The organism is Cupriavidus sp. CPT47-8839-RL05A (assembly GCF_058792255.1).
In genome coordinates, this window is sequence record NZ_JBYTEG010000008.1 from 238,794 (window position 1) to 286,692 (window position 47,899).

Annotated in this window: 45 protein-coding genes and 1 pseudogene (1 of these 46 running past the window's edge); 10 read left to right on the forward strand and 36 right to left on the reverse strand. The window is 65.4% G+C overall.

The genetic code is table 11. The features are described 5' to 3' along the window. From AC3WVS_RS12295 to rfbB, 10 genes are all read right to left on the reverse strand, one after another. Nucleotides 1–726: the 5' portion of an ABC transporter permease gene (locus tag AC3WVS_RS12295; protein ID WP_492318857.1), read on the reverse strand. Its footprint begins 141 nt before the window's first position; only the first 726 of its 867 coding nucleotides appear in the window; it begins with the start codon at nt 724–726; its stop codon lies beyond the left edge, outside the window. Continuing rightward, nucleotides 726–1,907 carry a DegT/DnrJ/EryC1/StrS family aminotransferase gene (locus tag AC3WVS_RS12300; protein ID WP_492318858.1) on the reverse strand — a complete coding sequence of 394 codons (1,182 nt, stop codon included), beginning with the start codon at nt 1,905–1,907 and terminating at the stop codon, nt 726–728. The genes AC3WVS_RS12295 and AC3WVS_RS12300 overlap by 1 nt, the downstream gene beginning before the upstream one ends. Before the next feature lie 3 nt (nt 1,908–1,910). After that, entirely contained in the window at nt 1,911–2,840 is a 930-nt protein-coding gene (locus tag AC3WVS_RS12305; protein ID WP_492318859.1) for a GDP-L-fucose synthase family protein, read from the reverse strand. 2 nt (nt 2,841–2,842) lie between these two features. Continuing rightward, nucleotides 2,843–3,973, reverse strand: coding sequence for a GDP-mannose 4,6-dehydratase (gene gmd / locus AC3WVS_RS12310; protein WP_492318860.1), 1,131 nt, complete (start codon nt 3,971–3,973; stop codon nt 2,843–2,845). A gap of 19 nt (nt 3,974–3,992) precedes the next feature. Then, entirely contained in the window at nt 3,993–5,408 is a 1,416-nt protein-coding gene (locus tag AC3WVS_RS12315) for a mannose-1-phosphate guanylyltransferase/mannose-6-phosphate isomerase (RefSeq protein ID WP_492318861.1), read from the reverse strand. Nucleotides 5,409–5,569: 161 nt separating this feature from the next. Then, nucleotides 5,570–6,694 carry a glycosyltransferase family 4 protein gene (locus AC3WVS_RS12320; protein ID WP_492318862.1) on the reverse strand — a complete coding sequence of 375 codons (1,125 nt, stop codon included), beginning with the start codon at nt 6,692–6,694 and terminating at the stop codon, nt 5,570–5,572. Nucleotides 6,695–6,771: 77 nt separating this feature from the next. Beyond that, on the reverse strand, nt 6,772–7,323 hold the full coding sequence (rfbC, locus tag AC3WVS_RS12325) for a dTDP-4-dehydrorhamnose 3,5-epimerase (RefSeq protein ID WP_492318863.1): 552 nt from the start codon (nt 7,321–7,323) through the stop codon (nt 6,772–6,774). Continuing rightward, complete coding sequence (gene rfbA, locus AC3WVS_RS12330; RefSeq protein WP_492318864.1) at nt 7,320–8,198, reverse strand: glucose-1-phosphate thymidylyltransferase RfbA; 879 nt, start codon at nt 8,196–8,198, stop codon at nt 7,320–7,322. Before rfbA ends, rfbC begins: the two co-directional genes overlap by 4 nt. A 9-nt stretch (nt 8,199–8,207) precedes the next feature. Next, nucleotides 8,208–9,122, reverse strand: coding sequence for a dTDP-4-dehydrorhamnose reductase (rfbD, locus tag AC3WVS_RS12335; protein WP_492318865.1), 915 nt, complete (start codon nt 9,120–9,122; stop codon nt 8,208–8,210). Then, nucleotides 9,112–10,176: a dTDP-glucose 4,6-dehydratase gene (gene rfbB / locus AC3WVS_RS12340; RefSeq protein ID WP_492318866.1), complete on the reverse strand. Its 1,065-nt coding sequence runs from the start codon at nt 10,174–10,176 to the stop codon at nt 9,112–9,114. Before rfbB ends, rfbD begins: the two co-directional genes overlap by 11 nt. Before the next feature lie 232 nt (nt 10,177–10,408). On the opposite strand from rfbB, the gene AC3WVS_RS12345 reads away from it, so the two are divergent. After that, entirely contained in the window at nt 10,409–11,257 is an 849-nt protein-coding gene (locus tag AC3WVS_RS12345; RefSeq protein WP_492318867.1) for a symmetrical bis(5'-nucleosyl)-tetraphosphatase, read from the forward strand. Between the two features lie 35 nt (nt 11,258–11,292). On the opposite strand, the gene AC3WVS_RS12350 is transcribed toward AC3WVS_RS12345, so the two are convergent. The 10 genes from AC3WVS_RS12350 to hemC form a co-directional block, all read right to left on the reverse strand. After that, nucleotides 11,293–12,126: a lysophospholipid acyltransferase family protein gene (locus tag AC3WVS_RS12350; protein ID WP_013957748.1), complete on the reverse strand. Its 834-nt coding sequence runs from the start codon at nt 12,124–12,126 to the stop codon at nt 11,293–11,295. Further along, nucleotides 12,123–13,406, reverse strand: coding sequence for a dihydroorotase (locus AC3WVS_RS12355; protein ID WP_492318868.1), 1,284 nt, complete (start codon nt 13,404–13,406; stop codon nt 12,123–12,125). Before AC3WVS_RS12355 ends, AC3WVS_RS12350 begins: the two co-directional genes overlap by 4 nt. A gap of 68 nt (nt 13,407–13,474) precedes the next feature. Then, nucleotides 13,475–14,449, reverse strand: a complete 975-nt coding sequence (locus AC3WVS_RS12360) for an aspartate carbamoyltransferase catalytic subunit (RefSeq protein ID WP_010813825.1) — start codon at nt 14,447–14,449, stop codon at nt 13,475–13,477. A 92-nt stretch (nt 14,450–14,541) separates the two neighbouring features. Further along, nucleotides 14,542–15,078, reverse strand: a complete 537-nt coding sequence (pyrR, locus tag AC3WVS_RS12365; RefSeq protein WP_492318869.1) for a bifunctional pyr operon transcriptional regulator/uracil phosphoribosyltransferase PyrR — start codon at nt 15,076–15,078, stop codon at nt 14,542–14,544. Continuing rightward, complete coding sequence (gene ruvX, locus AC3WVS_RS12370) at nt 15,075–15,500, reverse strand: Holliday junction resolvase RuvX (RefSeq protein ID WP_012353630.1); 426 nt, start codon at nt 15,498–15,500, stop codon at nt 15,075–15,077. Before ruvX ends, pyrR begins: the two co-directional genes overlap by 4 nt. Further along, entirely contained in the window at nt 15,493–16,065 is a 573-nt protein-coding gene (locus AC3WVS_RS12375; protein ID WP_010813828.1) for a YqgE/AlgH family protein, read from the reverse strand. Before AC3WVS_RS12375 ends, ruvX begins: the two co-directional genes overlap by 8 nt. A gap of 102 nt (nt 16,066–16,167) precedes the next feature. Then, on the reverse strand, nt 16,168–16,875 hold the full coding sequence (locus AC3WVS_RS12380) for a pseudouridine synthase (RefSeq protein ID WP_492318870.1): 708 nt from the start codon (nt 16,873–16,875) through the stop codon (nt 16,168–16,170). Between the two features lie 159 nt (nt 16,876–17,034). Continuing rightward, complete coding sequence (locus AC3WVS_RS12385; protein WP_010813830.1) at nt 17,035–18,225, reverse strand: heme biosynthesis protein HemY; 1,191 nt, start codon at nt 18,223–18,225, stop codon at nt 17,035–17,037. Nucleotides 18,226–18,229: 4 nt separating this feature from the next. Continuing rightward, the gene (gene hemDX / locus AC3WVS_RS12390) at nt 18,230–20,350 is read right to left on the reverse strand and encodes a fused uroporphyrinogen-III synthase HemD/membrane protein HemX (protein WP_492318871.1); all 2,121 of its coding nucleotides are present in this window, start codon (nt 20,348–20,350) and stop codon (nt 18,230–18,232) included. A 9-nt stretch (nt 20,351–20,359) separates the two neighbouring features. Then, nucleotides 20,360–21,373: a hydroxymethylbilane synthase gene (gene hemC / locus AC3WVS_RS12395; RefSeq protein ID WP_492318872.1), complete on the reverse strand. Its 1,014-nt coding sequence runs from the start codon at nt 21,371–21,373 to the stop codon at nt 20,360–20,362. A 74-nt stretch (nt 21,374–21,447) separates the two neighbouring features. On the opposite strand from hemC, the gene ppc reads away from it, so the two are divergent. After that, nucleotides 21,448–24,486: a phosphoenolpyruvate carboxylase gene (ppc, locus tag AC3WVS_RS12400; protein ID WP_492318873.1), complete on the forward strand. Its 3,039-nt coding sequence runs from the start codon at nt 21,448–21,450 to the stop codon at nt 24,484–24,486. A 102-nt stretch (nt 24,487–24,588) separates the two neighbouring features. Here ppc and AC3WVS_RS12405 read toward each other — a convergent pair whose 3' ends face one another. Continuing rightward, nucleotides 24,589–25,215, reverse strand: coding sequence for a ferritin-like domain-containing protein (locus AC3WVS_RS12405; RefSeq protein WP_010813834.1), 627 nt, complete (start codon nt 25,213–25,215; stop codon nt 24,589–24,591). A gap of 160 nt (nt 25,216–25,375) precedes the next feature. Here AC3WVS_RS12405 and AC3WVS_RS12410 point away from each other — a divergent pair, with 160 nt between their 5' ends. The 5 genes from AC3WVS_RS12410 (at nt 25,376) to AC3WVS_RS12430 (ending at nt 30,731) form a co-directional block, all read left to right on the forward strand. After that, a complete protein-coding gene (locus AC3WVS_RS12410) occupies nt 25,376–25,972 on the forward strand; it encodes a sigma-70 family RNA polymerase sigma factor (protein ID WP_010813835.1) in 597 nt (198 codons plus the stop codon). After that, entirely contained in the window at nt 25,969–26,721 is a 753-nt protein-coding gene (locus tag AC3WVS_RS12415; protein ID WP_492318874.1) for an anti-sigma factor, read from the forward strand. Before AC3WVS_RS12410 ends, AC3WVS_RS12415 begins: the two co-directional genes overlap by 4 nt. A gap of 133 nt (nt 26,722–26,854) precedes the next feature. Next, nucleotides 26,855–28,267: an argininosuccinate lyase gene (argH, locus tag AC3WVS_RS12420; RefSeq protein ID WP_492318875.1), complete on the forward strand. Its 1,413-nt coding sequence runs from the start codon at nt 26,855–26,857 to the stop codon at nt 28,265–28,267. Between the two features lie 191 nt (nt 28,268–28,458). Beyond that, nucleotides 28,459–29,001, forward strand: coding sequence for a TRAP transporter small permease subunit (locus AC3WVS_RS12425; protein ID WP_454751231.1), 543 nt, complete (start codon nt 28,459–28,461; stop codon nt 28,999–29,001). After that, nucleotides 28,998–30,731 (forward strand): TRAP transporter large permease, encoded by a 1,734-nt coding sequence (locus AC3WVS_RS12430; RefSeq protein WP_492318876.1) that lies wholly within the window; start codon nt 28,998–29,000, stop codon nt 30,729–30,731. Before AC3WVS_RS12425 ends, AC3WVS_RS12430 begins: the two co-directional genes overlap by 4 nt. A gap of 43 nt (nt 30,732–30,774) precedes the next feature. Here AC3WVS_RS12430 and AC3WVS_RS12435 read toward each other — a convergent pair whose 3' ends face one another. After that, a complete protein-coding gene (locus AC3WVS_RS12435; protein WP_492318877.1) occupies nt 30,775–31,689 on the reverse strand; it encodes a LysR substrate-binding domain-containing protein in 915 nt (304 codons plus the stop codon). A 126-nt stretch (nt 31,690–31,815) separates the two neighbouring features. On the opposite strand from AC3WVS_RS12435, the gene AC3WVS_RS12440 reads away from it, so the two are divergent. The 3 genes from AC3WVS_RS12440 to AC3WVS_RS12450 all read left to right on the forward strand — a co-directional run bounded on the left by AC3WVS_RS12440 (nt 31,816) and on the right by AC3WVS_RS12450 (nt 33,415). Then, nucleotides 31,816–32,514 (forward strand): glutathione S-transferase family protein, encoded by a 699-nt coding sequence (locus tag AC3WVS_RS12440; RefSeq protein WP_492318878.1) that lies wholly within the window; start codon nt 31,816–31,818, stop codon nt 32,512–32,514. 261 nt (nt 32,515–32,775) lie between these two features. Beyond that, entirely contained in the window at nt 32,776–33,012 is a 237-nt protein-coding gene (locus AC3WVS_RS12445; RefSeq protein ID WP_010813840.1) for a FitA-like ribbon-helix-helix domain-containing protein, read from the forward strand. Continuing rightward, nucleotides 32,999–33,415 carry a type II toxin-antitoxin system VapC family toxin gene (locus AC3WVS_RS12450; RefSeq protein WP_037023550.1) on the forward strand — a complete coding sequence of 139 codons (417 nt, stop codon included), beginning with the start codon at nt 32,999–33,001 and terminating at the stop codon, nt 33,413–33,415. The genes AC3WVS_RS12445 and AC3WVS_RS12450 overlap by 14 nt, the downstream gene beginning before the upstream one ends. A 68-nt stretch (nt 33,416–33,483) precedes the next feature. Here the strand turns inward: AC3WVS_RS12450 and AC3WVS_RS12455 are convergent, their stop codons facing one another. The 14 genes and pseudogenes from AC3WVS_RS12455 to AC3WVS_RS12520 form a co-directional block, all read right to left on the reverse strand. Further along, nucleotides 33,484–35,757 carry an arginine/lysine/ornithine decarboxylase gene (locus AC3WVS_RS12455; protein WP_010813842.1) on the reverse strand — a complete coding sequence of 758 codons (2,274 nt, stop codon included), beginning with the start codon at nt 35,755–35,757 and terminating at the stop codon, nt 33,484–33,486. A gap of 150 nt (nt 35,758–35,907) precedes the next feature. Further along, complete coding sequence (gene dcd, locus AC3WVS_RS12460) at nt 35,908–36,474, reverse strand: dCTP deaminase (RefSeq protein WP_010813843.1); 567 nt, start codon at nt 36,472–36,474, stop codon at nt 35,908–35,910. Between the two features lie 96 nt (nt 36,475–36,570). Next, nucleotides 36,571–37,401 (reverse strand): formate dehydrogenase accessory sulfurtransferase FdhD, encoded by an 831-nt coding sequence (locus AC3WVS_RS12465; protein WP_010813844.1) that lies wholly within the window; start codon nt 37,399–37,401, stop codon nt 36,571–36,573. 63 nt (nt 37,402–37,464) lie between these two features. After that, nucleotides 37,465–37,854, reverse strand: a complete 390-nt coding sequence (locus AC3WVS_RS12470) for a hypothetical protein (RefSeq protein ID WP_492318879.1) — start codon at nt 37,852–37,854, stop codon at nt 37,465–37,467. A 33-nt stretch (nt 37,855–37,887) separates the two neighbouring features. Continuing rightward, nucleotides 37,888–39,096 (reverse strand): formate dehydrogenase subunit gamma, encoded by a 1,209-nt coding sequence (locus AC3WVS_RS12475; RefSeq protein WP_492318880.1) that lies wholly within the window; start codon nt 39,094–39,096, stop codon nt 37,888–37,890. A gap of 64 nt (nt 39,097–39,160) precedes the next feature. Further along, nucleotides 39,161–39,397, reverse strand: a complete 237-nt coding sequence (locus tag AC3WVS_RS12480; protein ID WP_035816587.1) for a hypothetical protein — start codon at nt 39,395–39,397, stop codon at nt 39,161–39,163. Further along, nucleotides 39,394–40,071: a formate dehydrogenase FDH3 subunit beta gene (gene fdh3B, locus AC3WVS_RS12485; protein WP_010813848.1), complete on the reverse strand. Its 678-nt coding sequence runs from the start codon at nt 40,069–40,071 to the stop codon at nt 39,394–39,396. The genes AC3WVS_RS12480 and fdh3B overlap by 4 nt, the downstream gene beginning before the upstream one ends. A 15-nt stretch (nt 40,072–40,086) precedes the next feature. After that, nucleotides 40,087–43,119 (reverse strand): molybdopterin-dependent oxidoreductase, encoded by a 3,033-nt coding sequence (locus tag AC3WVS_RS12490; protein ID WP_492318881.1) that lies wholly within the window; start codon nt 43,117–43,119, stop codon nt 40,087–40,089. Between the two features lie 72 nt (nt 43,120–43,191). After that, the gene (locus tag AC3WVS_RS12495; RefSeq protein WP_316151187.1) at nt 43,192–43,407 is read right to left on the reverse strand and encodes a formate dehydrogenase; all 216 of its coding nucleotides are present in this window, start codon (nt 43,405–43,407) and stop codon (nt 43,192–43,194) included. A gap of 198 nt (nt 43,408–43,605) precedes the next feature. Then, nucleotides 43,606–44,238: a TorD/DmsD family molecular chaperone gene (locus tag AC3WVS_RS12500; RefSeq protein WP_492318882.1), complete on the reverse strand. Its 633-nt coding sequence runs from the start codon at nt 44,236–44,238 to the stop codon at nt 43,606–43,608. 35 nt (nt 44,239–44,273) lie between these two features. Continuing rightward, nucleotides 44,274–46,439: a 4Fe-4S binding protein gene (locus AC3WVS_RS12505; RefSeq protein WP_492318883.1), complete on the reverse strand. Its 2,166-nt coding sequence runs from the start codon at nt 46,437–46,439 to the stop codon at nt 44,274–44,276. A 101-nt stretch (nt 46,440–46,540) separates the two neighbouring features. Continuing rightward, nucleotides 46,541–47,131: a DUF3306 domain-containing protein gene (locus AC3WVS_RS12510; protein WP_492318884.1), complete on the reverse strand. Its 591-nt coding sequence runs from the start codon at nt 47,129–47,131 to the stop codon at nt 46,541–46,543. A 34-nt stretch (nt 47,132–47,165) separates the two neighbouring features. After that, nucleotides 47,166–47,699: a DUF3305 domain-containing protein gene (locus AC3WVS_RS12515; RefSeq protein ID WP_492318885.1), complete on the reverse strand. Its 534-nt coding sequence runs from the start codon at nt 47,697–47,699 to the stop codon at nt 47,166–47,168. A gap of 22 nt (nt 47,700–47,721) precedes the next feature. Then, a pseudogene (locus tag AC3WVS_RS12520) lies at nt 47,722–47,899 on the reverse strand (iron-sulfur cluster carrier protein ApbC); the annotation flags it as partial.

A 47,899-nucleotide genomic window follows, 5' to 3' on the forward strand; every position in this document is an offset into this window, starting at 1 on the left:
TCCGTCGATGATGCCTACCATCGGATTTAGCGAATAAAGCAGCCGCCACTTCTCTGGAACGATCGAGCTTGCAAAGCCGACAGGCGACAGATAGGCACCCAACTGAATGGCAACCGGAACCAGAAAGCGAAAATCCCGGTACGAGACGTTGAGCGCCGCCACCCAGAGGCTGCATGCCAGTATGAACGAGCAGAGCAAGATAACGAAGAGTGGCAAAAAAATGACCTGCCAGCTCGGCATATGGAGATAGAACATCGACAGGCCGAGATACACGAGGCCAGCGATGACGAAATCGACAACTCCAACGAACAGTGCACTGAGCGGCACGATCAGCCGTGGGAAATACACCTTCGAGATGATATGGCCATTGCCCACAACACTGTTGCCTGCATCAGAGAAGGTCGCCGAGAAGAACTGCCATGGCAGCATTCCCGCAAACACCAGCAACGCATACGGTGCGTCGTTCGACGGCAACTTGGCAAGCTTGCCGAAGACAAGCGTGAAGACCAGCATGGTCGTGAGCGGGCGAAGGACGGCCCAGCTCATTCCCATCGCGGTCTGCTTGTATCGCACCAGCACGTCCCGCCACACGAGCAGCATCAGCAGCTCACGAAAGCGCCATAGGTCGCGCCAGTAGTGGCTTGAATCCGGTTGCGGCGTGATCAGGATCTCCGGCTTCGACTCCGCCGACACCTTGCGCTCGGGGACGTTCAGGGCATTCTGCATCACACTATTGCACCCGGCAGTTCGGCTAGCGCTTGCTCGAGAAGTTTGAATTCGTCATCCATCGGATAGTGGTGATTCCCGATAAAGCAACCCGAGACATCGATCTCTTCCGCGTTGGTTAGGCTACCGTGAATGGAATAGTCATACCACTTCAGCACTTCATTCTTAGCGAAATTGCCGGCAACGATAGGGCGCACATCGATCTGGTGCTTCGCAAACGCCGCGATCAGGTCGGCGCGTGTGAACGGCGCATCGGGTTCGACAATCAGGCTGAAGCCGAACCAGCTGCTGTTGCCAATCTCGCGCTGAGTGCGCAAGTGCCGCACGCGTGACATCAGCGCCTGGAACTTCGATGCATTTCGGCGACGCTGTTCCACCATGCCAGGCAGCTTGCGCATCTGAGGAATACCGATTGCACCGCTCAGTTCCAGCGGACGCACGTTGTACCCAGGCAGCACGAACCGGAAGGATTCCTCGAACGGATTATCACTCTTGGTTCCGCAAACGTGATTGTGCTTGGGCAGGTTGCGCGTCCAGCCATGGGCGCGCAGTGCCAAGAGAATGTGATACAGCTCTTCGTCGTCGGTCACGACCACGCCACCTTCCATGGTCGAGATGTGATGACTGAAGAACGATGAGTAAGTACCCATCAGTCCGAACGTCCCGGTTTGGCGCCCTTCGAAAGTTGCACCCAGCGACTCACAATTGTCTTCAACGATGTCGATATTGCGATCGCCGACGATCTGGCGGATGCGGGTGAAGTCGTTCGGGTTGCCCAGCAGGTTGACCACCATGATCGCTCGCGTTTGCGGGGTGATCGCGCTGGCTAGCGCATCGAGGTCATAGTTAAGCGTCTCGCGGTCAATATCGACGAAGCGGACTCGCAATCCATACTGCTGCAGCGGATGGTAGGTCGTACTCCACGACACTGCCGGCACGATGACTTCATCGCCAGCCTGCAGCGGATTGCTTTTCCGGAATAGCAGCGCGCCGACCATCACGAGGTTGGCGGAGGATCCAGAATTCACCATTACGCTATAGCGGCTGCCGACGCTTTCGGCAAACACCCGCTCAAACTCGGCAACATGCTTACCCATCGTAAACATGCCCGATTCGATGACGCGTTGCATTGCATCGAGCTCTTCCTGGCCCCACGTAGTACTAGCAAGCGAGTACGGCATCCATTACCCCAAGTGATTCAAATAATAGTCATATGTAGCACGCAGCCCTTCAACCAGCGACGTCCGGGCAGCCCAACCCAACTGGCTGGCACGACTGGTGTCAACCAGCTTCCGGCTCATGCCAACCGGCTTCGACAAGTCATGCTCGAAGCGTCCCATATAGCCAACCACTTCTGCCGCAGCCTGGTAGTACTCATTGACTTCGTAGTCCCGACCGAGTCCGATATTCAGCAATCCTGGAAGGCTGTCGAAGCGGTCGATAAAGGTGAAGATGGCATCCGCCAGATCGCCCGCATACAGAAACTCTCGCCGAGCGGTCCCATCGCCCCAGATGTCCACTGCGTCGCGGCCCGAAGACTTCGCCTCGTGCAGTTTGTGAATGATGGCTGGCACCAGATGCGAATGCTGCGGATCAAACTTGTCGTACTTGCCGTACAAGTTGCATGGAATCAGCGTCTTGTACTGGCACTCCTGGCTTTCCCGGCTGATGTAATCGCACAAGCGCGCCACTGCACATTTCGCCAGCGCATACCCTTCGTTGGTCGGCTCGAGCTGTCCTGTTAGAACTTCCTCTTCGCGCAGGGCATTGGGACTGTTCCGCGGATACATGCAAGAGCTGCCAAGATTAAGCACACGTGCAACCCCGGCATCGCGAGCGGCCATGAGCAGGTTCTTGCCCATGTCCCAGTTCTCCACAAGAAACGCTACCGGCTCACGAATATTTGCCTGGATTCCGCCAACCCGGCCAGCCGCGTGCACAATACACGACGGTCGAAGGTCGCGCAGGACGCCGCGTACCGCATCGAAATTGCGCAGATCCAATTCCCGACTGGACGGCGCCACGATATCGACATTACGGAGCTTGGCCAAATCGAGCAGGTTTCGCCCGACCATGCCAGTTCCACCTGTAACAAGAATGGGACCCTGAGGCACGATTATTTCTCCCCAAGGTCCGGTCGGAAGATCTTCAAGCCGCGACCTAGTACGGCCTTCTCACGGGCGGCAAGCGCTGCATCGGCCTGGGCCATTTCCGCCACAAGCTCGGCAAAAGACGTCTCCGGCGTCCAGCCAAGCTTTTCGCGCGCCTTGGTCGCATCGCCAAGCAGCGTTTCCACTTCAGCAGGACGGAAATATCGTGGATCCACCCGTACGATCGTGGCTCCCAGAGCCAAGTGACTGGCATATTCTTCGTTTTCGACCTTGTCCACGATAGCCACCTCATCGACACCTTCACCTTGCCATCGCAGGGTGATACCAAGCTCGCGCGCAGAAAGATCAACAAACTCCCGGACACTGTGCTGTTCGCCTGTGGCAATAACGAAATCCTCGGGCCGCTCCTGTTGCAGCATGAGCCATTGCATCGTCACGTAATCGCGTGCATGACCCCAGTCGCGCAGAGCATTCATATTGCCGAGGTACAAGCAATCCTGCATGCCGAGCGCAATGCGCGCAAGACCGCGGGTGATCTTGCGAGTAACAAACGTCTCCCCGCGGATCGGACTCTCATGATTGAAGAGGATCCCGTTGCAAGCATAAAGCCCATACGATTCACGGTAGTTAACCGTGATCCAGTATGCATAGAGCTTTGCTACGGCATAAGGACTGCGCGGATAGAAAGGCGTCGTTTCTTTTTGCGGCACTTCTTGCACCAAGCCGTACAGTTCGGATGTCGATGCCTGATAGAAGCGCGCGGTCTTTTCAAGACCGAGAATCCGAATCGCCTCCAGCAAGCGCAGAGCGCCGATGCCGTCGGAGTTTGCGGTGTACTCGGGCTCTTCGAACGACACCTGAACATGGCTTTGGGCTGCCAGATTGTAGATTTCCGTCGGTTGAACCTTGGCGATGATCCGCAGCAAGCTGCTCGAGTCCGTCAGATCCCCATGGTGAAGTTCCAAGTTAGGGCCGCCCGAATGCGGATCATGGAAAAGGTGATCGATGCGATCAGTGTTGAAGAGCGAAGTTCTGCGTTTGATTCCATGGACCTGGTAGCCCTTGGCTAGCAAAAATTCGGCCAAATAAGCACCATCCTGTCCAGTGATGCCCGTAATGAGTGCGACTTTGCTCATAGATGCCACGTGTCCTTTCTTAAACCCGGCCGTAAGTGTCTTCAAAGCGGACGATATCGTCTTCCGCGAGATAGTCCCCGCACTGCACCTCGATCATGACCAAAGGCAGCCTTCCGGGGTTTTCCAGCCGGTGGCGATTTCCGGCCGGGATATATGTCGATTCATTGGTGTTCACCAGCGTTTCCGTTTCGCCGTTGATCACCTTCGCCATGCCGTTGACCACGATCCAGTGTTCGCTGCGGTGGTAATGCATCTGCAGCGACAACGATGCGCCCGGCTTGACCTCGATGCGTTTGATCTTGAATCGTTCGCCACCGCCCAGGATGGTATATGTGCCCCAGGGCCTATGTACCGTTCGGTGGATCCTGCTGGATTCGTGCCCGCGCTCGCTCAGTTGGCGGACAATCTCCTTGACCTCCTGTGTTCGCTCCTTGTGAGCAACGAGAAGCGCATCGGCCGTATCGATCACGATGAGATCGCTGACACCCACCATACCAACGATGCGATCCTCACCGCGTACGTAGCAATTCTTGCTATCGTGCAGCAGTGCCTCACCCTCAATACAGTTGCCACTGCCATCGGCCCCGGCAAGCGCACCGATAGCATTCCAGGAGCCCACATCACTCCAACCGATGTCACAAGGCACAACGGCAAGCTGATTGGACTTCTCCATCAGCGCATAGTCGATCGAGATACTCGGCACTCCTTCGAACCGACTTGCCTCAAGATCGGTCTGGGAAAAGCCATCGGCCGTCACAATTCGTGACTCGTCGAAGCACTCCTTCACAGCATTGAGAATATTGCCAGCATGCTCTTCGAACTGTGATAGAACAGTGCCTGCCCTAAAACAGAAAATCCCCGAGTTCCAAAGGTAGTTGCCCGCTGCAAGATATTCGGCAGCCTTTTGTGCCGACGGCTTCTCGACAAAACGTTTGACTTGCGTGCCGCTCGCCTCAATGTACCCGTACCCCGTTTCGGGCGCATCCGGACGAATTCCCAGCGTAACGAGATAGCCTTTCTCAGCCAAATCCCTTGCCTTGCCCACAGCGTCCGCGAAGGCCGCATGATCGGATATCAGGTGATCCGCAGCCAGAATCAGCAAGGTCGCGTCGTTACCGTAAGTCTTTGATACATGCAGCGCAGCAGATATAACAGCCGCCGATGTATTTCGCCCGAACGGCTCGAGAATGAAAGATGTGGCCATCCGGGAGTGGTTAATCTCACGATACTCATCTTCCGTCTTGAAGAACAACTCCCTGTTTGTGACCGTAAGGATTTCGGCAACATCGGGCAGTGCAGCCGCACGCAGAAACGCCTTCTGCAACAGACTCTGTGAATCCGGCAGACGAATAAACGGCTTGGGATGAAACTCCCGAGACACCGGCCATAGCCTTGTCCCAGCCCCACCCGACAGAATAACGGGAATAAACGTCATTGAAATCACCAAGTCCGTATATGAATCAAAAATCTTGCCGAATAACGATGGATAACGTCAAATGTAGCATTCGTAATCCCATCGATTCGCGCCATTCCACCAGCACAATCCATGTCCGCACTTCCGCCACCTGCAGTCCCTCTTCCGCCCGCTCGCTCAATTCAGGCAAATTCCTGAATTACGCTACGGTAACGGGCCACCACCCTCTTCTCATCAAACTCACGCTGCACCTTTGCTCGGCCAGCCCGCCCCATCTCGCGTCGCACCGACGCGTTTAACTGGAGCATCGCTTCCATTTTTGATGTCAGGTCATCCGCATTGCGTTCCGCACACAGGTAACCATTTACGCCGTGCTCAACGATGTCCTTGCAACCGGGAACATCGGTCGCTATCACCGGCCGCTCCATTGCCGCGGCCTCGAGCAGAACACGGGGTACACCCTCACGATAGGAGGGCAGCACAATGCAGTCTGCCGCTGCAATGGCCGGCCGCACATCAGCCGCTTCGCCCAGATATTCAACTACGCCATCCTCTTGCCAACGTCGAATCTGTTCGATGGGTATGGCGCTAGGATTCGCGGAACCGCCCGGCCCAAGCAGAAGGAAACGCACATTCCTATATCGCACCCCGAGTTGTCGAGCCGCATCGACGTACTCGCCGATACCCTTGTCCCACAACATGCGCGCAATCAGTAGGAATGTGAAACGCTCCGATGGCCCGGGCGTGATATCCGAAAGCTGCCGGAAATAGGTCAGGTCTATGCCCTCCCCTGGCAACACGACGCACTTCGATGAGTCCACCAGTTTTCTGGAAACAAATGCGCCGCGGTCTTCATGATTGAGAAACCAGACCGCCTGCGGAAATCGCAACGCTATCCGATACAGGAGTTTGCTGACCCGTGACACCAGACCGACATTAAGAAACACGTAGCCCAGCCCGGTAGTGATTGCAATGGATTTCGCCCTGGCCAGCCACGCAGCGACCGATCCGTAGATATTGGGCTTGATCGTGTAATGAAAGATCACCTTAGGGCCAACGCGCCGGTACAGGGCACTCAGTACCAGGACAAGCCGCAAGTCTTCCAGAGGATTGTGGCCTTGCGGTGACATGGGTACAGCGTGAAAAATACAGCCCAGTCCCTCCAAGGCAGAAGAATAGCCGTCCGTTGGTGCGACAACGTGCACTTCATAGCCATCCGCAATCAAAGCTACCATGACACCACGGCGAAATTGGTACATGGCCCATGCCGAATTCCCGCAAAAAAGGATCCTTTCACGCGCTGCCATGCAATTCACTCCAACGGTGAAGGGCGATGACGGGGCGGAGAATCATTCCGGATATTCATGTTCGCACGCACCATGACTCAAAGCGGAAGCTCAGCGTGCAACAGCGACACTGCCGCAGCGTCTTTCGCCGCTAGCACGGGTGTCTCAGACAATGGCCACGAAATACCGATCTCGGCGTCATTCCATACCACCGACCGTTCGTGTTCGGGATACCAGTAGTCGGTCGTCTTGTATAGAACCTCTGCCTCTTCAGAGACCACGAGGAAACCGTGCGCGAAACCCTCCGGCAGCCATAGCTGCCGCTTGTTTTCCGAGGAGAGCAATACGCCGACCCATTTGCCGAAATTCGGCGATGAACGGCGCAAGTCAACCGCCACGTCGAAGATTTCTCCCCGCAATGCCCTCACGAGCTTACCCTGCGGATGCTGGATCTGATAGTGCAAGCCGCGCAAAACATTTCGCACAGATCGCGAATGGTTGTCCTGCACGAATTCCCGCTTCACACCGGTAGCCTGCTCGAAGACACGCGAATTGAAGCTTTCGAAGAAGAAGCCGCGATCGTCCCCGAATACCCTCGGTTCTAGAACGAGCACCTCAGGCAATGCCGTTTGCGTCACGGTCAGGTTCATTTGACAGACTCTGAAATGACTTGCATGAGGTACTTGCCATAACCGTTCTTCGACAACGGACGCGCCAGCGCAGCAACCTGCTCCGCACTAATCCATCCGTTCCTGTATGCGATTTCTTCGGGACAGGCCACCATCAAGCCCTGTCGGCTCTGCAGGGTGGCGATGAAAGTCGCAGCCTCCAGAAGCGAATCGTGCGTGCCGGTATCGAGCCACGCATAGCCTCGCCCCATGATCTCGACGTTCAACTTGCCCATTTCCAGATACCGCTTGTTGACGTCTGTAATTTCGAGCTCGCCGCGAGCAGACGGGCGAACCTCGGAAGCGATATCGCACACCTGCTTGTCGTAGAAATAGAGCCCTGTCACGGCGTAGTTCGAGCGCGGTCTCGCAGGCTTTTCTTCAAGCGAGATCGCGCGGAACTGGTCATTGAACTCGACAACCCCATAACGCTCGGGATCGTGCACATGGTACGCGAACACCGTAGCGCCATCGTCGACAATGGCCGTGCGAGCGAGTTGTGCAACAAGATCGTGGCCGTGGAAGATGTTGTCTCCCAAGATCAGGGTGGAGGGATCGTTACCGATGAATTCGCGTCCGATGATGAACGCCTGCGCCAGCCCATCCGGCGAGGGCTGGACCGCGTACTGCAAGTTGATGCCCCAGTTGCTGCCGTCGCCCATCATGTCTGAAAAGCGCGTAGTGTCTTCCGGCGTAGAGATCAGCAGGATGTCCCGAATCCCCGCCAGCATCAGCGTCGAAAGCGGGTAGTAGACCATCGGCTTGTCGTAGACGGGCATGAGCTGCTTCGACACCGACCGCGTGATGGGGTATAGCCGCGTGCCGGAACCTCCGGCCAGAATAATGCCTTTACGCATGGTGACCCTTTATGGAAGGACCTGGTCCAGCAGGAAATGAATGCCCTGCTTCCAGTCCGGAAGGTGAACGCCGAAAGTCTGGCGCAGACGCGCGGTGTCAAGCCGGGAATTCGACGGACGTGGCGCAGGCAGCGGATAGGCTGTTGCAGGAATGGCTTCAATCTGCTCAGGATTGGCCTTAAGCTCTACCCCACGCGCACTGGCATATCGCAGCAACTCGGAAGCATAGGCGTGCCAGGTTGTCTCTCCTGCGGCAGCGAGGTGATAGATGCCAGGTACAAACGCGTCACGGTCTCCAAAGAGCCAATGCCGCGCGATGATTTGCGCCGTGATATCAGCAATCAAGGACGCGGTAGTCGGGGCGCCAAACTGGTCAGCAATGACGCGCAAACTTTCACGCTCCTTACCTAAGCGCAGCATGGTCTTGGCAAAATTGCCGCCATGGGCACCTGCCACCCAGCAGGTGCGCAGGATCAGCGCCTGTGCCCCGGCAGCGGCAATAGCCTGTTCGCCCGCAAGCTTGCTCTTGCCATAGACCGATTGGGGATGGACCGCGTCGGTTTCAACGTAAGCACCGTCCTTGGTGCCGTCAAAGACATAGTCGGTCGAATAGTGGACCAGCAGACTGCCGAGAGCCTTTGCCTCCTCGGCGAGGATGCCGGGTGCCGTGCCGTTGATGGCAAAGGCCAGATCCACTTCGGTTTCCGCCTTGTCCACCGCGGTGTAGGCCGCCGGATTGACGATCACGTCGGGCCGAATATCACGCACCACACGACGGACTTCGTCCGGTCGCGACAAGTCGCAGCCGGTGCGATCCAGTGCCACCACATTTCCGAGCGGCGCAAGGCTCCGGCGCAGTTCGAACCCTACCTGCCCGTTGCTGCCTGTTACGAGAATCGTCGGAACCACCGGATTACGCTGCATATTGCTTCACCACCCAGTGCCGGTACTCGCCGGACATCACGTCCTGCACCCACGCCTGGTTATCCAGGTACCACTGCACCGTCTTGCGCATGCCGGATTCAAACGTCTCCGCCGGCTTCCAACCCAACTCGCGCTCCAGCTTGCGAGCATCGATGGCATAGCGGCGGTCATGCCCCGGACGATCCTTCACGAAGGTTATCTGGTCGCGGTAAGAACCGGTGGTCTTGGGACGCAGTTCGTCCAGCAGATCGCACAGCGTGTGCACCACGTCGAGATTGGTTTTCTCGTTCCAGCCGCCGACGTTGTAGGTTTCGCCGAGCCGTCCCTTGGCCAGCACCTCGCGGATCGCCGAGCAGTGATCGCGTACGTACAGCCAGTCGCGCACATTCAGCCCATCGCCATAGATCGGCAGTGGCTTGCCCGCCAGCGCATTGGCAATAATCAGCGGGATCAGCTTTTCCGGGAAGTGGTACGGGCCGTAATTGTTGGAGCAGTTCGTCGTCAGGACCGGCAGCCCGTAGGTATGGTGATAGGCGCGCACCAGGTGATCCGATGCAGCCTTGGATGCCGAGTACGGGCTGTTGGGCGCGTAAGGCGTAGTCTCCGAGAACTGCGGGTCGGTTTCGCTCAGCGAGCCGAACACCTCGTCGGTCGAGACGTGGAGGAAGCGGAATTCAGACTTGGCCTGACCCTCCAGGCTGTCCCAGTAAGCGCGGGCCGCTTCCAGCAGCGTGAAGGTCCCGACGATGTTCGTCTGGATGAATTCGCCGGGGCCGTGGATGGAGCGGTCAACGTGGCTTTCCGCCGCGAAGTGCACGGCTGCGCGCGGCTTGTAGGTCGCGAAGAGCTTGTCCAGTGCACCACGGTCACATATATCCGTTTGCGAGAATACGTGGCGCGGATCGTCCTCGACCAACGCCAGCGTCTTCCGGTTGCCCGCATAGGTGAGCTTGTCGACGTTGACGACCCCATCCGCCGCCTTGTCGCCCAGCCATGCCAGAACGAAATTGGCGCCAATGAACCCAGCGCCGCCTGTGACCAAAATATGCGACAAAACTTGCTCCTTGCCTCGATATGTTTCGATGACCCGGCAAATGCCGAGCGCCCACCTTGTCCGCTTCCTGGACGGCGGGGCGTTAAGTGCCTGCAGAAGTGGCGGTATTCTATCCGACGGAATGCCCTAACCTACATCCCCTCCCCCTCTTTTTGTAGCCTCATGTAACCATGCCACGGTATATCGGTCACAAAACTACAAATAGAAGCGAAATAGTTTTTCACCGATTCTGATGCCAACCGATAAAGTGCTTCATTCGACACCACATGCCGTCGGCGACCTACAGGGTTGTGCAGCCTCGCTGGACATCCTATTGGGCGAATTGCCAACCCAGCCAGCCCTCCGCTTCGTCGGCGACCTGGTCAACCGCGGCCCAGCCTCCCTCCAAACCCTCCACGCCATCCGCGCCATGGGCAACCGCACTGAAACCGTCCTCGGCAACCACGACATCCACCTCCTCGCCGTCGCCGCTGGCGTCCGCAAAAAAGGCAAATCCGACACCCTGGACGACATCCTCAACGCCCCCGACCGTGAGGACTTGCTAACCTGGCTCCGCCACCGCCCCCTGGCCCTGCTGGAAAACAACTTCCTCCTGGTCCACGCCGGCGTCCTCCCCCAATGGACCGCCACCCAGGTCATCGACCTCGCCCGCGAAGTCGAAGATCAACTCCAAGGCCCCAACTGGCAACGCTTCCTCGCCGACATCTTCGGCAACGCCTCCGACCGCTGGCACGACGGCCTGCGCGGCATTGATCGCCACCGGGTGGTGGTCAATGCCCTCACCCGGCTACGCTACTGCACTGTCGATGGCGTGATGGACTTCAAGACCAAGGAAGGCCTGGGCCAGGCGCCGGATGGGTTCATGCCGTGGTTCGACGTGCCGGGGCGGCGTACCGAGGATGTGACCGTGGTATGCGGCCATTGGTCGACGCTGGGCCTGGTCATGCGGCCGAATCTGATGGCGCTGGATACTGGCTGCGTCTGGGGTGGCAAGCTGACGGCGGCCCGGTTGGCACAGGATCCTGCCGAACGGACCGTCGTTCAGGTTGATTGCCCGCAATATTGTGACCCGCTGGCCTGACTGGCAATCCCGCGTTGGCGGGGACGACAGGACGGCTAGCTGATGGCAGCGGAGCTTGGCTGGGGCACGCCGCCGGGCTCGACGGGGTGGTTCAGCCGTCGGGCCGCGGCGGCAGCGTGTTCCGGCGCGCCCTGGCTGAGGTGGGCGACCACCTCCCTGGCGGAGTTCGCAAGCTCGCGGCGGTCGCCCGAGGCCGGCACCAGCGCAGGCCCGATTACCAGCCTGGCCTTGATTCGGGGTGCGCGCAAGACCGCTTCCAGTGACTGCAGCAATGTGGTCTCGCCGATGTAGGCGGCGGCAAGCGTTGGTTGCCCCGTAGCGGCATCGAGGTAGTTCAGTCCCAGAGGCTGCACGGGCAACCCGCCAGAAATCGGCGCCTGCATCAGGTTGGCGTGGAATGGCAGCACCTCGGTGCCGTCGGTCGTGGTGCCTTCCGGGAACACGCCGACGAGGTCGCCCTGCAGCATCACGTCGGTGATGTCGTGCAGCACGCGGTGGGCATCGCGTTTGCGCGCCCGTTCGATGAAGATCGTTCCCGTCTTGCCGCACAGCCAGCCGATCAGCGGCCAGTCGCGTATCTCTGACTTGGCGACAAACCGCACCGGCTGCCAGCTGTGGATGACGTAGATATCCAGCCACGAAATATGGTTGGAAACCACCATCGCGCCCTGGCGGCCAGCGCCGTGCGACGCTGCGCCGGTGGCGTCCACCACTTCCACCTCCACCCCGCAAATCCGCAGCAACCGCCGTGACCAGCGGCGAATATGCCACTCGCGCGTGCGCACGCCCAGCCACGGGAACAGCAAGGCGCAGGTCACTAGCCCGCGCAGCAGGTGCAGCACCAGCGCGGTCTTGCGCAGCCAGATCATGCGTGGGCGTGGTTTCCGTAGACGACTTGCCCGCCGACCAGGGTCATGCGGACCTTGCCTTCCATCTCGTAGCCGAGCCACGGTGAGTTCTTGCCCTGGCTCTTGATGGAGCGGCGGTCGACCTTCCAGACCTGCCTGGGGTCGAACACGCACACGTCGGCGGCGCTGCCGACGGCCAGGGTGCCGGCCTTCAGGCCGATCACGCGCGCGGGTTCGGCGGTGATGCGGGCCAGTGCCTGGGCCAGCGGGACCTTGTGCTCGGCGGCCCAGCGCAGGGTCAGCGGCAGCAGCAGTTCCAGGCCGGTTGCGCCCGGCGATGCCTCGGCGAACGGCAGCAGCTTCTCGTCGTCGTCCACTGGCGTGTGGTCCGAGCACAGGGCGTCGATGGTGCCGTCGGCCAGCGCGGCGACGATGGCGTCGCGGTCGCGCGGGCTGCGCAGCGGTGGCGAGAAGCGCATCTGCGAGTTGAAGTAGCCGATATCCATGTCGGTCAGCGAGACGTGGTGGATATTGACGTCGCAGGTCACTTTCAGGCCTTCGCGCTTGGCCTGGCGCACCAGTTCCAGCCCCGCGGCGGACGACAGGCGGCACAGGTGCACGCGGGCGCCGGTGCTGCGCATCAGTTCGAAGATGGTGTGCAGGCGCACGGTCTCGGCGATCACGGAGACGCCGGACAGGCCCAGGCGCGAGGCCACGGCGCCGCTGGCGGCGACGCCGCCCCCCAGGAACGGGTCTTCCGGGCGCAGCCAGACGGTGAAGCCGAAGGTCTGTGCGTATTGCAGCGCGCGCAGCAGCACCTGGGTGTTGAGGACAGGGGCCTCGGCCTGGCTGAAGCCGACGCAGCCGGCTTCCGTCAGCTGGTTCATCTCGGTCAGCGTCTCGCCCTTCAGGCCCAGCGTCAGCGCGCCCAGCGGGTACACGTGGGTCTGGTTCAGGGTGCGGGCGCGGAACTTCAGCATCTCGACCAGGCCCGGCTCATCGAGCACGGGATCGGTATCGGGCGGGCAGACCAGGCTGGTCACGCCGCCAGCGGTGGCGGCGGCCACTTCGGATTCGAGCGTGGCCTTGTATTCGTAGCCGGGCTCGCGCAGGCGCGCGGACAGGTCGACCAGGCCGGGGCACACGATCAGGCCGCTGGCATCGACGGTCTTGTTGGCGGTGAAGTCCGCCGGGGCGCTGCCAACGCCGACGATCTTGCCGGCGGCGATGTAGAGGTCCTGCGTGGCGTCGGTGTTGCTGGCCGGATCGATCAGGCGGCCGCCCTTGATGTGAATCTTCATAGCTTGGCTTGTCGTGTCGCTTGGCTGGTTCGGTGTGGTCTGGCGCGTTTCGTGGGTCAGCCCTGTTGTCATTCGTCGCTGTTCCCGGCCACGATGCCCATCACCGCCATGCGCACGGCGATGCCAAAGGTCACCTGGTTCAGGATCACGGACTGCGGGCCGTCGGCCACGGCGGAATCGATCTCGACGCCACGGTTCATGGGTCCCGGGTGCATCACGATGGCGTCGCGATTGGCCAGTGCCAGGCGCTCGGGCGTGAGGCCATAGGCCTTGAAGTATTCCTGCGCCGACGGCAGCAGCGCGCCGCTCATGCGCTCGTTCTGCAGCCGCAGCATGATGACTACGTCCACGCCCTTCAGGCCCTCTTCCATGTCGTGGAAGACGCGCACGCCCATCTGCTCCAGCCCCGACGGCAGCAGCGTGCGCGGACCGATGGCGCGCACTTCGGGCACGCCCAGCGTGGTCAGCGCGTGGATGTCGGAGCGTGCCACGCGCGAGTGCAGGATGTCGCCGACGATGGCCACCGTCAGGTTGGTGAAATCCTTCTTGAAGTGCCGGATCGTGTACATGTCCAGCAGGCCTTGCGTCGGGTGCGCGTGGCGGCCGTCGCCGGCATTGATCACGTGCACGTGCGGCGCGACGTGCTCGGCGATCAGGTAAGGTGCGCCCGAGCTGGCATGGCGCACCACGAACATGTCGGCGGACATCGCCGACAGGTTGTTGATGGTGTCCAGCAGCGACTCGCCCTTGCTGGTCGACGAGGCGTTGATGTTCAGGTTCAGCACGTCCGCCGACAGCCGCTTGGCGGCGATCTCGAAAGTGGTGCGGGTGCGGGTGGAGTTCTCGAAGAACAGGTTGAACACGCTCTTGCCGCGCAGCAGCGGCACCTTCTTGACATCGCGGTCTGAGTCGGACAGCGATACGAACTGGCTGGCGGTGTCGAGGATGTGCGTGATCATGTCACGCGACAACCCCTCGATCGACAACAGGTGCTTCAGTTCGCCGTTCTTGGTGAGCTGCGGGTTGCGGAACGTCTTGGTCATGGCTGGTCGGGCGCGGGCAAAAAACGGGGGTGGTCTGGTCTCGGAGCTGGGGGCCAGGCGCGCACGGGCGCGCCTGGGGCATGCGGGCCGGTTCAGCCGGTGGCGGAATCGGTAGGTTCGGTCGCAAAGGCGAATTGTGCGCCGGCACCCTCGCCCTGGCGCGACAGCACCAGCGTGGTGCCGGGCGGCAGCGCCATCTCGGCGGCAGTCAGGTCGGCGGCAATCGGCAGCTGGCGCCCGCCGCGGTCGACCAGCACGCCCAGCGCCACGCGCGCGGGGCGGCCGTAGTCGAACAACTCGTTGACGGCGGCACGGATGGTGCGGCCGGTGGCCAGCACATCATCGATCAGCAGGATGTTGCGGTCATCCACCGAAAACGGCAGCGTGGTCGGCTGGGCCTGGCTGTGCAGGCCTTTCTTGGCATAGTCGTCGCGATGGAAGGCAACGTTGATCACGCCATGCTCGGGCAGCTTCAGGTCAGCGGCCAGCCGCGCGGCGATCCATGCGCCGCCAGAATGGATGCCGGCCACCGACCAGCGCGCACGCTCGGCCTCGGGGATCAGGGCCCGGGCCTGGTCCAGCAGCTTGCGGTACAGCGACTCGGCGTCGGGAACGGAAATCTGCGTCATAGCGGGAATTGGTCGAAATACTGTTGCAGGATGATGCGGGCGGCCTCGGCATCGAGCTCGCCGCGGCGGGCGCCGGCCATCGACGCGGCGCGCGAGGTATAGCGCTCGTCCACCCACTCCACCGGCAGGCCGAAGCGGCCGTTGAGCTGGTTGCCGAAACGCCGCGCCAGCTTCATCGAGGGCTGCTCGCCGCCTTCGGGGTTGACCGGCATGCCGACGATCAACTGCACCGGGTTCCACGCCTGGATGAGCGCCGCCACGGCCTCGAAGCGGCCTTCCACGGTGATATTGGGGAGAATGGTCAGCGCACGCGCCTCGCGCGTGATGAAGTTGCCCAGCGCAACGCCGATCTTTTTTTCGCCGTAGTCGAATGCCAGGACCGTGCCGTCGCGGGGCAGTTCACGCCCCACGGCATCAGGCATGCCCGGCCTCGCCCGACAGCATGGTGAAGTCGATGCCCAGCAGCCGGATGGCGGCGGCGAAGCGATCGTCGGGCGGCACGCTGAAGATGATCTCCGGGTCGGCCTGGACCGTCAGCCAGCCGTTGCGGCTGAGCTCTTCCTCCAGCTGGCCGGCGCCCCAGCCGGAGTAACCCAGCGTCAGCAGGAAGCGGTGCGGGCCGCTGCCGTTGGCCACGGCCTCGAGCACGTCCTTGGAGGTGGTCATCTCCAGCCCGCCGGGCACGGCCAGCGACGACACATAGACGCCCACCGGGTCATGCAGCACGAAACCGCGCTCGGTCTGCACCGGGCCGCCGAAGTAGACCGGCTGGTGCGCGACTGGCTGGATTTCAAGCTTGAGGTCGATCTTGTCGAACAGCGTGGCCATGTCGATGTCGATGGGCCGGTTGATCACCAGCCCGAGCGCGCCACGCTCATTGTGTTCGCAGATATAGACGACGGAACCCGAAAAGGTCGGATCGGCCATGCCAGGCATGGCAATCAGGAACTGATTGGTCAGATTGATAGGTGCTTCGGGCTTCGCCATGCCTTGCATTTTATCAAATCGCCGGGGGTCTTCCGGAAAAGATTGGCGGGCGTTGCAGTGCAGCAATGAGCGCCCGGCCACGCTCTGGAACTGCCGTTTGGCTCAATCCTTGCGGGTCAGGGCGGCCAGCTCTTGTGCCGTCAGCCAGCGCCACTCACCTTCGGCCAGGGCCGGATCGAGCTGCAGGCCGCCAATGGCGCTGCGATGCAGCGCGCTGACATGGTTGCCGGCCGCCGCCACCATGCGCTTGACCTGATGGTACTTGCCTTGCACCAGGGTCAGCCGCAGGCTGCGTTCGCCGGTGATCTCACATGCTTCTGCAGCGATCGGCGCCGGTTCGTCGAGCAGCTGCACGCCACTGCACAGCGCTTCGGCCTGTTCCTGCGTGACCGGCTCGGCAGTCGTCACTTCATAGATCTTGGGCACCTTGCGCTTGGGCGAGGTCTGGGCGTGGATGAACTGGCCATCGTCGGTCAGCAGCAACAGCCCGGTGGTGTCGTGGTCCAGCCGCCCCACGGCCTGCACCTCGCGCTGGCGCAGCGGCACCGGCAGCAGGTTGTAGACGCTGGGATGATGGCGCGGGCGCTGCGAGCACTCGTAGCCGGTGGGCTTGTTCAGCATCAGGTAGGCCTTGGTGCAGGCCAGCCATTCCTCGCCGTCGACGGTGAGCCGCAGGCCGTCGACTTCAAACTGCGCGCGCGGGTCTTCGCACAGTTCGCCGTTGACTTCGACCAGCCCGGCGGCGATCAGGTCGCCGCAGTACCGGCGCGTGCCAAAGCCCTGGGATTGGAGGATGCGGTCGAGTGTCATGGAATGGAAAGTACGTAAGGATGGTTGATGGCCCGGGATGACAAGCGCCACGGAGCTCTGGGCAACCGTTTGTGTGCTCCCTCTCCAGCAAGCGGAAGAGGGAGCAAGCCGTCAGTTTGCAGGCTTTGTCAGCGGTGAGTTCGCGAGCGCCTGAAATCCTCAGGCCGCCAGCATCGCGCTCTCGCGATAATGCCGCTGCGCGTCGTCGAAGCGCTCGGTTTCCTCAAAAAGCCGCGCCAGCGCCAGGTGCGTGCGCACGCGCAGCCGGCGCTGCTGGTCGGGCTCGGCATATTTCAGCGCGCGCTCGAAGCTGGACTGGGCCTTGCCCCACAGCTTCTCGCCCAGGCACAGCACGCCCAGCGTGTAGTAGAGGTCGGCGTCGGCGGGATGCGCGGCCAGCCACTTCTCGGCCTGCTGGATCTGCGGCAGCGCGTGGCCGGGAACGGCGCAATCGGCATAGCGCAGCACCAGGCGGCTGTCCCAGTTAACCTTGAGCGCGTCTTCGATGATGCGGCGGGCTTCATTCTGCCGGCCCAGCGCCGCGAAGTAACGCGCCGCGGGTTCGGCGATGCGGGTGGCGCGGCGTTCGTCGGCGGACAATGAGCGCCAGAACTCGGTCAGCGCGTCGGCGTCGTGGCGGCGTTCCTCCAGCATGGCTTCGACGGCCATCTGCTTGAGCCGCAGCGCCAGCACCGGATGCAGCGCGTTGCGCTTTTCCAGCGAGCGCGCCAGGCGCAGCACCTCGGTCCAGTTCTTCAGGTGCTGGTGCGCGCGCAACGCGATGCGCTGCACGTGGATCTGGCGCGCACCCTGCGACTGCAGCTGGGCGATGGTCTCCAGCGCGCCGTCGGCGTCGCGGGCATCGACCAGCAACTCGGCCATCGACACCAGCCGCGCCTGCTCGCGCTCGGGGTCGGTGACCTGCGCCATCCAGGCGTCGCGCCGCTCGGTTTCCTGCATCCGGTGCGCGGCGCGGGCGCCGATCAGCGCGGCGGTCTGGGCCTGGTCGTCCCAGGACTGCGCCTCGCGCGCGGCGCGCTCGGCGCGGGCGAAGCGGCCGGCAAACAGGTTTTCGATCGACTCGCGCAGCGCCGCCTGTGCCTTGCTCATGCGGCTGCGCTCGCGGTAGGCGGCGGCGCGGCGCGGCATGTCGGCCAGATGGCGGACGGTGGACATCACCGTCCACACCACGAAGAACAGCAACAGCAGCAAGGCCAGCGCCAGGTTCAGCGACAGCTCGACGCGATACGGCGGATAGAACAGCACCACATTGCTGTGGTTGAACTGCGTGAACAGGGCCAGCCCGACGGCGCCGCCAAACAGGACCGCAACCCAGAACAGAAGGCGCATGGGCTTACTCCTTCTTCAGGGCATGCAGCGCGCCCAGGCTTTCGGACATGGTCGGCAACTGCACCGTGACCGCGCCGGCCTGCGCCTGCCGCAGCAGCGTCAGCACCCCCTGCACCCGGCGCGACTTGGTATCGAAATAGCGGCCGATCATCGCCTGCGCGGCGGCCAGGTCGTTGCGGAACACGGGTTCGTTGCGCGACAGCAATGCCAGGCGCGCATTGAGCAGGCGCAGCTTGACGTTCTCGCGCAGGAACCAGCCCTGGTCGCCAGACAGCAGCAGCGCCTCGGCGTCGTCGACCTTGCGGATGCGGACCACCTGCGCCAGTTCTTCGCGCAGGTAATCCCACAGGCGCGTGAACCAGCCCGGGCCCGCGCCGTTGGCGGCGGCCGGCGCGCTGGCACCGTTGGCCGCGGCGCCCTTGCGGGCGTCGGCCTCGCTGCGCTCCAGCATGCGTTCGCTGGACAGCAGCGGCAGTGAGTCGACCTGGTTGATGGCCTCGTCCAGTTTAATTGCAGAGCCGGTCAGGTCGGTGTCGGGCACCGCCTTCATGCGCGCGACGTCGCGCGCGATGGCGCGGCGCAGCAGGTTGTATTGCGGCTTGTCGGCGCGCGCCAGGCGGGCGTCGGCGCTTTGCAGCGCGGCCAGCGCCACCTGCACGTTGCCGGTCAGCTGCAGTTGCTGGCCGGCACTGGTCAGCAACTGCTGGATCTCGGCGATTTCCCAGTCGTCGCGGTTGCGCATCAGGTCCTGGTAGACCTGTTCCAGCGCCACCTGCTTGTCGCGGGTCTCTCCGACCTGGTTCTCCAGTGCACCGACCTTGGCCTGCAGTTCCTTGACCGTGTCCTGCGCGTTGCGGGTGAGCACGCGCGACTCCTGCACCAGCGCATCATTGCTTTGCTGGCGGCGCGCGAGCTCGCCGGTCAGGTGGTCAACGCGCTGCTGCAGCCACCAGAAGCCGCCAGCCGTCGCCACCACCAGCACGGCGACGAGCGCCCACAACGCAGCGGACCGCCGTGAGGCTGCACTGGGAGCAGCGGGGGTAGCGGGGCCCGGCGCGGGCGCGGCTTGCGCCGATGCTGCGGAGGCCGCCGTGGGCGGCGGCGTAGCGGAGGAGGACGTGGTTTCTTGCGTCACGCGTTCGACCTTCGTTGACGTTGCGGGAACTGCTGCGTCCGGCACGGGGGCCGGCGGCGCTTCGGCTGTGGCGCTGGGCGGGCTGGCTTCGATTGCCGCGCTGGCCATGCTTGCCGGCGCCGGACCGGCATGGGCATCGGCCCACTGCAGGCACGCCGCCAGCAGGCCGGCATCGCCCGGGGCGGCGCGCAGGATATGGGGAAAGCCCAGCGCCAGCGCCTGTTCGGCGATTCTCGCATGCGGCGCGATGCACTGCACCTGCCGCAGGGCAGCGTCTTCCTCAGGCGACAGATGCTGGCGTGCCAGCGCGTCAAGGTTGCGCACCGCTTCAGAACTGGTTAGGAGCCACGCATGCGGCGCCGCGCCGGGACGCAGGTTGTCGCGCACGGCCTGCCACTGCATGGCGCTGGGTTCGGGCAGCGTGCGCTGGTAGGCCTCGACGGCCTCGACCTGGGCGCCGGCCTCGCGCAGGCGGTCGCCCAGCCAGTCGCGCCCGCCGTTGCCGCGGATGATCAGGACCGGCTTGCCCGCCAGCGCGGCGGGATCGAGCTGGGCCCACAGGGCCTCGGAGTCGAAGCGCAGCGCTTCGGCCTCCGGTGCGGCGTCATCGGGACCCTGTCCGTTTGCGGCAGCGCCCGCGGGCGCGATCACCCGGCACGCGGGCGGCGCGATGCCGCGCTCGGCCAGGGCCGCGACGCTGGCCGGGCCGACCACCGCCACCGGCACCTGCGCCGGCCATGGGGCCACGGCCACGCCCTGCACGCCGGCCAGTGCGTCGAGCGCGTAGGCAATGGCATTGGGACTGACAAAGACCACCAGCGCAAAGGTGTTCAGCCGCGCCAGCGCCGCGCGCAGCGGCGCGTCGTCAACGGCCGGGCCGATGCCCAGCAAGGGAAAGCTGAGTACGTCCAGGCCCGCGGCCTGCAGCGCCTCGGTCAGTTGCCGGGACTGCCCGGCGGGTCGTGTGACAACGACGGTCGGGCTGGGCATGGGGCAGCCTCAGGCAGGAGCTTGGGAGCCGGCGGGATCGCCAGAATCGGCCAGTGCCGCGAGGATGGCTTCGGCACCCTGCGCCAGCAGGTCGCGCGCGCAGGCCTGGCCAAGCGCTTCGGCAGCAGCCAGGTCAACTGCCGGCCCGGACGCGGCAGCGCGGATGGCGCGCGTGCCATCGGGCAAGGCGACAAAGGCGTCCAGCTTCAGCTGATCGCCTTCCCAGCGCGCATGGGCGGCCAGCGGCACCTGGCACGAGCCGCCCAGCATGCGCGACACGGCGCGCTCGGCGCTCACGGCCAGCGCCGTCGGCTGGTGGTTCAGGGGCGCCAGCCATTGCGCAAGTTCAGGCCGGTTGGCCAGGATCTCGATGCCGAGGGCGCCCTGGCCTGCGGCCGGCAGCGACACCTCGATCGGGATCAGCGCGCGGATGCGCTCGCCCAGGCCCAGGCGCTTGAGGCCGGCGGCGGCCAGGATGATGGCGCCGTATTCGCCGCGATCCAGCTTGCCCAGCCGCGTGTCCAGGTTGCCGCGCAGCGGCTTGATCACCAGCTGCGGATAGCGGCTGCGCAGCGCGGCTTCACGGCGCAGGCTGGAGGTGCCGACCACGATGCCGGCCGGCATCTCGTCCAGCGAGGCGTAGGCGGAAGACACCAGCGCGTCGCGCGGATCCTCGCGTTCCATCACCGCGGTCAGGGCGAAGCCTTCGGGCAACTCCATCGGCACATCCTTGAGCGAATGCACCGCCAGGTCCGCCCGGCCTTCGTCCATCGCGAACTCCAGTTCTTTGACAAACAGACCCTTGCCGCCGACTTTGGACAGCGTACGGTCTAGAATCTGGTCTCCGCGCGTGGTCATGCCAAGAATGGACACGTCGCACGCGGGATAGTATTGTTGCAATGCAGCACGCACATGTTCTGCCTGCCACAGGGCCAGACGGCTCTCTCGGGAGGCAATGACGAGCTTTTGCGGAAGATTGCGAGACACGACAGCGGTAGAGGAAGACAGGGTGGCAGACGACATGCGTCAATGGTAGCACGCGACCCAATAGTCCCTCCGCATCAATAGATAAGCTAGAAGCAGAACGAGGAGATTGCATGACGCAGCATGCTGCGCGCCCCAACGGCCGGCGGACCGCCCCGGCTGCGAAAGACCAAAGCCCTGCCCTCGGCGCCGGCCAGGGTGACGCAAACGGCGCATCCACCGCCGAACCGAAACGCCCCGCCAGCCGCAGCGGGACCAAACGTTCCCCCAAGCCCAAGCTTTCCATCGTGTCGAGCAACGGAACCACCATCGCCCCCACCGCCCGCCGCACCGCCGACAAGGACGTGCCGCTGCGCGAGGACATCCGCTTCCTGGGCCGCCTGCTGGGCGAATGCCTGCGCGAACAGGAAGGCGACGCCGCCTTCGAGGTGGTCGAGACCATCCGCCAGACCGCGGTGCGTTTCCGCCGCGAGAACGACCGCGCCGCCGGCGCGGAGCTGGACCGCCTGCTCAAGCGCCTGTCACGCGACCAGACCAACCAGGTCGTGCGCGCCTTCAGCTATTTCTCGCACCTGGCCAATATCGCCGAAGACCAGCACCACAACCGCCGCCGGCGCGTGCACGCGCTGGCCGGCTCGCCGCCGCAGGCGGGCAGCCTGGCCCACGCGCTGGAGGCGATCGACGCCGCCGGCGTGACCGGCAAGCAGCTGCGCAAGTTCCTGGACGAGGCTCTGATCGTGCCGGTGCTGACCGCGCACCCGACCGAAGTCCAGCGCAAGAGCATTCTCGACGCCGAACGCGAGATCGCCCGCCTGCTGGCCGAGCGCGACCTGCCGATGACCGCGCGCGAGCGCGACCACAACACCGCGCAGCTGCGCGCCAAGGTCACCACGCTGTGGCAGACCCGCATGCTGCGCGATTCGCGCCTGACGGTGGCCGACGAGATCGAAAACGCCCTGTCCTACTACCGCACCTGCTTCCTGCGCGGCATCCCGCAGCTGATGAGCGAGCTGGAAGAAGACATCGCCGCGGTGTTCCCGACCACGCGCAAGCGCAAGGGCACCCCGGGCGCGCAGCCGGCGCCGCTGGCGCCGTTCCTGCAGATGGGCTCCTGGATCGGCGGCGACCGCGACGGCAACCCCAACGTCACCGCCGAGACGCTGGAGCACGCCGCCAGCCAGCAGGGGCAGATGATCATCGACTGGTACCTGGATGAGGTCCATGCGCTGGGCGCGGAGCTGTCGATGTCGACGCTGATGGTCGACGCCAGCCCGGAACTGCTGGCGCTGGCCGAGCGCTCGCCCGACCACTCCGAGCATCGCGCCGACGAACCCTACCGCCGCGCGCTGATCGGCATCTACGCGCGCCTGGCCGCAACCAGCAAGGCGCTGACCGGCCACGCCGTGCCGCGCCGCCCGGTGGCGCCGGCCGAGCCCTATGACAGCGCCGAGGCCTTTGCCGCCGACGTGCAGGTGGTGGTCGACTCGCTGCGCGCCAACCATGGCCAGGCGCTGGCCAACGGCCGCATCGACGCGCTGGCGCGCGCCATCGGCGTGTTCGGCTTCCACCTGGCATCGGTCGACATGCGCCAGGTCTCGGACGTGCACGAGGCGGTCATCGCCGAGCTGTTCGCCGCCGCCGGCATCGCTCCCGACTACGCCGCCCTGCCCGAGGCGCGCAAGCTGGAACTGCTGCTGGCCGAACTGCGCCAGCCGCGCCTGCTGACGCTGCCGTGGCACGAGTATTCCGAGCAGACCCGCAAGGAACTGGCGATCTTCGCCGCCGCGCGCGAGCTGCGCGCGCGCTATGGCAAGCGCATTGCGCGCAACTACATCATCTCGCACACCGAGACGCTGTCGGACCTGGTCGAAGTGATGCTGCTGCAGAAGGAATCCGGCATGCTGCAGGGCACGCTGGGCAGCAAGACCGACCCGGCGCGCATGGAGCTGATGGTGATCCCGCTGTTCGAGACCATCGAGGACTTGCGCAACGCCGCCGGCATCATGCAGTCGCTGCTGGACCTGCCGGGCTTCGATTCGGTGATCGCGCACCATGGCGTCGAGCAGGAAGTGATGCTCGGCTACTCGGACTCGAACAAGGACGGCGGCTTCCTGACTTCAACCTGGGAGCTGTACAAGGCCGAGCTGGAGCTGGTGCAGCTGTTCGAGCAGCGCCAGGTCAAGCTGCGCCTGTTCCACGGCCGCGGCGGCACCGTCGGCCGCGGCGGCGGCCCGACCTACCAGGCCATCCTGTCGCAGCCGCCGGGCACGGTGAACGGCCAGATCCGGCTGACCGAGCAGGGCGAGATCATCAACAGCAAGTTCGCCAACGCCGAGATCGGCCGGCGCAACCTGGAAACCGTGGTCGCCGCCACGCTGGAAGCCTCGCTGCTGCCGCAGCAGAACGCACCCAGGGACCTCGACATGTTCGAGGCCGTGATGCAGCAGCTGTCGGACCGGGCCTTCACCGCCTACCGCGACCTGGTCTACGAGACCCCCGGCTTCAAGGACTACTTCTTCGCCACCACGCCGATCACCGAGATTGCCGACCTGAACCTCGGTTCGCGCCCGGCCTCGCGCAAGCTCATGGACAAGAAGAACCGCCGCATCGAAGACCTGCGGGCGATTCCGTGGGGCTTCTCGTGGGGCCAGTGCCGGCTGCTGCTGCCGGGCTGGTACGGCTTCGGCAGCGCGGTCAAGTCGCTGCTGGACACCGCGCCGGACGACAAGGCGCGCAAGCTGGCCGTGACCACGCTGCGCCGCATGGTCAAGACCTGGCCGTTCTTCTCGACGCTGCTGTCCAACATGGACATGGTGCTGGCCAAGACCGACCTGGCCGTGGCCTCGCGCTACGCCCAGCTGTGCGACGACGCGGCCCTGCGCCGCACCGTGTTCAACCGCATCAGCAAGGAATGGCACCTGACCTGCGAGATGCTGACGCTGGTCACCGGCCACCAGGAACGCCTGGCGGACAACCCGCTGCTGGCGCGCTCGATCAAGAACCGCTTTGCGTATCTCGATCCGCTGAACCACTTGCAGGTCGAGCTGCTCAAGCGCTTCCGCTCGGGCAAGGATGGCGATGACATCCGGGTGCGGCGCGGCATCCACCTGACCATCAACGGGGTCGCGGCGGGCCTGCGCAATACGGGCTGATTGGCGTCAGAATGCTGCCGGTCTGCGCCCCTCTCCCGCGTGCGGGAGAGGGGCGCTTCCACATCGGGCGGCAGCTCTTTCAAATGGCGCCAGTCTGACCCCTCACCCCACAAACGCCCCCGGCACCGGATCTTCACCCAGCGCGTGCAGCAGCACCGCCCAGTGCATCGCCTCGTCCCCGAGGATGCTGCCGGCGGCGCGGGTCAGTTCGCGGTTGTGGAAGTTCGGCAGCACGCCCAGGTAGGCGGCGGTGGCGCCCTTCTCCAGCCCCGCGGCAAAGCGCAGCACATCGGCCTGGGTCTTCAGCTTGTCAGTCGGGAAGGTGTATTCCGACGCCTTCTTCGCCACCACCGGGGTGCCGCCCAGCTTTGACACCGTCCCGGCCAGCACCTGCGCGTGCGCCTTGTGGTGGTCCTGGAACTTGACCGCGGTGGCGAGCACCGGCTTTTGCAGCAAGCCGCTTTCCGCGCCCACCTGGTAGGCCGCGATCGCCTGGTATTCCAGTCCCAGCGCGGTGTTCAGGATATTGATGTCGTCCCTGGTGCTGCCCGACTGGGTCTGCGCCCAGGCCGGCATGGACTCGCCAAGGCTGATGACGGCGAGCGAGCCCAGCGCGAACAGCCCCGGCGCCTTGAGCAGCCCGCGGCGGCGCGCATCGGGCGCGGTCACAATGCGGTCAAGGGAATCGGTCGGATCTGTCGTGACCGCAGTGGTGCGCATGCGTTCCATGATGTTCTCCTGTGTGGGATCAACGGCGCCGCGGCCCGCAGCCCGGGGCCGCCATCGTGCGCCTGCCACCTGATACGCACGCCGGGGCCAATCGGATGCAAGGTCGTGCCTATAATCCGGCAACACCCTTTCGCGAGACGCCCCGGTGCCCCCCTCTCCGGTGTCCCCTTCCGCCGAAACCTACGCCGCGCCGCCCGGCGCCGAGCGGCTTGCGGCCCTGCTCCAGGCCGTGGCCATCGGCGAGCGGCAGGCGCTGCGCGGCCTCTATGACCTCACCGCGACGAAACTGTTTGGCCTTGCGCTGCGTATCACTGGCAGGCGCGATTGGGCGGAGGATGTCGTGCAGGAAAGCTTTGTCAGCATCTGGCACCACGCCGGCGACTACCGGCCGCACCTGGCCGCGCCGATGACCTGGATGACCGCGATCGTGCGCAACCGCGCGCTGGACTGCCTGCGCCGGGCGAGCGCGGCACGCGTCGGGCAGACGGTCGAGCTTGACGAAGACCTGGGCGAATGGCTGGCCGACGACACTGCCGGGCCCGCGGAACTGGCCGATGCCAGCCAGCAGGCACGCGCGCTCAACCGCTGCCTGCAGCGCCTGGAGCAGCCGCAGCGCCAGGCCATCATGCTGGCCTACCTGCAGGACCTGAGCCACGCCGAGCTGGCCGCCCGCCTGCGCGCGCCGCTGGGAACGGTCAAGTCCTGGATCCGGCGCGGCCTGGAGCGGCTGCGCAGCTGCATGGAGGGCGCGGCATGAAGCTGGCCAGCCATCCCGACCTGCTCGACCGCATCGCCGCGCAGTACGCGCTGGGGGTGCTGCGCGGCGGCGCACGGCGCCGCCTGGAACAACTCGCACGCGAAGAGCCCGCGGTGCGCGCCGCGATACACCGCTGGCAGGCGCGGCTGGCGGGCGTGGCCGAGTTGCAGGCGGCCGCCGAGCCGGTCGACAAGGTATGGTGCGGGATCGAGGATCGCCTCGGCTGGAAGGTGGCAGATCAGGTCGGTCAGCCGGACCGCCCGGCCCCTGACACCCGCCCCGCGGACGGCTGGTGGCAGCGCCTGTGGTCGGCCCCGGTGTTCTGGCGTGGCGCCGCCGCGGCAATGGCCATGGTGGCGGTGCTGGCCGTCGGCATCGGCATCCAGCTGGCCCGACAGGATCAGGCGGCGCCGGCCGAGGTCGTCGCCGTGCTGAACGACGACCGTGCCCAGCCTGCGATGCTGGTGTTGTGGGATGCCGGCGCACGCAGCCTGATCGTGCGCCGCCTGGATCACCTGGCGCTGAGCGACGAGCAGGTATTGCAATTGTGGGCGCTGCCTGCAAGCGGCAAGCCGCAGTCGCTGGGCGTGATCGGCCGGACACCCGAAGCCCGGCTGGCGCTGGCGCAACTGCCCGCGGCGGTGCCCGCGCTGGCGGTCAGCATCGAGCCGCCGGGCGGCTCGCCCAATGCCGATGGGCCAAGCGGCCCGGTGGTGTTCAAGGGGCCTGTGATCCACAGCCGGCTCTGATGAACGGCGCTGCCGCGCCGGCCGACGCCGCCAGCGGGCCGGCGGGCGATATAATCGCCGTTTCCCAATTTCTCGCGCCCGCCGCCGTCCGCACGCCGGCGCCTGCCCGCGCGAGCCACTGCAGCCGACGTCCATGTCCACCTCCCAACTTGCCAAGAAAGGCGAAGCCTGGTCCGCCCGCTTCTCCGAACCGATGTCCGACCTGGTGAAGCGCTACACCGCCTCGGTGTTCTTCGACAAGCGCCTGGCCCTGTTCGACATCCAGGGCTCGCTGGCCCACGCGGCCATGCTGGCAAAGCAGGGCATCATCGCCGAGGCCGACCGCGCCGAGATCGAGCGCGGCATGGCGCAGATCAGCGCCGAGATCGAGGCCGGCGGCTTCGAGTGGAAGCTGGACCTGGAAGACGTCCACCTGAACATCGAGGCGCGCCTGACCGCGCTGGTGGGCGATGCCGGCAAGCGCCTGCACACCGGCCGCTCGCGCAATGACCAGGTCGCCACCGATATCCGCCTGTGGCTGCGCAGCGAGATCGACAACATCGTCGCCCTGCTCGGCGCGCTGCGCATTTCGCTGCTGGACCTGGCGGATAAGCATGCCGACACCATCCTGCCGGGCTTCACCCACCTGCAGGTGGCGCAGCCCGTCACCTTCGGCCATCACCTGCTGGCTTACAACGAGATGTTCACGCGCGATGCCGAGCGCATGGCCGACTGCCGCAAGCGCGTCAACCGCCTGCCGCTGGGCGCCGCCGCGCTGGCCGGCACCAGCTACCCGATCGACCGCGAGTTCGTGGCGCAGCAGCTTGGCTTCGACGGCGTGTGCCGCAACTCGCTGGACGCCGTGTCGGACCGCGACTTCGCCATCGAATTCTGCGCCGCCGCCGCGCTGGTGATGACGCACGTGTCGCGCTTCTCGGAAGAACTGGTGCTGTGGATGAGCCCGCGCGTGGGCTTTATCGACATCGCCGACCGCTTCTGCACCGGCAGCTCGATCATGCCGCAGAAGAAGAACCCCGACGTGCCCGAACTGGCGCGCGGCAAGACCGGCCGCGTCAACGGCCACCTGATCGGCCTGCTGACGCTGATGAAGGGCCAGCCGCTGGCGTACAACAAGGACAACCAGGAAGACAAGGAGCCGCTGTTCGATACGGTCGATACCGTCGTGGACACATTGCGCATCTTTGCCGACATGGTGCCGGGCATCACCGTCAAGCCCGAAGCGATGCGCGCCGCCGCGCTGCAGGGCTACGCCACCGCCACCGACCTGGCCGACTACCTGGTCAAGAAGGGCCTGCCCTTCCGCGACGCCCACGAAGCCGTGGCCCACGCGGTGCGCGCCTGCGACAGCCGCCAGTGCGACCTGGCCGACCTGAGCGTGGCCGAGCTGCGCGAGGTCTCGGGCCTGGGCGACAAGGCCGCGCTGATCGGCGACGACGTGCACGCGGTGCTGACGCTGGAAGGCTCGGTCGCCGCGCGCGACCATATCGGCGGCACGGCGCCGGCGCAAGTGCGCGCCGCCATCGCGGCCGCGCGCGCGGCGCTGTAACAGCGGGACCCTCTGTAAGTTTCGCGTAAGTTTTGCGCAAGAAGAAGCCACCGCAGCGCGAGCCCGGTGGCTTTTTTTGTTGGCATTCCCCATTCTGGCGCAATCTCGTCGCCCCCGTAGGTAGTAGCCCCTAGCGCCTGCGAATTTTGTTACAGATAAACTAGGCGCCGCAAAAACCGGGGAGACAACCCATGTATTACTTGCTTGGTCTGTCACGACAGATCGACAGGTTGAATCAGCACACTGGCAGGCTTGCAAACATCATGATCCTGCTGTCGTGCCTGATCAGCGCAGGCAACGCCCTTCTGCGCTATGGCTTCAACTTGAGCGACAACTGGCCACTCGAACTGCAGTGGTACATGTTTGCCATTGCCGTGATGTTCGGCGCCTCCTACACCTTCCAGCGCAATGAGCACGTGCGCGTAGACCTGATCTACGGCAACGTGTCGGAACGCGCGCAGCACTGGATCGACATCTTCGGCATCGTCGTATTCCTGCTGCCCTCGTGCGTGCTGTTCACCTGGCTGTCGTGGGAATCGCTGTTTCTGCCCTCGTGGCGCATCCTCGAGCAATCGGGCAATTCCGGCGGCCTGCCGCGTTACCCGATCAAGCTGGTGGTGCCCATCGGCTTTGCCCTGCTGACGCTGCAGGGCGTGTCCGAACTGATCAAGCGCTTCGCCGCCCTCAAGGGCCTGGTGCGCATCGAATCCAAGTACGAGAGGCCGGTTCAATGATTCCGTTGGAATATATGCCGCCGATGATGTTCGGCGGCCTGGTGCTGTTCATGCTGATCGGCTTCCCGGTCGCGTTCTCGCTGTCGGCGGTGGGCCTGGCCTTCGGCTTCCTGGCAATCGAATGGGGTTACTTCCCGGCCAGCTTCCTGCAGGCCGTGCCGAGCCGCGTGTTCGGCAGCGTGCTGGCCAACGAGCTGCTGCTGGCGATCCCGTTCTTCACTTTCATGGGCGCCATCCTGGAGAAATGCGGGCTGGCCGAGGACATGCTGGACTCCATGGGCCAGCTGTTCGGCCCGGTGCGCGGCGGCCTGGGCTACTCGGTGATCCTGGTCGGCTTTATCCTGGGTGCGATCACCGGCACGGTGGCCGCACAGGTGATCGCCATGGCGATGATCTCGCTGCCGGTGATGATGCGCTACCGCTACAACATGAAGTACGCCACCGGCGTGCTGGCCGCATCGGGCACCATCACGCAGCTGGTGCCGCCGTCGCTGGTGCTGGTGGTGCTGGCAGACCAGCTCAAGACCCCGATGGGCAGCGCCGACGTGGGCAGCATGTACCTGGGCGCCTGGGGCCCGTCGGTGATCCAGATCGCGCTGTTTGCGCTCTACACCTTCTTCCTGACGCGCTTCAAGCCCGACTGGCTGCCGCCGGTTCCCGCCGAAGCGCGCACGCTGCGCGGCTGGCCGCTGTGGCGCAAATGCCTGCGCGGCATTATCCCCTGCGCAGTGCTGATCTTCCTGGTGCTGGGCACCATCATGCTGGGCATTGCCACGCCGACGGAATCCGGCGCCATGGGTGCGGTCGGCGCGCTGGTGCTGGCAGTGATCCGCGACAAGGCCTTTACCCGGATCGACCGCCAGATCTACCGCGTCGGCATCGCCGCCACGCTGGTGGCCGCGGCGGTGGGCTTCTTCGCCTTCGGCTCGCACGTGTTCCGCATCCCGCTGGCGGTGGTGTACCTGGTCATCCTCTGGCTGCTGCTGCGCGCCGGCCAGATGACCGAGCTGCGCCTGCTGATCGTCGATGCCTACCAGTCGACCGCGCGCATCACCGCGATGGTGGTGTTCATCCTGATCGGCTCCACCTGCTTCTCGGTGGTGTTCCAGGGTGTGGACGGCGGCGCCTGGGTGGAGCATCTGTTCACCTCGCTGCCAGGCGGCTGGATCGGCTTCCTGATCGTGGTGAACCTGTTTATCTTCTTCCTGGCCTTCTTCCTGGACTTCTTCGAAATCGCCTTCATCGTGGTGCCGATGCTGGCGCCGGTGGCGGTCAAGGTGTTGGCACCGGTGGTGGCCGACTCCATGGGCGGCAACCCGGAAGCCGCGGCGACGGCGGCACTGGTGTGGTTCGGCGTGATGCTGTGCGTGAACATGCAGACCTCGTTCATGCACCCGCCGTTCGGCTTCGCGCTGTTCTACCTGCGTGGCATCGCGCCGAAGGAAGTGAAGAGCTCCGACATCTACTGGGGTGCCCTGCCCTGGGTCGGGCTGCAGATGGCGATGGTGCTGCTGGTGATGTTCTGGCCGGGCATGGTGACAGGGCTGCTGGACAAGGGTTCGCTCAAGCACAGCAACGCGGCGGAGGTCAGTATCCCGCTTGGCGCAGAGCCGGAGAAACCGGCGTCGGCGCCAGGACCGGCCGCCCCGCCGGGTTCGCTGGAACTGCCAGGCGCGGCACCGGCACCTGAGCCCGCGACACCGCAGTTCGAGTTCGAAAAGAAGAACTGAGCCGGATGGCAGACCCAGGGCCCCGCAGCAATGCGGGGCTTTTTCATGGGCGCGCGTCCGCCCCGGCGCCGGCCGGCGCCAGGCATTGCACCAGGAAATCCACCGTCGCGCGCACGCCGGGCAACTGCCCGCGCCGCGCCGGCATCAGCAGCGTGGTGGTCACGCTGCCCGCGGTCCAGTCCGGCAGCACGCGCACCAGTTCGCCGGCCGCCAGCGCCGCGCGGCAAAGTTCCTGCGGCAGCGGCACGATACCCAGCCCCGCCACGGCGGCACCGAGCAGCACGGCGGATTCGTTCACGGTCATGCGGGGCACCGGCGTGACTTCCGCACCCGTGCCGGCCGGCCCGCGCAGGCGCCAGGTGCCGGCGGCGGCCCCGGTCAGCAGCCCATCATGGTCGGACAGCTGCGCGGGCGCTTGCGGCGTGCCGCGGCCCGACAGGTAGGTGGGCGACGCCACCAGCACGATCTCGTCCACTGCAAGCTGGCGCTGCACCAGGCCCGAGTCCGGCAGCGGCGCGAAATGGCTGCGTACGGCAATGTCGAAGCCCTCCTGCACCAGGTCGACCCTCCGGTCGGACACCTCCAGTTGCACGTGCAGGCGCGGATAGGCACGGGCCAGCGCGGGCAGGTGCATGGCCAGATACTGCTGCGCGGTAGGCACCGACGCCGTGATGCGCACCGTGCCGCTGGGTTCGGCCACGCGCCGCTGCACAGCCTCCTGCGCCGCCTCGGCCTCGATCAGTGCCGCGCGCGCATGCTCGTAGAAATCCCGGCCGGCATCGGTCAGCGTAAAGCTGCGTGAACTCCGGTAGAGCAGCCGCGCCTGCAGCGCCTGCTCCAGTTCGGCCACGCGCTTGCTGACGGTGGATTTGGGCACGCCCAGCGCGCGCCCGGCGGCGGCAAAGCCGCCATTGGCCACGGCCATGACAAAGAAGCGCAGGTCGTTCAGGTTCAGCATGACGGCGCAAAGTCTACACATGTGGACGATAGGTCGGATTTTTGCCCACTACTCGCGCAAAGTCCACACATCTACAGTTCCGCTATGCCCGATCGGCGGGCGCTACCCAAACCAGGAGAACTTCCCATGCCTACCACCACCCTCTTCTATGGCGTCCCCTCTGGCTGCTCGTTCGGTTCGATCGTCGCGCTTGAATGGCTGGGCGAACCGTATCGCCTGAGCCGCATCGAGATGCCGGAAATCGTGACCAGCGACGCCTACCGCCGCATCAACCCGATTGGTGAAACGCCCACGCTGATGGACGCGCAAGGCAACTTCCTCAGCGAAAGCCAGGCGATCATGAACCACATCGGCGCGCGCGGCATCGCCCGCAAGCTCGGCTTTGCGCAGGACACGCGGGATTTCGACCGGCTCAACCAGATGCTGGGCTACCTCAACACCAGCTTTTTCAGCGCCTTCGCGCCGCTCTGGTACGCGCTGGAGCATGGCGTGCAAGGGGCCGAACTCGAGGCCCTGACCCGCTATGGCGCGGCGGAAGTCCGCAACGTGCATGCCGAGCTTGAAGCCATGCTGGGCGACCGGCGGTGGCTGCTTGGCGAGCACCGCACGGTGGCCGACGCCTATTTCATCGGCATCGCCCGCTGGACCAAGTACCACGCGGTGCTGAACCGCGAGGACTATCCGAACCTGCAGCGCCTCTACAACCAGCTGGAAGCCGATCCGGCGGTACGCTTCGCCCACGCCGTCGAGCGGCAGGCGCCGGCGCAAAGCCAAGGCGGCTTCCAGGGCCATGTCACGCTGGAGGAAGTCCTGGCGCAGCGCTGATCCGCGGTGCGGCGGTATTGTGAAAGGGAGCGTTGCGGGAACGAGACGGGCGCGCGATTGCGAATCGGCTCATCGACCGGCGCCCCGGCGCGGCCCAGACTGGCTCCTGCGTTCAGCGACTTGATCCAGGAGATCAACATGCAAATCACCAAAGCCTTGGACCGGCCCGGCACCGCCACAATGTATGGCCTGCCCTCGATACGTGACCGCCGCACTGATAACAATGCTATCATTCCCCCATCCGATGGTGAGGAGGTCAAGATGGCAACACTACTCGTTCGTGGCATCGATGAATCCCTGGTCCAGCGCCTGCGCGAGCGGGCCGTCGCCAACGGCCGCAGCGCCGAGGCCGAGCACCGCGCCATCCTGGCGCAGGCGCTGGGCGGCACGCGCCGGCGCAGCCTGGCCGAGGTGCTGGCCAGCATCCCGGACGTCGGGCAAGACGCCGACTTCGAGCGGATCCAGAATCCAGGCGAGGCGCCGCGTGTATTTGATTGATACCAACGTCATCAGCGAAACGCGCAAGCGCGAACGCGCCAACCCCGGCGTGCGCGCGTTCTTCCGGCAGGCGGCGCGGGAAGGTGCCGCGCTCTACCTGTCGGCGCTGACCGTGGGCGAACTCCAGCGTGGCGTAGCGCTGATCCGCCACCGCGGCGATACGGCGCAGGCCGAGGTGCTGGAGCAATGGCTGGCAACCGTGCTGGAGGATTTTGGCCGGCTGGTGTTGCCGGTCGATGCCGACGTCGCCCAGGTCTGGGGCCAGCTGCGCGCACCGCGGCCTGAGCACGCGCTGGACAAGTTCATTGCCGCCACCGCGCTGATCCACGACCTGACCATTGTCACGCGCAATGTTGAGGACTTCCGCGGCACGGGCGCGATGCTGCTGAATCCCTTCACCTAGCGCCACCCCAAAAGAAAGGGCCCCGCATAGCGGGGCCCTGCTCACGTCAGCGGGACGCGGACTGGCGTTCAGCCGCCCTGCTTCACGCAGTCGACAAAGTACGCCGTCTTGCCGTCGACCTCGTCCTCGACCAGGCCATGGATGTCGGTCTCGAAGCCAGGGAACAGCTTGTTGAACTCGCGCGCGAACTTCAGGTACTGCACGATGGTGCGGTTGAAACGCTCGCCCGGAATCAGCAGCGGAATGCCCGGCGGGTACGGCGTCAGCAGGATGGCGGTGACGCGGCCCTCCAGGTCGTCGACCGGCACGCGCTCGATCTCGCGGTGCGCCATCATGGCCCAGGCATCGGACGGCTTCATCGCCGGCTCCATGTCCGACAGGTACATCTCCGTCGTCACGCGGGCCACGTCGTTGGCCTTGTACACGCTGTGGATCGCATCGCACAGGTCACGCAGGCCCATGCGCTCGTATTGCGGATGCTTGGCGACGAATTCCGGCAGCACGCGCCACAGCGGCTGGTTCTGGTCGTAGTCGTCCTTGAACTGCTGCAGCTCGGTCACCAGCGAGTTCCAGCGGCCCTTGGTGATGCCGATGGTGAACATGATGAAGAACGAGTACAGCCCGGTCTTCTCGATGATGATGCCGTGCTCGGCCAGGTACTTGGTGACGATGGCCGCCGGGATGCCGCGTTCGCTGAACTCGCCGTCCACGTCCAGGCCCGGGGTGATGATGGTGGCCTTGATCGGGTCGAGCAGGTTGAAGCCGTCAGCGAGGTCGCCGAAGCCGTGCCAGCGCTCATTGGCCTTGAGCATCCATTCTTCGCGGTCGCCGATGCCGTCTTCGATCAGTGCGTCCGGGCCCCATACCTTGAACCACCAGTCGCCGTTGTTGCCGTCGTCGTAGTCGCCCTCGACCTTGCGCATGGCGCGGCGGAAATCCATCGCCTCCTGGATGCTCTCTTCCACCAGCGCGGTGCCGCCCGGCGCTTCCATCATCGCCGCGGCCACGTCGCACGAGGCGATGATCGAGTACTGCGGGCTGGTCGAGGTGTGCATCAGGTACGCCTCGTTGAAGCGGTAGCGGTCCAGCTTGCGCGTCTCGGAATCCTGCACCAGGATCTGCGAGGCCTGCGACAGGCCGGCCAGCAGCTTGTGCGTCGACTGCGTGGCGAACACCAGCGCGTCCTTGCTGCGCGGGCGGTCCTTGCCGATCGCGTGCATATTGCGATAGAAATCGTGGAAGGCCGCATGCGGCAGCCAGGCTTCATCGAAGTGCAGCGTATCGATCTCGGCGGCCAGCATTTCCTTGATCTGCTCGGCGTTGTACAGCACGCCGTCGTACGTACCCTGGGTGATGGTCAGGATGCGCGGCTTCTGGTTCTTGGCCTTGCTGGCGAACGGGTGGTTGGCGATCTTCTTCCTGATCGTCTCCGGATCGAACTCGCTCTTCGGGATCGGGCCGATGATGCCGTAGTGGTTGCGCGTGGGCATCAGGAAGACCGGGATCGCGCCCGTCATCATGATCGCGTGCAGGATCGACTTGTGGCAGTTGCGATCCACCACCACGATGTCGCCCGGCGCCACATTGGCATGCCACACCATCTTGTTCGAGGTGGAGGTGCCGTTGGTGACGAAGTACATGTGGTCGGAGTTGAAGATGCGCGCGGCATTGCGCTCCGACGCGGCCACCGGACCCGTGTGGTCCAGCAGCTGGCCCAGTTCGTCGACCGCGTTGCAGACGTCGGCGCGCAGCATGTTCTCGCCGAAGAACTGGTGGAACACCTGGCCCACCGGGCTCTTCAGGAACGCCACGCCGCCCGAGTGCCCCGGGCAGTGCCACGAGTACGAGCTGTCCTGCGCGTAGTCGATCAGCGCCTTGAAGAACGGCGGCGCCAGCGTGTCGAGGTAGACCTTGGCTTCGCGGATGATGTGGCGTGCCACGAATTCCGGCGTGTCCTCGAACATGTGGATGAAGCCGTGCAGCTCGCGCAGGATATCGTTGGGGATATGGCGCGAGGTGCGGGTCTCGCCGTACAGGAAGATCGGCAGGTCCGAGTTGCGGCGGCGCACTTCGGTGACGAAGGCGCGCAGCTTTTCGATCGCGGCGGCCTCGAGCTGGTCATCGCCGTCGCGCGTGAACTCGTCGTCGTCGATCGAGACGATAAAGGTCGATGCCCGGCTGGACTGCTGCGCAAACGACGTCAGGTCGCCGTAGCTGGTCAGGCCCATGACCTCCATGCCCTCTTTCTCGATCGCCTCGGCCAGCGCGCGGATGCCCGAGCCGGAGATGTTCTCGGAGCGAAAGTCTTCGTCAATGATGATGACGGGGAAACGGAATTTCATCGGGCATCCTTGATGGAAAGCAGGACATAAAGGACTTGAGCCACATGGCCGGCGGGAGGTTCCCCGCTGCGGCGACATGTGGCTCTGACGTCAGGTGTGGCGGCCATTCTCGGGGCCAGCCTTCCGGCAAACGCCGGCATTGTAATGCGCTCAGGTCTTCGGCAGTGTGACACCGTGCTGGCCCTGGTACTTGCCGCCGCGGTCGCGGTACGAGGTCTCGCAGACTTCGTCGCTTTCGAAGAACAGCACCTGGGCGCAACCCTCGCCGGCGTAGATCTTGGCGGGCAGTGGCGTGGTGTTGGAAAACTCCAGCGTCACATAGCCTTCCCACTCCGGCTCGAACGGCGTCACATTGACGATGATGCCGCAGCGGGCGTAGGTGCTCTTGCCCAGGCAGATGGTCAGCACGCTGCGCGGGATCCGGAAGTATTCCATCGTGCGCGCCAGCGCGAACGAATTGGGCGGGATGATGCAGACATCGCCCTTGAAATCCACGAACGACTTCTCGTCGAAATTCTTCGGATCGACGATGGTGCTGTTGATATTGGTGAAGATCTTGAATTCGTCGGCGCAGCGGATGTCGTAGCCGTAGCTCGAGGTGCCGTACGAAACGATCTTGCGCCCGTCCTGCTCCCGGACCTGGCCTGGCGCGAACGGCTCGATCATGCCGTGCTGCTCCGCCATGCGGCGGATCCACTTGTCGGATTTGATGCTCATAAGGTTGGGAGGGTAAACACACTGGCTCGGAGTGCGCCGCATTGTACAACCAATCGCGCCCACCCCTTTAAGCAAACGCAAACAACCAAGTGCCGCTTACGCCACTGCGTCTTCAGGCAGCCGGTGGCGGAAGCGCTCGCGCCCGGTGTAGAGCAGGAAGTGCTTGCCGGTGCAGCGCGCAAATAGCGTCAGGTTGACGCGCCGGGCCATCTGGTAGCCCATCTGCGTCACGCCCGAGCGCGACAGCAGGAACGGGATGCCCATCTGCGCGCCCTTGATCACCATCTCGGAAGTCAGGCGCCCGGTGGTGTAGAAGATCTTGTCGCTGCCCGTCATGCCTTCCAGCCACATGCGCCCGGCGATGGCGTCCACGGCGTTGTGGCGGCCCACGTCCTCGATGAACATCAGCAGCTCGGTGCCCTGGAACAGCGCGCAGCCGTGCACCGAGCCAGCCTGCTTGTAGACCGACTGCTGCAGCCGGATGGTGTCGATGATGCCGTACAGGGTGTCCTGGTCCAGCGTGGCGCCAACCGGCAGGCGGATGTTGTCGACCTCATCGAGCAGCGAGCCGAACACGGTGCCTTGCCCGCAGCCGGTGGTCACCACGCGGCGCGCGGTGCGTTCCTCGATGCGGTCCACGCCATTGCGCGTGGTCACGGCGGCGGACTCGGTTTCCCAGTCGACCTGCACCGCGGCGATGTCTTCGATCGATTCCACCAGCCGCTGGTTGCGCAGGTAGCCCAGCACCAGGTGCTCGGGCGCGCCGCCCAGGGTCATCAGCGTGACCAGCTCGCGCTTGTCGAGGTAGACCGTCAGCGGACGCTCGCCCGGCAGGTAGGCCGCGCGCACGCGGCCCTGCTCGTCGACGACTTCAACCTCTTCGATCAGGGGAACGGCTGCCTGGGTAAGCTCGGGACGCAGGGTCATGACGAGGGGCTCGGGGCTGCTGGTGAGGGCCCCGCGCCGCGCGCGGCGTGCATGGGGCTGTGGTTACGGCGCCTTTGCAGGAGATTGTACCGCGCCGGCCGCGGCTGGTTTGGCATCGGCCGCGGTGCTGGCCACGGCTGGCGCCGGGGCGGCAGGCGCAGCGGCGGTCGGCGCCACAAACGGGCCCGGATCGGCACACGCGGCGGCTTGCGACGGCGCGCGGGCTTCCTGGCCGTGGGCCTTGCGCTCGGCGAAGTAACGCGCCGCGGTCTTGTCCTGCGCGCGGCACAACTGGTAGGCGGCGATCTTGTCGGCCCAGGCGGCGCGCGCCTTGGTCTCGGCGGCCTTGGCCTGCTGGGCCTCGGTCGGCGGCGGCAGCTTGGCCAGCGCGCCGGTGGCAAGGGTGGCGCCCGCGCACAGGGCAACCAGCGTCAGGGTGCGTGTCTTCGTCATCGTGGGTTCCGCATGGTCTGGTTGGCGCCGGCCTCAGGCTTCGCCAGGGGTATGCCGGGTGCTGCGCCCCGCGGCGGCTTCCGGGCTGGCCGATCGCTGGGCCGGGATCTTGCCGGACTTGATGTCGTCGTACCAGTGCTCGTGGTGCTCCCTGGCCCAGGCCTCGTCCACCCAGCCGTCGCGCATGGCGCGGTAGGCGCCTTCCATGCCGACCGTGCCCATGTAGATATGGCCGCACGCCATCGCGATCATCAGCACGGCCGAGATCCCATGGATCACGTTGGCGATCTGCATGGTCGCGCGGTAGTAGTCCATGCCCGGCACGATCATGTCCAGCACCCAGCCCGATGCCGACAGCACCAGCCCGAACACGAACACGCCGATCCAGAACCACATCTTCTCGCCGGCATTGAAGCGCCCGCTCGGCACATGCTTGCCGGATGCCAGGCCGCCAAGGCTGGTGACCCAGCGCATATCGTCGCGGTTGGGCAGGTTGTCGCGCACGAACACCACGAAGGCCACGATCACCGACAGCGTGAAGATCGGGCCGATCACGTTGTGCAGGTTCTTCAGCACGTAGGTCAGCCAGCCGAACAGCATGTGGCCCATCAGCGGCAGCAGGAAATGCTTGCCCAGCAGCAGCACGATGCCCGACACCGCCAGCACCACGAACGAGATCGCCATGGTCCAGTGGACGATGCGCTCAAGCGGCGTGAAGCGCTCGATCATGCGGCCGGTGCGCGGCGTGCGCAGCGGGATGGTGCCGCGCCAGAGGAAGAAGCCCAGGATGGCAAGCGGCACCACCAGCAGCAGCCAGCCGCCCCAGACGGTGATGACGCCGTTGCGGAACAGGCGCCATTGCTGCCCGGTGCGCTGGATCAGCACGCCCGCTTCCTTGTCGGGCAGGCTGCTGTAGTGGCGCTGGTCGGAATTGACCTCGCGCCAGACCGGCGCATTGTTGCCGGGCTGCGTGACGGTGCGCTGCTGCTGCGACTGGGCCTCGGCGGCGATATCGCGGCGCGGTATGTTGAAGATATTCTCGGATGCGATGCCGGCCAGCGGCTGGACCGGGTGCGTGGCCGGGTTGTTGGTGTCGGCATTGGCCTGCGCGGCGGCCGGTGCCGGCGGTGCCGAGGCCGGCGCCTGTGCGGCGGCGGTGCCGGCAAAGGCCGCCAGCGCCAGCGCGCCGGCGCTGAGCCAGCGCCGCCAGCCTGCGCGGCATGCATTCTGCGACGGCGTCATGTGCACTCCTTCGGATCGTCGAGGGCCGGCGCCCGGCTGCCGGGGCGGCCCAGCTGCAGCGCCTTCATTGCGTGCGGTTGTACTCGTTCTGCAACTGGTTGCGCTGCCGAATCTGGTTGTCCCAGCTGGTCTTGTCGCCCTGCTTCCAGCCCTTGGCCACGAACGGATCGTCCGGGGCGCCCTGGAAGGCCTGGGCGTCAGCCTTGCGGTGCGACGGGCCGATGGTCTGCGGCTTCTCGCCGCAAGCTGCCAGCAGCACGCCGCACAGCGACAGCAATGCAACAACGCGGACGCGGTTCATGACGCTTGCCCTCCCGGGGCCGCGGGTGCGGCCGGTGCGGCGGGCGCCGGCTGTGCCGGTTGGGCCGGCTGGGCCGCGCCGCCCTTGGCGGTGCCGTAGGCCGTGCCCCAGCCGAACACGTCGCCGCCGGTGCCGCGCTTGATCACGCGGTTGCGCAGGATGTCGGCAATCACATCGCCGTCGCCGCCCAGCAGCGCCTTGGTCGAGCACATCTCGGCGCACAGCGGCAGCTTGCCTTCGGCCAGGCGGTTGCGGCCGTATTTCTCGAACTCAGCTTCCGAGCCGTTCTTTTCCGGGCCGCCAGCGCAGAAGGTGCACTTGTCCATCTTGCCGCGCACGCCGAAGGTGCCGGTCGACGGGAACTGCGGCGCGCCGAACGGGCAGGCGTAGGAGCAGTAGCCGCAGCCGATGCAGACGTCCTTGTCGTGCAGCACCACGCCGTCCTCGGTGCGGTAGAAGCAGTCGACCGGGCAGACCGCCATGCAGGGCGCGTCCGAACAGTGCATGCAGGCCACCGAGATCGATTTCTCGGCGCCGACCATGCCGTCGTTGACGGTGACCACGCGGCGCCGGTTCACGCCCCAGGGCACCTCGTGCTCGTTCTTGCAGGCAGTGACGCAGCTGTTGCACTCGATGCAGCGCTCGGCGTCACAGATAAATTTCATGCGTGCCATGGTGTCCCTCTGCGCTTAGGCAAACCGCTCGATCTGGCAAACGGTGGTCTTGGTTTCCTGCATCATCGTCACCGAGTCATAGCCGTAGGTGGTGGCCGTGTTGACCGCCTCGCCCCGCACCACCGGCATCGCGCCCGCGGGGTAGTAGTCCTTCAGGTCCTTGCCCTGCCACCAGCCCGAGAAATGGAACGGGATGAACGCGGTATCGGGCCCAACCCGCTCGGTCACCAGCGCGCGCACCTTGATGCGGGCCCCGGTGGGCGTCTTCACCCAGCAGAAGTCACCGTTGCGGATGCCGCGGTCGGACGCCGCGCGCGGGTTGATCTCGACGAAGTTCTCCTGCTGCAGTTCGGCCAGCCACGGGTTGGAGCGGGTTTCCTCGCCACCGCCCTCGTACTCGACCAGCCGCCCGGAGGTCAGGATGATCGGGAACTTCTCATAGACCTTGTTCTCGATATTGCGCTGCTGCACCGACTTGTACAGCGTCGGCAGCCGCCAGAACGCCATCTTGTCGTCGTGGGTCGGGTACTTGGCGACCATGTCCGGGCGCGTGGAGTACAGCGGCTCGCGATGCTGCGGGATCGCGTCGGGGAAGTTCCATACCACCGCGCGCGCCTTGGCGTTGCCGAACGGATGGCAGCCATGGTTCTTCATCACCACGCGCTGGATACCGCCCGACAGGTCGGTCTTCCAGTTCTTGCCTTCGGCCTTGCCCTTCTCGGCATCGGTCAGGTCGTCCCACCAGCCCAGCTTCTTCAGCAGCACATGGTCGAACTCCGGATAGCCGGTGGTGATCTCCGCGCCCAGCGAGCAAGAGCCGTCCTCGGCCAGCAGGTTGACGCCGTCGCGCTCCACGCCGAAGTTGGCGCGGAAGTTGCCGCCGCCGTCCATCACGTGCTTGCTGGTGTCGTACAGGTTGGGCGAGCCCGGGTGCTTCAGTTCCGGCGTGCCGTAGCACGGCCACGGCAGCCCGAAGTAGTCGCCGCTCAGGTCGTAGCCGGTGACCGGGTCCTTGCCCGCCTTGCAGCGCAGCGTCTTGACGTCGAACATCTGCATATTGCGCATATGCGCCTTCAACCGCTCCGGCGACTGGCCGGTGTAGCCGATGGTCCAGTTGCTGGCGTTGATCTCGCGCAGGATCGATTCCGGCTCAGGCTCCATCCAGGTACGGCCGGCGCGCTTGACCTCGATCAGCTTCATGTTCTTCGACAGCTCCTTGCCGAAGCCGAGCCGGTCGGCAAACGCCTGCATCAGCGTATGGTCGGGCATCGACTCGAACAGCGGCTCGATGACCTTCTCGCGCCATTGCAGCGAGCGGTTCGACGCGGTGCACGTGCCCGAGGTCTCGAACTGCGTGCAGGCCGGCAGCAGGTAGACCGCGCGGTTCGGGTTGACCTTGTCGCCCTCGGCCGGCGGCATGTTGGCCATGGCCGCGGTCGCCGACGGATAGGGGTCGACCACCACCAGCAGGTCGAGCTTGTCCAGCGCCTTCTTCATCTCCAGGCCGCGCGTCTGCGAGTTCGGGGCATGGCCCCAGAAGAACACGCCGCGCACATTGTTGTCCTGGTCGATCAGCTCATTCTTCTCGGTGACGATATCGATCCAGCGCGACACCGTGGTGCCGGACTTCTCCATCATCGCCTGCGACACGAACTGCTTCTTGATCCATTCGTAGTCCACGCCCCACACCGCGGCGTAGTGCTTCCACGCGCCGGTGGCCAGGCCGTAGTAGCCCGGCAGCGAGTCCGGGTTGGGGCCCACGTCGGTGGCGCCCTGCACGTTGTCATGGCCGCGGAAGATGTTGGCGCCGCCGCCCGACACGCCGATATTGCCCAGCGCCAGCTGCACGATGCACGAGGCCCGCACGATCGCGTTGCCGATGGTGTGCTGGGTCTGGCCCATGCACCACACCAGCGTGCTGGGGCGGTTCTTGGCCATGATCTCGGCGACCATCTTCACCTGCGCCTCGGGCACGCCGCAGACTTCCTCGACCTTGTCGGGGGTCCACTTGGCCAGCACCTCTTCCTTGACCTTGTCCATGCCATAGACCCGGTCGTTCAGGTACTTCTGGTCTTCCCAGCCGTTCTGGAAGATGTGGTACAGCATGCCGAACAGGAACGCGATGTCGGTGCCCGAGCGGATGCGCACATAATGCTGGGCCTTGGCCGCGGTGCGCGTGTAGCGCGGGTCGACCACGATCACCTTGCAGCCGTTCTCCTTGGCGTGCAGCAGGTGCAGCATCGACACCGGGTGCGCCTCGGCCGCGTTGGAGCCGATATACAGAGCTGCCTTCGAGTTCTGCATATCGTTGTACGAGTTGGTCATCGCACCGTAGCCCCACGTGTTGGCCACGCCCGCCACGGTGGTGGAGTGGCAGATGCGCGCCTGGTGGTCGGTGTTGTTGGTGCCGAAGAACGACACCCACTTGCGCAGCAGGTAGGACTGCTCGTTGCTATGCTTGGACGAGCCGACGAAGAACATCGAGTCCGGGCCGGTCTGCTGGCGGATCTCCTTCATCTTGGCGGTGATCTCGTCCAGCGCCTGGTCCCAGCTGATGCGCTGGTACTTGCCGTTGACCAGCTTCATCGGGTACTTGAGGCGGTATTCGCCGTGGCCGTGCTCGCGCAGCGCCGCACCCTTGGCGCAGTGCGCGCCCAGGTTGATGGGCGAATCGAACACGGGCTCCTGGCGGATCCACACGCCGTTCTGCACCACCGCGTCGACCGCGCAGCCGACCGAGCAGTGGCCGCACACGGTGCGCCTGACCACGATGCCGGTCTTGCCGTCGGCGGCCGCCTTCTTGTCGTCGGCAGCGTCCGCCTTGCGGATCAGCGTCAGCTGCGAGGCCGCCAGCCCGGCACCGACGCCGATGCCAGAGCGCTTGAGGAAGCTGCGGCGGTCCATGGTCGGCATTGCGCCGGCCAGGCTGGCCGCGAGCCGTTGCGAGAGTCGGCCGGAGGCTGCGCCGGCAGGTTCAGGCCGGTTGGCCAGGCCGTCAGCGAGGCGGGCGGATGCGCCCTGCGCCGCGCGTTTGCGGGTCAAGATCATGTCTCACCTCAGATGCGGACGCCGGTTGCGTCCGGTTGCAGGCGGCGCGGCAGACCACACCGCCCTGGGCAGCTACACCAGCGTGGTCCGGTAGTACTTGCGGATGTGGTCAGAGACCCGGTAACCCTTGCTGTCCGACGGAGGATCGGTGGGTTCCGGCAGAGCCGTGGCCTGGCCCGGCATGGCCGGACCGCGCGCGGTCAGCGCTGCCGCGCCCGTAGCGGCAGCCACAACTCCAGCGCCCGCGAGAAACGTGCGGCGCGCGACCCTGGTTTGCTTCTCTGTCATGTGGGGGCTCCTCGGCTGACAAAGCCCGATGGATTTAGCCGTTATGCGTTGTTATGCATATTCTAGATTCAACTAGCGGGAAAGACCATGATATGCGCGGGTTTTTCCCTACTTTCCAACTCATTTTCGTGTAAGCGGCTGCCTTGGCCTCGCGGCGCTAAAGAAGCCCGCAAGCGTGCCGATATTCAATGCCCGCGCTCAATGCATCTCGAGCGCCACCGCCTCAACGCCGGCAAACGCGCCCAGCAAGCCGGCCACGCCGCGATAGAAACGCGCCTGCGGGTGCGCCGTCACTGCATCGCACAATCGCTCCACCCAGGGCTGCAGGTGCTGCGCATAGAAGCGCTGCTGCTCGCCCAGGTTGGACACCGCCAGGTCGTCGCCCGCCACCAGGAAGCGCATCACCTCGCACAGCGTGGCGATATGGTCCTCGGTCTCGCTGACATCTTCATGACGCTCCAGGCCGTAGCGGGCGAGGTCTTCGCGCAGCGCCACCAGCGGGCGCTCGTTCAGGAAGCCGGTCATGTAGAAGGAGCCGTACAGGAACACATCCTGCCGGCCCACGCCCACGAACAGCAGCCGGTACTCCTCCTCCGCCTCGGCCGCGGTGGTCTCCGATGCTGCATCGCACAACGCATTCCACGCCTTGCCCAGCACGGTGTTCGCGTCATCGCCCACGGCGCGGTTGGCGGCGATGTGGTGCAGCAGCGCGGCGTCGGGCGCGTGGTAGAACAGCGTGGCGAGCAGGCCGTAGAGGTCGGCGCGGGCGGTGTCTTCGGCATCGTCGGCCGGCGGCGCGGCGGTGAGCTGGATCGGCTGGAAATCTGTCATGTCGTGATGATTTGTCCTGGGTAGCCCCGCCGCCGTCAGCGCAGCGTGGCGCCGGTGGCGGTTCCCGTATCGCGCTCTATCATGTCGATGACGCGGCAGTCAGGGCACATCTTCAGGCGCTCGGCCGCGGCGCCGGCAAAGGCGGGATGGCCGGCCAGGCGCACCAGCATCGACTCCACCATCTGCGCCGTGCCGAACGGCTTGGCGCAGCGGATGCAATGGAACGGCTGGGTCTCGTTGAGGGTCACCGGGCGGCGCGCCGCGTCGCCGGCCAGCAGGCGCGGCACCAGGCTGATGGCGTCTTCCGGGCAGGTCTTCTCGCACAGCCCGCATTGCACGCAGTTGCGCTCGATAAAGCTGAGCACCGGGCGCTCGGGATTGTCGCGCAGCGCCTGCGACGGGCACGCGCCGACACAGGCCATGCACATGGTGCACTTGCCCGTATCCACTGCGATCGCGCCGATCGGCGCGCCGGCCGGCAGCGGCACGCTTGGCGCGGGCACCGGCGCGTGCCGGGCCAGGTGGTCCAGCACAAAGTCCAGCATCTCGCGCTTGGCCGCGACCGGGCCGAACGGCGCCGGCGGCAGCGCGTTGCGGCCCGGGCGCAGCGCCGCCAGGCCGGCATCCAGCGCCGGGGTATCGGCGGCCTCGACCAGCGACAGCACCTCGCCGTCATAGCCCAGGCCCGCCAGCAGAGCGCGCCCGACCGCGATCTGCTCCAGCAGCGCGGTGCGGTACTGCGGTGCCTCCTCGCCGGTCAGCAGCACCGCTACGCGGCTGGCGCCCCAGCACAGCGCGGCGAGCCACAACTCCAGCCCGGCCGAGGCCGGGTGGAACAGCGACAACGGCATCACATTGGCGGGCACGCCCTTGGCCTTGCCGCCGCGGGCGGAACGGCCCAGCGCCAGCAGCGCCGGCGTGCCATATTCCTCGCCATGCAGCAGCACCACCGGATCGCGTGCGCCGGCCCGGCGGTACGCCGACAGCAGCGTGCGCAGGCGCGCGCCGGTCACCTCCGGCCCCGGGTAGCCATAGCTGATGGCCCCGCTCGGGCAGACGGTGGTGCAGGCGCCGCAGCCCATGCACAGGTTGGGCGTGACTTCGATGCGCCCCTTGCCGTCATGCCAGCGCGAGCCGATGGCCTCGGTCGAGCAGATGTCGATGCAGGCGGTGCAGCCGGTAGTCTGGTTGCGGCCATGCGCGCACAGGTTTTCCTTGTAGCGGAAGAACCTGGGCTTCTCGAACTCGCCCACCAGGCCTGCCAGCAGCAACGCCTGGGCCTGCTGGCGCGCGGCATCGGTGCCGGCGTGCAGGTAGCCCTGCGGCGGCTGGTGCATGGTGAAGGCAGGCGTGTCGCACAGGTCGAAGACCAGGTCGAAGCGTCCCTGCACTGTGCCCTGCGGGCGGTCGAAGTCGATCGCCGCGGCGGCGCCGCAGGCGCGCACGCAAGCACGGTGCGAGCGGCAGCGCGACAGGTCGATCTGGTAGCTGAAGTCGATCGCGTCCTCGGGACAGGCGTCGATGCAGGCGTTGCAGCGGGTGCACAGGTCCAGGTCGATCGGGTTGCTGCGGCCGGCACCGGTCTCCCAGCTGGCCTCGAACGCTCCCAGCCAGCCTGTCAGCGAGGCCAGCCGGCCGCTGTGAACGGGATAAGCGCGCGCCGCCGGCTGCGCCGCGGCGCCTTCACGCCTGTCGCTGCCGGTCAGCAGCACCGTGACCTCCAGCTGCATCGCGGCCAGCCGCTCGGCCCACGGCAGCGCCCGCTGGGCCGGGCCCAGCACCAGCACCGCGCCGTCGGAACGGTAATCCACCACCGGCACCGGGTCAGGTTCGGGCAGCGCGGCCACGGCCAGCAGCGCGGCGATCTTGGCATTGGCGGTCTTCGGGTCGCGCCGGGCGCCCTGTGACCAGCCGCCGGTCTCGCGGATATTGACGAAGCGCACCGGCGCGGTCACCACCGGGCGGCCATCGCTGCCCTGCGCGGCCTGCGCTGCGACTTCGGTAAAGAGCTGGCGTTCCTGGGTGCAGGCGACGATGACGTCGTCGGTGCCGTCGAGCGCGGCGGTGAAGTCGCCGATCTCGCGCCGGCACAGCAGGCGATGGACCTTCAAGGGGCCCTGGTTGGCGTCCTTGGTTGCTTCGGACAATGCCGCCCCGTCAAGCGGCATGGTGTCGTTGCAGTTGCAGATCAGCGTCGGCATGGCGAATGCGGCTGACCGGCCCGGACGTCCTTCTTGGTGAGGGGTCTGCGGGTCGGCGGATTGTGGGGATGCCTATTGTAGGCTGCGCTGCACCTGTGAGGCTACGCGCATTTATCCGGGTCTTGCAGGCCCTGTTCTGCGCTTTGACTTACAGTTTGCTGCGGCGTTTCGATTGGTGCGGGTATGTCCGTAGTGTCGGCGGTCTCGCCGGATTCGGCGAACTCGGCGGGCGCCGCCGGCGGTACATCCACAGGCCCCGCGGCGGCGGCCGCGGCCTGTGCCGCCGCGCGTTCCTCGTCGGTCGGCTCGAACAGGCCCAGTGTCTCGGACTGGCGCAGCTGGCGAAGGATTTCCGGCGGGATCGGATCGGGTTTGCTGTAGTCGTCGATATAGATGTCGAGCCCGTCCATCACGTTGAAGTGCGGATCGGCGAACAGCGTCTTCAGCGCCGCGCGCTTGACCGACTCATCCACGCCGCGGGCCACGAACCGGGCGATCTCGTCGCCGGGGCGCAGCGCGGCCACGTCCTCCAGCGTCGGGGCCGGTACCTGCGGCGCTTCGGGTGCTGCGCCGGTGGTCACGGGGACGGCTTCGGCATGCGCTGGTGGTGCCGGCTCTGCCGGCACGGGCACGCCCTCCCGCACCGCGGCCTTGCGGCGCGACCAGCGCGACAGGAAGGACGAATCGCTCATCGGCAGGGCAAGCTCAGGTCGTCAGGATCAGTAATCAGTAGCGGGCGCGGTCTTCCGGCGCCTTGAAGGATTCGGGCCGGCGCCGCTGCTTGGGCTCGGGCCGGTAGTGCTGGTCGACATAGGCCTGCAGCCACTCGCGCTGCTCGGGCGCCAGCGGCACGTTCTCGACGGTCTCGCCGGCATCGAGCCAGCGGCCAGCCTCGTTGTACGACAGCGTCACGGTCATCGGCACCGGATGGGCCTCTTCGCCAGGGACTTCGTCCTCCGGCATGCGCCACAGCACGAACCAGCACGGCGTGGTCGAAGTCAGGTTCAGGTAATAGCCTTCGCCCTGGTCGCGGAACAGCGTCACCTCGAACCCCGGGTACAGCCAGTGCGCGCCGTGGGCGTCGTGCTCCAGGCACACGGGGTGCGTGCCGAACTCGCCAAGGTCCGGCAGCACCGCGTCCAGCTCCCACTTCCACGGCTGCCAGCGGTTGGCCAGCGCGACCTTGCGCATCACCACCGCCATGGTCACGGCGGGGCGGGCAGCGGGTGCCGGCAGGTCGGGGGCAGGCTGGCTTTCCATGGTTGCTGCGCGCGGCGCGCGCTCAGGTGTTTTGCACCACGATACTCGGAAACTTGCTGGTCATGTCGCGCGCCTTGTCGGCGACCTTGATCGCCACCTTGCGCGCGATGGCGCGGTACATCTCGGCCACCGGGCTGTCGGGCTCGGCCACCACGGTCGGACGGCCGGAGTCGGCCTGCTCGCGGATCTGCAGGTTCAGC

Coding starts and splice junctions, on each gene's coding strand:
- AC3WVS_RS12300 (WP_492318858.1), bottom strand. CDS start 1,907: ATGCCGTACTCGCTTGCTAGTACTACGTGGGGCCAGGAAGAGCTCGAT.
- gmd (WP_492318860.1), bottom strand. CDS start 3,973: ATGAGCAAAGTCGCACTCATTACGGGCATCACTGGACAGGATGGTGCT.
- AC3WVS_RS12315 (WP_492318861.1), bottom strand. CDS start 5,408: ATGACGTTTATTCCCGTTATTCTGTCGGGTGGGGCTGGGACAAGGCTA.
- AC3WVS_RS12320 (WP_492318862.1), bottom strand. CDS start 6,694: ATGGCAGCGCGTGAAAGGATCCTTTTTTGCGGGAATTCGGCATGGGCC.
- rfbC (WP_492318863.1), bottom strand. CDS start 7,323: ATGAACCTGACCGTGACGCAAACGGCATTGCCTGAGGTGCTCGTTCTA.
- rfbA (WP_492318864.1), bottom strand. CDS start 8,198: ATGCGTAAAGGCATTATTCTGGCCGGAGGTTCCGGCACGCGGCTATAC.
- rfbD (WP_492318865.1), bottom strand. CDS start 9,122: ATGCAGCGTAATCCGGTGGTTCCGACGATTCTCGTAACAGGCAGCAAC.
- AC3WVS_RS12345 (WP_492318867.1), top strand. CDS start 10,409: ATGCCAACCGATAAAGTGCTTCATTCGACACCACATGCCGTCGGCGAC.
- AC3WVS_RS12350 (WP_013957748.1), bottom strand. CDS start 12,126: ATGATCTGGCTGCGCAAGACCGCGCTGGTGCTGCACCTGCTGCGCGGG.
- AC3WVS_RS12355 (WP_492318868.1), bottom strand. CDS start 13,406: ATGAAGATTCACATCAAGGGCGGCCGCCTGATCGATCCGGCCAGCAAC.
- AC3WVS_RS12360 (WP_010813825.1), bottom strand. CDS start 14,449: ATGACCAAGACGTTCCGCAACCCGCAGCTCACCAAGAACGGCGAACTG.
- pyrR (WP_492318869.1), bottom strand. CDS start 15,078: ATGACGCAGATTTCCGTTCCCGACGCCGAGTCGCTGTACCGCAAGCTG.
- ruvX (WP_012353630.1), bottom strand. CDS start 15,500: ATGCCTGATGCCGTGGGGCGTGAACTGCCCCGCGACGGCACGGTCCTG.
- AC3WVS_RS12375 (WP_010813828.1), bottom strand. CDS start 16,065: ATGGCGAAGCCCGAAGCACCTATCAATCTGACCAATCAGTTCCTGATT.
- AC3WVS_RS12380 (WP_492318870.1), bottom strand. CDS start 16,875: ATGACACTCGACCGCATCCTCCAATCCCAGGGCTTTGGCACGCGCCGG.
- AC3WVS_RS12385 (WP_010813830.1), bottom strand. CDS start 18,225: ATGCGCCTTCTGTTCTGGGTTGCGGTCCTGTTTGGCGGCGCCGTCGGG.
- hemDX (WP_492318871.1), bottom strand. CDS start 20,350: ATGCCCAGCCCGACCGTCGTTGTCACACGACCCGCCGGGCAGTCCCGG.
- hemC (WP_492318872.1), bottom strand. CDS start 21,373: ATGTCGTCTGCCACCCTGTCTTCCTCTACCGCTGTCGTGTCTCGCAAT.
- ppc (WP_492318873.1), top strand. CDS start 21,448: ATGACGCAGCATGCTGCGCGCCCCAACGGCCGGCGGACCGCCCCGGCT.
- AC3WVS_RS12405 (WP_010813834.1), bottom strand. CDS start 25,215: ATGGAACGCATGCGCACCACTGCGGTCACGACAGATCCGACCGATTCC.
- AC3WVS_RS12415 (WP_492318874.1), top strand. CDS start 25,969: ATGAAGCTGGCCAGCCATCCCGACCTGCTCGACCGCATCGCCGCGCAG.
- argH (WP_492318875.1), top strand. CDS start 26,855: ATGTCCACCTCCCAACTTGCCAAGAAAGGCGAAGCCTGGTCCGCCCGC.
- AC3WVS_RS12425 (WP_454751231.1), top strand. CDS start 28,459: ATGTATTACTTGCTTGGTCTGTCACGACAGATCGACAGGTTGAATCAG.
- AC3WVS_RS12430 (WP_492318876.1), top strand. CDS start 28,998: ATGATTCCGTTGGAATATATGCCGCCGATGATGTTCGGCGGCCTGGTG.
- AC3WVS_RS12435 (WP_492318877.1), bottom strand. CDS start 31,689: ATGCTGAACCTGAACGACCTGCGCTTCTTTGTCATGGCCGTGGCCAAT.
- AC3WVS_RS12440 (WP_492318878.1), top strand. CDS start 31,816: ATGCCTACCACCACCCTCTTCTATGGCGTCCCCTCTGGCTGCTCGTTC.
- AC3WVS_RS12445 (WP_010813840.1), top strand. CDS start 32,776: ATGGCAACACTACTCGTTCGTGGCATCGATGAATCCCTGGTCCAGCGC.
- AC3WVS_RS12455 (WP_010813842.1), bottom strand. CDS start 35,757: ATGAAATTCCGTTTCCCCGTCATCATCATTGACGAAGACTTTCGCTCC.
- dcd (WP_010813843.1), bottom strand. CDS start 36,474: ATGAGCATCAAATCCGACAAGTGGATCCGCCGCATGGCGGAGCAGCAC.
- AC3WVS_RS12465 (WP_010813844.1), bottom strand. CDS start 37,401: ATGACCCTGCGTCCCGAGCTTACCCAGGCAGCCGTTCCCCTGATCGAA.
- AC3WVS_RS12470 (WP_492318879.1), bottom strand. CDS start 37,854: ATGACGAAGACACGCACCCTGACGCTGGTTGCCCTGTGCGCGGGCGCC.
- AC3WVS_RS12475 (WP_492318880.1), bottom strand. CDS start 39,096: ATGACGCCGTCGCAGAATGCATGCCGCGCAGGCTGGCGGCGCTGGCTC.
- AC3WVS_RS12480 (WP_035816587.1), bottom strand. CDS start 39,397: ATGAACCGCGTCCGCGTTGTTGCATTGCTGTCGCTGTGCGGCGTGCTG.
- fdh3B (WP_010813848.1), bottom strand. CDS start 40,071: ATGGCACGCATGAAATTTATCTGTGACGCCGAGCGCTGCATCGAGTGC.
- AC3WVS_RS12490 (WP_492318881.1), bottom strand. CDS start 43,119: ATGATCTTGACCCGCAAACGCGCGGCGCAGGGCGCATCCGCCCGCCTC.
- AC3WVS_RS12495 (WP_316151187.1), bottom strand. CDS start 43,407: ATGACAGAGAAGCAAACCAGGGTCGCGCGCCGCACGTTTCTCGCGGGC.
- AC3WVS_RS12500 (WP_492318882.1), bottom strand. CDS start 44,238: ATGACAGATTTCCAGCCGATCCAGCTCACCGCCGCGCCGCCGGCCGAC.
- AC3WVS_RS12505 (WP_492318883.1), bottom strand. CDS start 46,439: ATGCCGACGCTGATCTGCAACTGCAACGACACCATGCCGCTTGACGGG.
- AC3WVS_RS12510 (WP_492318884.1), bottom strand. CDS start 47,131: ATGAGCGATTCGTCCTTCCTGTCGCGCTGGTCGCGCCGCAAGGCCGCG.
- AC3WVS_RS12515 (WP_492318885.1), bottom strand. CDS start 47,699: ATGGAAAGCCAGCCTGCCCCCGACCTGCCGGCACCCGCTGCCCGCCCC.